The 57671-nt window shown below is 32.3% G+C and carries 40 protein-coding genes; 33 read left to right on the forward strand and 7 right to left on the reverse strand.

Translation table 11 applies throughout. The features are described from left to right. Positions 1–641: 641 nt before the first annotated feature. Both HNP99_RS14645 and gyrA read right to left on the reverse strand, forming a co-directional pair. On the reverse strand, positions 642–1910 hold the full coding sequence (locus tag HNP99_RS14645; RefSeq protein ID WP_173854138.1) for a tetratricopeptide repeat protein: 1269 nt from the start codon (positions 1908–1910) through the stop codon (positions 642–644). A gap of 42 nt (positions 1911–1952) precedes the next feature. Further along, complete coding sequence (gyrA, locus tag HNP99_RS14650; RefSeq protein WP_173854139.1) at positions 1953–4601, reverse strand: DNA gyrase subunit A; 2649 nt, start codon at positions 4599–4601, stop codon at positions 1953–1955. A gap of 253 nt (positions 4602–4854) precedes the next feature. Here gyrA and HNP99_RS14655 point away from each other — a divergent pair, with 253 nt between their 5' ends. The 3 genes from HNP99_RS14655 (at position 4855) to HNP99_RS14665 (ending at position 9440) form a co-directional block, all read left to right on the forward strand. Then, positions 4855–7404, forward strand: coding sequence for an ATP-dependent Clp protease ATP-binding subunit (locus tag HNP99_RS14655; RefSeq protein WP_173854140.1), 2550 nt, complete (start codon positions 4855–4857; stop codon positions 7402–7404). A gap of 142 nt (positions 7405–7546) precedes the next feature. Next, positions 7547–8920, forward strand: coding sequence for a 30S ribosomal protein S6--L-glutamate ligase (gene rimK / locus HNP99_RS14660; RefSeq protein ID WP_173854141.1), 1374 nt, complete (start codon positions 7547–7549; stop codon positions 8918–8920). A 10-nt stretch (positions 8921–8930) separates the two neighbouring features. Then, positions 8931–9440, forward strand: a complete 510-nt coding sequence (locus HNP99_RS14665; protein WP_173854142.1) for a DUF421 domain-containing protein — start codon at positions 8931–8933, stop codon at positions 9438–9440. A gap of 63 nt (positions 9441–9503) precedes the next feature. Here HNP99_RS14665 and HNP99_RS14670 read toward each other — a convergent pair whose 3' ends face one another. From HNP99_RS14670 to hutH, 3 genes are read right to left on the reverse strand one after another with little or no spacing between them, the layout of a single operon-like run. After that, the gene (locus tag HNP99_RS14670) at positions 9504–10844 is read right to left on the reverse strand and encodes an inorganic phosphate transporter (RefSeq protein WP_173854143.1); all 1341 of its coding nucleotides are present in this window, start codon (positions 10842–10844) and stop codon (positions 9504–9506) included. A gap of 35 nt (positions 10845–10879) precedes the next feature. Next, positions 10880–11524, reverse strand: a complete 645-nt coding sequence (locus HNP99_RS14675) for a DUF47 domain-containing protein (RefSeq protein WP_173854144.1) — start codon at positions 11522–11524, stop codon at positions 10880–10882. Positions 11525–11578: 54 nt separating this feature from the next. Continuing rightward, complete coding sequence (gene hutH, locus HNP99_RS14680) at positions 11579–13087, reverse strand: histidine ammonia-lyase (protein ID WP_173854145.1); 1509 nt, start codon at positions 13085–13087, stop codon at positions 11579–11581. 652 nt (positions 13088–13739) lie between these two features. Between hutH and thrA the strand changes: the two genes are divergently transcribed. The 15 genes from thrA to HNP99_RS14755 all read left to right on the forward strand — a co-directional run bounded on the left by thrA (position 13740) and on the right by HNP99_RS14755 (position 31879). Next, positions 13740–16187 carry a bifunctional aspartate kinase/homoserine dehydrogenase I gene (thrA, locus tag HNP99_RS14685; RefSeq protein WP_173854146.1) on the forward strand — a complete coding sequence of 816 codons (2448 nt, stop codon included), beginning with the start codon at positions 13740–13742 and terminating at the stop codon, positions 16185–16187. 102 nt (positions 16188–16289) lie between these two features. Further along, positions 16290–17252, forward strand: coding sequence for a homoserine kinase (locus HNP99_RS14690; RefSeq protein WP_173854147.1), 963 nt, complete (start codon positions 16290–16292; stop codon positions 17250–17252). An 88-nt stretch (positions 17253–17340) separates the two neighbouring features. Then, positions 17341–18630: a threonine synthase gene (thrC, locus tag HNP99_RS14695; protein WP_173854148.1), complete on the forward strand. Its 1290-nt coding sequence runs from the start codon at positions 17341–17343 to the stop codon at positions 18628–18630. A gap of 841 nt (positions 18631–19471) precedes the next feature. After that, positions 19472–21139: an ATP-binding protein gene (locus HNP99_RS14700; protein ID WP_217424432.1), complete on the forward strand. Its 1668-nt coding sequence runs from the start codon at positions 19472–19474 to the stop codon at positions 21137–21139. A 178-nt stretch (positions 21140–21317) separates the two neighbouring features. Next, complete coding sequence (locus HNP99_RS14705) at positions 21318–21629, forward strand: superinfection immunity protein (protein WP_173854150.1); 312 nt, start codon at positions 21318–21320, stop codon at positions 21627–21629. A 265-nt stretch (positions 21630–21894) separates the two neighbouring features. Next, on the forward strand, positions 21895–22488 hold the full coding sequence (locus tag HNP99_RS14710; RefSeq protein ID WP_173854151.1) for a hypothetical protein: 594 nt from the start codon (positions 21895–21897) through the stop codon (positions 22486–22488). A gap of 904 nt (positions 22489–23392) precedes the next feature. After that, the gene (locus HNP99_RS14715; RefSeq protein ID WP_173854152.1) at positions 23393–23593 is read left to right on the forward strand and encodes a hypothetical protein; all 201 of its coding nucleotides are present in this window, start codon (positions 23393–23395) and stop codon (positions 23591–23593) included. 148 nt (positions 23594–23741) lie between these two features. Then, positions 23742–24617, forward strand: coding sequence for an Abi family protein (locus tag HNP99_RS14720; RefSeq protein WP_173854153.1), 876 nt, complete (start codon positions 23742–23744; stop codon positions 24615–24617). A 682-nt stretch (positions 24618–25299) separates the two neighbouring features. Beyond that, entirely contained in the window at positions 25300–25557 is a 258-nt protein-coding gene (locus HNP99_RS17855) for a toxin-antitoxin system YwqK family antitoxin (RefSeq protein WP_173854154.1), read from the forward strand. A gap of 1090 nt (positions 25558–26647) precedes the next feature. Beyond that, positions 26648–27175 carry a DUF4833 domain-containing protein gene (locus HNP99_RS14730; protein WP_173854155.1) on the forward strand — a complete coding sequence of 176 codons (528 nt, stop codon included), beginning with the start codon at positions 26648–26650 and terminating at the stop codon, positions 27173–27175. A 116-nt stretch (positions 27176–27291) separates the two neighbouring features. Continuing rightward, complete coding sequence (locus HNP99_RS14735; RefSeq protein WP_173854156.1) at positions 27292–27960, forward strand: hypothetical protein; 669 nt, start codon at positions 27292–27294, stop codon at positions 27958–27960. A gap of 304 nt (positions 27961–28264) precedes the next feature. After that, positions 28265–29305, forward strand: a complete 1041-nt coding sequence (locus HNP99_RS14740; RefSeq protein ID WP_173854157.1) for an AI-2E family transporter — start codon at positions 28265–28267, stop codon at positions 29303–29305. Positions 29306–29596: 291 nt separating this feature from the next. Then, entirely contained in the window at positions 29597–30058 is a 462-nt protein-coding gene (locus tag HNP99_RS14745) for a hypothetical protein (protein ID WP_173854158.1), read from the forward strand. Positions 30059–30685: 627 nt separating this feature from the next. Then, positions 30686–31156 (forward strand): hypothetical protein, encoded by a 471-nt coding sequence (locus HNP99_RS14750; RefSeq protein ID WP_173854159.1) that lies wholly within the window; start codon positions 30686–30688, stop codon positions 31154–31156. A 333-nt stretch (positions 31157–31489) separates the two neighbouring features. Further along, entirely contained in the window at positions 31490–31879 is a 390-nt protein-coding gene (locus HNP99_RS14755) for a DUF1398 domain-containing protein (RefSeq protein ID WP_173854160.1), read from the forward strand. Between the two features lie 72 nt (positions 31880–31951). Here HNP99_RS14755 and HNP99_RS14760 read toward each other — a convergent pair whose 3' ends face one another. Then, complete coding sequence (locus tag HNP99_RS14760) at positions 31952–34570, reverse strand: TonB-dependent receptor (RefSeq protein ID WP_173854161.1); 2619 nt, start codon at positions 34568–34570, stop codon at positions 31952–31954. A gap of 491 nt (positions 34571–35061) precedes the next feature. On the opposite strand from HNP99_RS14760, the gene HNP99_RS14765 reads away from it, so the two are divergent. The 8 genes from HNP99_RS14765 (at position 35062) to ypfJ (ending at position 45909) form a co-directional block, all read left to right on the forward strand. After that, complete coding sequence (locus HNP99_RS14765; RefSeq protein ID WP_173854162.1) at positions 35062–36117, forward strand: glycosyltransferase family 9 protein; 1056 nt, start codon at positions 35062–35064, stop codon at positions 36115–36117. Positions 36118–36222: 105 nt separating this feature from the next. After that, positions 36223–37041, forward strand: coding sequence for a 3-methyl-2-oxobutanoate hydroxymethyltransferase (gene panB / locus HNP99_RS14770; RefSeq protein WP_173854163.1), 819 nt, complete (start codon positions 36223–36225; stop codon positions 37039–37041). Between the two features lie 100 nt (positions 37042–37141). Next, the gene (locus tag HNP99_RS14775) at positions 37142–37834 is read left to right on the forward strand and encodes an RluA family pseudouridine synthase (protein ID WP_173854164.1); all 693 of its coding nucleotides are present in this window, start codon (positions 37142–37144) and stop codon (positions 37832–37834) included. A gap of 78 nt (positions 37835–37912) precedes the next feature. Next, positions 37913–39241, forward strand: a complete 1329-nt coding sequence (locus tag HNP99_RS14780) for an aldehyde dehydrogenase (RefSeq protein ID WP_173854165.1) — start codon at positions 37913–37915, stop codon at positions 39239–39241. Further along, entirely contained in the window at positions 39232–39969 is a 738-nt protein-coding gene (locus HNP99_RS14785; RefSeq protein WP_173854166.1) for a nitroreductase family protein, read from the forward strand. Before HNP99_RS14780 ends, HNP99_RS14785 begins: the two co-directional genes overlap by 10 nt. Positions 39970–40003: 34 nt before the next feature. Beyond that, positions 40004–40774: a DUF2189 domain-containing protein gene (locus HNP99_RS14790; protein WP_173854167.1), complete on the forward strand. Its 771-nt coding sequence runs from the start codon at positions 40004–40006 to the stop codon at positions 40772–40774. 426 nt (positions 40775–41200) lie between these two features. After that, positions 41201–44968, forward strand: a complete 3768-nt coding sequence (locus HNP99_RS14795; RefSeq protein WP_256434560.1) for a PAS domain S-box protein — start codon at positions 41201–41203, stop codon at positions 44966–44968. Between the two features lie 80 nt (positions 44969–45048). After that, positions 45049–45909 carry a KPN_02809 family neutral zinc metallopeptidase gene (gene ypfJ, locus HNP99_RS14800; RefSeq protein WP_173854168.1) on the forward strand — a complete coding sequence of 287 codons (861 nt, stop codon included), beginning with the start codon at positions 45049–45051 and terminating at the stop codon, positions 45907–45909. Positions 45910–45967: 58 nt separating this feature from the next. Here the strand turns inward: ypfJ and HNP99_RS14805 are convergent, their stop codons facing one another. After that, positions 45968–47503: a YifB family Mg chelatase-like AAA ATPase gene (locus HNP99_RS14805; RefSeq protein ID WP_173854169.1), complete on the reverse strand. Its 1536-nt coding sequence runs from the start codon at positions 47501–47503 to the stop codon at positions 45968–45970. 194 nt (positions 47504–47697) lie between these two features. Between HNP99_RS14805 and HNP99_RS14810 the strand changes: the two genes are divergently transcribed. From HNP99_RS14810 to HNP99_RS14840, 7 genes are all read left to right on the forward strand, one after another. Then, positions 47698–48900 (forward strand): NAD(P)/FAD-dependent oxidoreductase, encoded by a 1203-nt coding sequence (locus HNP99_RS14810; protein ID WP_173854170.1) that lies wholly within the window; start codon positions 47698–47700, stop codon positions 48898–48900. Positions 48901–49219: 319 nt separating this feature from the next. Next, positions 49220–50692 carry a sodium:solute symporter family protein gene (locus HNP99_RS14815; protein ID WP_173854171.1) on the forward strand — a complete coding sequence of 491 codons (1473 nt, stop codon included), beginning with the start codon at positions 49220–49222 and terminating at the stop codon, positions 50690–50692. Next, a complete protein-coding gene (locus tag HNP99_RS14820; protein WP_173854172.1) occupies positions 50673–51107 on the forward strand; it encodes a GNAT family N-acetyltransferase in 435 nt (144 codons plus the stop codon). The genes HNP99_RS14815 and HNP99_RS14820 overlap by 20 nt, the downstream gene beginning before the upstream one ends. Positions 51108–51114: 7 nt before the next feature. Next, a complete protein-coding gene (locus HNP99_RS14825) occupies positions 51115–52266 on the forward strand; it encodes an amidohydrolase (RefSeq protein WP_173854173.1) in 1152 nt (383 codons plus the stop codon). Continuing rightward, positions 52256–53407: an alanine racemase gene (alr, locus tag HNP99_RS14830; RefSeq protein ID WP_173854174.1), complete on the forward strand. Its 1152-nt coding sequence runs from the start codon at positions 52256–52258 to the stop codon at positions 53405–53407. Before HNP99_RS14825 ends, alr begins: the two co-directional genes overlap by 11 nt. After that, a complete protein-coding gene (locus HNP99_RS14835; RefSeq protein WP_173854175.1) occupies positions 53407–54480 on the forward strand; it encodes an alanine racemase in 1074 nt (357 codons plus the stop codon). The genes alr and HNP99_RS14835 overlap by 1 nt, the downstream gene beginning before the upstream one ends. A gap of 166 nt (positions 54481–54646) precedes the next feature. Then, positions 54647–57643, forward strand: coding sequence for an amidohydrolase family protein (locus HNP99_RS14840; RefSeq protein WP_173854176.1), 2997 nt, complete (start codon positions 54647–54649; stop codon positions 57641–57643). Positions 57644–57671 lie beyond the last annotated feature (28 nt).

Genomic DNA, 57671 nt, shown 5'->3' on the forward strand with positions numbered 1-57671 from the left:
CAAAATGTAAAGAACTTATTCGCTGTTGCGGGTGCAAAAGTACTGACTCTTTTCCGTTAAACAATACTTTTGATTGCCTTTTTTTAATGTTTTTACAACTTTAATTTTAAATTGCTGGAAATCTTATCTTTGAAAAAGAGCTGCTGGTGCAGTTTTGAGTAAAAGTAGGAATTATCAGTTTTTAATATGAGCGCTTTGTTATATACTGGACGCCTTTTGTAATTTCTTAAGATGTACTACGCTTAAAATTGCTTTTATTAAAACTTCCTTATAGGAAGGAGTGACTCAGGAGAGGTCGTCTTCCCCTTTTTCAAGTTGCGACGCGAATAAACTACGTACTCATTATATATAGGTGTCAAAAATCTTAAGTTCATCACCCCCTCTCCTGCCCTAGCCCTGATAGCAGTGAAAATCCTAGTGAGCCGGTGTTCGGCGAACTAGATTGTAGCGGATAGCAGGAAATAGCTCCTATAAATTAATAATTCATTTTTCAATATAAAAACTTAACCCCGTCTCCATAAAAAAAATCCATAATCAAATATAGATCTAAATAAAAAAAAAAAAAATGGAACCCAAGGGTTCCATTTTTATAATAGTAACAATATAATTTAAATTCTTAATTTTATTTTAAAAATTAAATTTTACATTTTAGCTTCTAATGCTTTTTTCTCAGCAGTCATTTCTAACGCACTATACACCCCTAAAAGTGTTTTTGCAACATCCCCATTTTTAGGCTCGAGCTCTAAAGCATTAGCCAAATAAGGTATTGCAGCTCTAAATAAATCTTGTCTCTCTTTTTTCAATACGTCATAACGCTTCATGTCCTTATCAGAAGTCCCTAATTTATTCATTTCTGCAATAATCACACCTTCTTTATCTAATTTTAATGCTGCCATATTAATGTATGCATTTAAATATTTAGGATTAATTTCTATAGCTCTTTTATAATACTTTTCAGCATCAACTACATTTTTAGCAGTACCACTAATAACCCCTAAGTTAAAAACTAAATCAGCATCATTTGGATTTTTTTCTAAAATCTCAACAATTAACTTTTTATAAGTATCAAAATCCTTAGTCTCCAAATATAAATTAGCCTCTGTCAAAATTAACGATGTATCATCTGGATTAGTTTTTCTAGCAGCTGCAATTGCTTCTTTTGCTTCTGCAGTTTTACCATTTTGAACCAAAATTAAAGCGATATTTTTGTAAATCTCACCTCTTTTTGACGGAATTTGTTCAGTTGTAGGTTGTTCATGAGTTCCTAACTTAACCATCCTGTCTCTTTCTAAAGAAGATTTAAAAAGATCATTCTCTTTAGTCAACTTATTTACTGCTAAATAATTTGTCTCTTTACCAGAATAATTCATATCCTTAAGATCTCCGTACAACTTTAACGCTTTATCATATTCTTCAGCATTAACATATGTTGAAGCTGCATAATACAAATTCAAAGTATCCTTCTTATCTAATAGATAAGCATCATACAATTTTTTAGCACTTAACGCATGCTTATTAATTTTTGAATCAGCAATAGCACTGTTTATTAATTTATACTTAATAGTAGCAATTGAAGTCGAAGCTTCACCAGAATACTTCTCTTTTCCTGAAGCTTTTTCGGCAGCAATTAAACTTACATAAGCATCTGCTGCTAAAGATAAATTTTTATCCTCTTCTACATTTTTATTTGCTAAATCTAATAAAGCATTTCCTTTTATAAAAAAATATTGTGCTTTTTCAGAATCAGACGCATTAGCTATTAAACTTTCTGCTTCATTTAAAATTCCAACAGCTTCTTGAGCTTGCCCTTTTCTAAATGCTTTTTCAGCCGCTTTAATTTGATCTTTTTGAGCAAAAGTAGCTACTGATACCATTAAAGCTGATGCAAGTATTACATATTTACCTTTCATAACATTCCTTTTATTTAATTTTAATTTATTTATTCCTGTTTATTAATCTTCATCTGAATCATCAGCATCATCCTCACTATCATCCTCTTCTACTTCGTCATCAGAATCATCGTCGTCATCGTCATCAGAACCTTCATCTTCTAAAACCTCTAATACAGGTTTCACTCTTTCGATTGTTTCAACCTCAATAACATTACCGTCTTCATCAACAATAACCTCTTCAGCGTCATCTTTCATTACTTTAGTAACCGCAGCGATAGAGTCTTTTCCTTTCAGGTTGATTAATTTCACCCCTTGAGTCGCACGACCCATAACACGCAAATCTTCAATAGCCATCCTGATCGTTAATCCTGACTTATTAATAATCATTAAGTCATCAGCATCAGTAACCGCATTGATGGAAATTAATTGACCTGTTTTCTCTGTAATATTCAAAGTTTTCACTCCTTTACCACCACGATTTGTAATACGGTAAACATCTTCTCCATCTTCATCAACTAATTTAGTACGTTTTCCGTAACCTTTTTCAGTTACAACTAAAACTTGGGTATCATTTACAGCGTCTTTATCAACAGTAATCATACCAATTACTTCGTCATTATCATCTTTAAGTGAAATTCCACGTACTCCAGAAGCCGTTCTTCCCATTGGTCGTGTTTTAGTTTCTTCAAAACGAACTAATTTTCCAGACTTTAAAGCAAGTATGATTTGGCTTTCACCATTTGTTAATTTAGCTTCTAATAACTCATCACCTTCCTTAATAGTAATTGCAGCAACACCATTAACTCTAGGTTTTGAATATTTCTCTAAAGAAGTCTTTTTAACCTGCCCTTTTTTAGTAACCATTACTAAATTATGAGAAGTAATATAATCTTTATCTTTAAGATCTTGAGTACAAATAAAAGCTTTCACTTTATCATCACTCTCAATATTTATAAGATTTTGAATAGCCCTACCTTTAGCTGTTTTATTTCCTTCAGGGATTTCATAAACACGCATCCAGAAACATTTCCCTTTTTGAGTAAAGAACATCATATATTGATGATTTGTAGCTACAAACATGTGCTCTAAGAAATCTTGATCTCTTGTACCAGCACTTTTTTGCCCTACTCCACCTCTATTTTGAGTTTTATATTCCGATAAATTAGTACGCTTGATATATCCAGCATGCGAAATTGTAATTACAACATTCTCATCAGCAATTAAATCTTCGATACTAACATCACCACCAGCATATTCAATTACAGAACGACGTTCGTCTCCGTATTTTTCACGAATTTCTTCTAATTCTTCTTTAATCAAAGCGATTCTTAAATTCACATCTGCAAGCAAAGCTCTTAAATGCTCAATTAATTTCATGATTTCATCATATTCTGCTCTTAACTTGTCTTGTTCTAAACCTGTTAATTGACGCAAACGCATTTCTACAATTGCTCTTGCTTGAATATCTGATAATTTGAATCTTTCGATTAATTTTCCCCTAGCCTCTTCTGTATTACTAGATGCTTTAATTAAAGCAATAACTTCATCAATATTATCCGAAGCAATAATCAATCCTTCTAATATGTGCGCTCTTTCCTCTGCTTTACGCAATTCAAACTGCGTTCTACGAGTTACCACGTCGTGACGGTGTTCTACAAAATAGTGAATCATGTCTTTTAGATTCAACATTTGTGGACGACCTTTTACTAATGCAATATTATTTACACTAAAAGAAGATTGTAATTGTGTATACTTATATAAGGTATTTAAAACTACATTAGGAGTAGCATCACGTTTTAAAATATAAACGATACGCATACCGTTTCTATCAGACTCATCACGTATATTAGCGATTCCTTCAATTTTTTTATCATTCACCAAGTCTGCCGTACGCTTAATCATGTCGGCTTTATTCACTTGATAAGGAATTTCAGTAACAATGATACATTCTCTACCATCTACTTCTTCAAAACCAACTTTAGCACGCATCACAACTCTACCTCTACCTGTTTTAAAGGCTTCGCGAACACCTTCATAACCATAGATTACTCCACCTGTAGGAAAATCAGGTGCTTTAATATAAGTCATTAACTCATCGATCTCAATATCATTGTTATCCATATAAGCTAACGTACCATTAATCACCTCTGTAAGATTGTGTGGCGGCATATTTGTAGCCATACCTACAGCAATTCCTGTTGCACCATTAATTAATAAAGTAGGAACTCTTGTTGGCATTACTTTTGGCTCATATAGAGTATCATCAAAGTTCAATTGAAAATCAACTGTTTCTTTTTCGATATCTGCCATAATTTCTTCCGAAATCTTACGCATTCTAGCCTCAGTATAACGCATTGCTGCTGGACTATCTCCATCAACAGAACCAAAGTTACCTTGACCGTCAACTAATAAATAACGTAAACTCCATTCTTGAGCCATACGAACCATGGCGTCATAAACAGATGTATCTCCGTGTGGGTGATACTTTCCTAAAACTTCTCCAACAATTCTTGCGGATTTTTTATGGGCTTTATTTGAAAAAACTCCTAAATCATACATTCCATAAAGAACTCTTCGATGAACTGGTTTTAAACCGTCTCTAACATCTGGAAGCGCTCTAGATACAATTACTGACATCGAATAATCAATGTAAGCTGATTTCATTTCATCTTCTATGTTAATAGGAATTAACTTTTCTCCTTCAGACATAAGTTGTTATATTAAATAATTATATTAGTTTCAAAACGTGCCAATATACAGCTTTTTGAAATTTTTTAAAGCTTTTTACAACACTAATTTCAAAGATTTATTAACAATGTTTTTATTGAATTTATTTACTATTTTTAAACTTAGATTAGCATATTTCCACTTTTTTTTGTCAATTAGCTGACAGACGAACTTAGGAACGGTTTTTGTTTTTACAATAGTAATTCACTAAATTTACATTTACTAAATATATATTATGGATGATAATTTTTCACCAAGAGTAAAAGATGTTATTACCTACAGTAAAGAAGAAGCTTTACGACTGGGACATGACTTCATTGGAACCGAACACTTAATGCTAGGCATCCTTAGAGATGGTAATGGCAAAGCAATACAAATACTTAATAACCTATCTGTTGATTTAGAACATTTGCGTCGAAAGGTAGAAATACTAAGCCCTGCAACACCTGGAACAGATACAAATTCAGATAAAAAAAACCTACACCTTACACGCCAAGCAGAACGCGCACTGAAAACAACCTTCTTAGAAGCAAAAGTTTTTCAAAGCACCTCTGTAAGTACCGCACACCTATTATTGTGCATTTTAAGAAACGAAAACGACCCTACAACCAAGCTATTGAATAAACTTAAAATTGATTACGATCTAGCTAAAGAACAGTATATAAATATGACACCAAGCGAAGAAGAATTCTTGGAGAATTTACCAAGAGCGTCCGACTCATATAATGATGAATCAGGACAAGATGACAGTCTTAAAGAGAGTAATTTCAATAATCCCGCTAATAAATCCAATAAAAAGTCAAAAACGCCGGTTTTAGATAATTTTGGGAGAGATTTAACAGAAATGGCTGAGGAAGGCAAACTAGATCCAGTAGTAGGACGTGAGAAAGAAATTGAACGTGTTTGCCAAATTTTAAGCCGACGCAAAAAGAACAACCCATTACTTATTGGAGAACCTGGTGTTGGTAAATCTGCTATTGCTGAAGGATTAGCTTTACGTATTATTCAAAAGAAAGTTTCTCGTATTTTATTCAATAAACGAGTAGTTACTCTTGATTTAGCTAGTATTGTTGCTGGAACTAAATACAGAGGTCAATTTGAAGAGCGCATGAAAGCGGTGATGAATGAACTAGAAAAAAATGACGATATCATTCTTTTCATCGATGAGATTCACACTATTGTAGGTGCAGGTGGAGCTACTGGCTCTTTGGATGCATCCAATATGTTCAAACCTGCATTAGCAAGAGGAGAAATCCAATGTATTGGAGCAACAACTCTTGATGAGTACAGACAGTATATTGAGAAAGACGGTGCGCTAGAAAGACGTTTCCAAAAAATTATTGTAGAACCAACATCTGTTGATGAAACAATAACCATTTTGAACAATATCAAAAATAAATACGAAGATCACCACAATGTAACCTATTCGCAAGAAGCCATTGAAGCTTGTGTGAAGTTGACGGATCGCTATATGTCAGAACGTTTTCTACCAGACAAAGCTATTGATGCTCTTGACGAAGCAGGATCTCGTGTTCACATTACAAATATCGAAGTCCCTAAAAAGATTTTAGATCTAGAGCGCCAACTTGAAGAAATAAGAGAACTTAAGAATGCTGTTGTTAAAAAACAAAAGTATGAGGAAGCTGCTAAACTTAGAGATGATGAAAAACGTATTGAAAAAGAATTAGCAATCGCTCAAGAACAATGGGAAGAAGATGCTAAAAATAACCGAATCGAAGTTACTGAAGACAATGTTGCCGATGTAGTTTCTATGATGACTGGAATTCCTGTGAACCGTATTGCACAAACGGAAAGCAACAAATTAGCTAAACTACCTGAACTTATTGAAAGTAAGGTTGTAGGCCAAAAAGAAGCGGTATTAAAAATCGCTCGTTCGATTCAAAGAAATCGTGCTGGATTGAAAGATCCAAATCGTCCTATTGGTTCGTTTATTTTCTTAGGACAAACAGGTGTTGGTAAAACACAATTAGCAAAAGTATTGGCCAAAGAATTATTTGATTCTGAAGATGCTTTAGTACGTATCGACATGAGTGAATACATGGAGAAATTTGCTATCTCTCGTTTAGTAGGAGCGCCTCCGGGATATGTAGGATATGAAGAAGGTGGTCAATTAACTGAAAAAGTTCGTAGAAAACCGTATGCTGTAGTTCTTTTGGATGAAATTGAAAAAGCGCATCCAGATGTTTTCAATATGTTGTTACAAGTTCTTGATGATGGCTATTTAACCGATAGTTTAGGTCGAAAAATCGACTTCAAGAATACGATTATTATCATGACATCAAATGTTGGAGCTCGTCAATTGAAAGATTTCGGACAAGGGGTTGGTTTTGGAACTGCAGCAAAAGTTGCTCAAGCCGATGATAACTCGAAAAGCATTATCGAAAACGCTTTAAAGAAAACGTTTGCACCTGAATTCTTAAATAGAATTGACGATGTAATTGTATTTAATGCTTTAGAGAAACATGATATTGATTTAATTATCGAAATTGAATTGAAAAAGTTATATGCAAGAGTTGCAGAATTAGGATACAATTTAAAACTATCTGATAAAGCAAAATCATTTATTGCAGATAAAGGTTTTGATAGACAATTTGGCGCAAGACCATTAAAAAGAGCCATTCAAAAATACGTTGAAGATGCCTTAGCCGAAGAGATTATTACTTCTAAAATTGTATCTGGAGATGAAATTTTTATGGATATCGAAGAAGGTGCTCAAGAGCTAACAGTAAAAGTTCAGAAAGCAGAAGAGCCTACTAATTTATAAAATAAATTTGCATAACTAAATAATAACAAACCCGTTACGTTTTTATAAACTAACGGGTTTATTCTTTATATAAATACTCCTTAATTTAAAAACAAATATTTACATTTGGTTTTTTATAAACAGTCTTAACAAAAATCGCTATATGTCTGAAAATAAAGTTATCCTTGGTAGTGAAGAATGGTGTTCATTTCCTGAATTAGGTATCCCTACCATAAAAGCACGAGTAGATTCGGGTGCAAAAACATCTGCGCTACATGCTATTAATATTGCTCCATTTATAAAAAATGAATCTAACTGGGTACGATTTGACATCAACCCTATTCAGAATAATCTTAAGACTGTTATCCATTGTGAAGCTCCTCTAATCGATAAAAGAATCGTAAAAAGCTCCAGTGGATTTAGAGAACAACGCTATGTAATTCAAACTAATTTAAAAATTGGTGAAGGATCTTGGCCTATTGAAATGACATTAACAAACCGTGACTCGATGGGTTTCCGTATGCTTTTAGGAAGAGAAGCAATGAGCGGAAGAGTGCTCGTTGACCCAGAAGAAAAATACCTATTAGGACAACCTACACCGGAATCATTAAAAGAATTATACGTAAACTCCGAAAAAGCACCTACGGGATTAAGAATAGGAGTTTTAGCCAGTAATCCTGAATTATATAGTAATAAACGTATTATGGAAGCCGGTGAAATGCGTGGTCATGAAATGCATTTTTTAAATATCAAAGAATGTTATATGAAACTGGATGCACAAACTCCAGAAATTCATTATCGAGGTGGAATTATTTTGAATCAATTTGATGCTATTATTCCAAGAATTCGTCCTAGTATTACTTTTTACGGTTGTGCATTAACCCGCCAATTTGAAGCTTTAAAAGTATATAGTTTAAACTCGGCAAATGCCATCACGCAATCAAGAGATAAATTATTCTCCTTACAGTTGTTATTAAATAGCGGAATTGGCATTCCTACAACAGGATTTGCTAATTCTCCTTTAGACACTAATGATTTGATTAAAATGGTTGGTGGATCTCCATTAATTGTAAAATTATTAGAAGGAACTCAAGGAAAAGGTGTTGTACTTGCTGAAACTAAAAAAGCAGCCGAAAGTGTTATTAATGCTTTCAAAAGTGTAAATGCCAATATACTAGTTCAAGAATTCATCAAAGAGGCTGATGGTAAAGATTTACGTTTATTTGTAATTGATGGAAAAGTAGTGGCAACAATTCAGCGTGAAGCGATGCCAGGCGAATTTAGAGCTAACATCCACCTTGGTGGAACAGCTTCTATAATCAAACCAACTCCCGAAGAGAAAAAAATTGCTATTAAAGCAGCCAAAGCTATGGATTTAAAAGTAGCTGGAGTAGATATTATTCGTTCTTCTAAAGGGCCTTTATTGCTAGAAGTAAACTCTTCTCCAGGGTTAGAAGGAATTGAAGGTGCTACAAACAAAGATATAGCTGGTGAAATGATTAAAGCGATTGAGAAAAATTTTAAACACAGAATGTAAATAATCGCCAATGAACGTCTATTTAGATATCATTTTTAGAAGTACAGCGATCTACTTTTTTATGATTATCGCCTTGCGTATTTTTGGAAAAAAAGAATTATCTCAACTCAACACTGCTGACATCATATTAATCTTATTGATTAGTAATTCGGTTCAAAATGCAATGGTTGGAAACAACACTAGTCTTGCAAGTGGCTTAGTTGCTGCCTTAGTTTTATTTATATTAAATTTTATCTTAAAGAAAACACTATTTAAGTACACCAAACTAAGCGCTTTAATTCAGCAAAAACCTGAGGTTTTAATTCATAATGGCACCTTGGACTTTAAACTCTTAAGCAAGTTAAACATAAGCTCTGAGGAATTAAGAGAAGCAATGAGAGAACATGGCGTTGAACATTTTTCTGATGTAAAATTATCAATGCTAGAAATTGACGGAAACATTAGCATTATAACAGGAACTAATAATTTAAAGCAAACGCATTACAAAAGGCTAAAGAAATTAAAAAAGACAATCTATTAATTTTTTGAAACAAAAAAACCATCTTAGTTTAAGATGGTTTTTTTGTGCTTTTAAATTTATTTTTTAGATAAACAAACTAAGTATATAATAAACGATTGCTGCTAGCAAAGCCGAGATAGGAATAGTCAACACCCAAGCCCATAAAAGACTTACAGTAACTCCCCAACGCACTGCTGAGACGCGTTTAGTTAATCCTACTCCAATAATAGATCCTGTAATAGTGTGTGTTGTACTTACTGGAATCTTTAAATGTTCAGTGAAATACAAGGTCAAAGCTCCTGCAGTTTCTGCGGCAACACCTTCAAATGAAGTTACTTTGGTAATTTTTGAACCCATTGTTTTTACAATTTTCCAACCTCCGCTTAATGTTCCTGCGGCAATAGCAGAATAACATGCTAACGGAATCCAAGCTGGCATTTTGAACGCACCACTCTCTGATGGTAAAACAACATCCAACCAAGAATCCATATGTATTCCAGGATTAGCATTAATATAAACCGCAACGGCTGCTGCTATGATACCCATTACTTTTTGAGAATCGTTACCACCGTGTCCTAAACTAAATGCTGCAGAAGAAACTAACTGCATTTTTTTTAAGGCTGCATCTGCTTGATGTAAATTTAAACTACTAAATATTAAACAAAAACAGCTCACTGTTAAAATAATAAAAGCGACTAAAAACCACTTGATATTGTGAGGTTCAAAGGCGACACTCCAAAAAACTGAAGTAGCAAATCGAGGTGCTTTACCGTCTTTAATAATTTCTTCGTAAGGAATCATTTGAACGTATACGAACCAAATTGTAGCAATCATTAATGCAACAGTAAAAATCTTTGGATAGATACTTTTGCGTGAAGCATTAAGTAACCAAATAGAGATTAAATAAGAAGCCATAGCACCTAATAAAGGCGCCAAAACGATGAAGGCTATAATAATCAACACTCCTGATGGCATTCCACCATCTTTACTTGCTTTGTACCAGCTAACAATTTCATACCAATAATGTGTTGCCCCATCAGCACCTATATAGGCTGAAAAGCCATGCATTGCAATAGAGTGCGCAATTGCAGCTCCTGCAAAACCACCAATTAAAGTATGTGATGAACTGGATGGAATACCCAACCACCAGGTTAGTAAATTCCAACAAATGGCTGCAATTACTCCTGCTAGAATTACCACAAGAGTAATTTCCATGGTATTAGCGGTTTTAGCTACAGTATCTGCAACTCCAAAACCAAAAACCCAATAGGCTAGAAAATTAAAAAAAGCTGCCCATAGAACAGCTTGAAAAGGCGTTAATACTTTTGTAGCAACAACGGTAGCAATGGCATTTGCAGCATCATGAAAACCGTTGATGTAATCAAAAATTAAGGCTAGTACTATAATAACTAAAAGTAACGTCATAAACTTAGAACTTCAGAATGAAATAAAAATGAACTTTAAGAGTGTTTTACCGAAATAGATTCTAGAATACTTGCAACACTTTTACATTTGTCAGTAGCTGATTCTAAAACCGATAAAACTTCTTTGTATTTAATAATGTTCTTAGCATCAGTTTCGTTTTCGAAAATTTCAAAAACGGCCTTGTTATATACATTGTCTGATTTATTCTCTAATTTCGAAATTCTTGCACAAGCCGCTGTAATATTAGGAATGTTCTTGAAATTTTTCAACTCTTTTACAGCAGCATCAATATTCTGGCAAGCTTCAAGATTAATTTCTGTCAATTTTCTAATTGATTTTGTAATCTTATCTACTTGATACAAACGCATAATACTCGAAGCACCGTGCAAACGGTCAGCCACGTTATCAATTGCAGTTACTAAAGAGTGAATGTCTTCTCTATCAAATGGAGTAATAAAGTTTCTACTCAATTCTAAATTTGTTTGACGAGTGATATCTTCTCCTCTTTGTTCTAATTCATCAATTTTATGAAAAATCACTTCTCTTTCTTTTAAAGGAAGGTTTACCGCTTCGTGTAAATTTGAAGCCAATTCAATTAAATTACTTGATGCTTGTTCAAAAAGTGGAAAGAATTTTTTATCCTTCGGTACTAAAAACTGGAAAAGACTATTTAATGACATTTTGTTTATTTTTAAGGGTGCAAATTTAATTGATTTTTATCTTCGAAAACTAATCTAGTGCAATAAATCTTCTTCAATCTGGAAACTGTTCAAAAATGTAACTGTTTTCTCTATATCATAATGCAATATTCGGTCTTCTTTTACAAAAGAAACTTCTTCGCGATAAGCATTCAAAAACATTTCAATAAATTCACTTGACTTCAACGGACTTCTAAACGCAATTGCTTGTGAAGCATTCATCAACTCAATTGCTAAAATACGTTCTAAATTGTCCATTACACGCAACGCTTTTGTAGCACCATTAGCTCCCATACTGACGTGATCTTCCTGACCATTGCTAGAAACAATACTATCTACGCTTGAAGGTGTTGCTAATTGTTTGTTTTGACTAGCAATACTAGCTGCTGTGTATTGCGGAATCATGAATCCTGAATTCAATCCTGGATTGTCTACTAAAAATGAAGGCAAATTACGTAAGCCTGATATTAACTGGTACGTTCTTCTTTCGGAAATACTTCCTAATTCAGCTAAAGCGATTGCCATAAAATCTAAGGCTAAAGCCAATGGTTGGCCATGAAAGTTCCCTCCAGAGATGATTTCATCACTTTCGATAAAAATATTAGGATTATCAGTAACCGAATTAATTTCGGTCTTAAACACTTTTTTCACATAGTCAAAAGCGTCTTTTGAGGCACCATGAACCTGTGGAATACATCTAAATGAATATGGATCTTGAACATGTATTTTCTCCTGCGCAATAATTTCGCTACCTTCAAGAAACTCTTTCACTCTTCCAGCAGTTACAATTTGTCCTTTGTGAGGCCTAATAAAATGAATCAATTCATGAAAAGGTTCTATTCTACCGTCAAAACCTTCTAAAGATATGCTGGCAATTAAATCCGCTAAATAAGAAAACTTATTTGCTTTTATCAAAATGTGAGCTCCATAAGCACTCATAAATTGTGTTCCGTTTAATAATGCTAAACCTTCTTTAGACTTTAAAATTATTGGTTCCCAACCAAAACGTTCCATTATCACTTTTGAATGCACTTTCTTTCCTTCAAAATAAACTTCTCCTTCACCTAATAAAGGCAATGATAAGTGTGCCAAAGGAGCTAAATCACCCGAAGCTCCTAACGAACCTTGTGTATATATGACTGGTAAAATATCATTATTATAAAATTCAATTAAACGATCAACCGTTTGCATCTGGATACCTGAATGACCGTAGCTTAATGATTGTATCTTTAATAACAACATCAATTTCACTATTGTAAAGGGTACTTCTTCCCCTGTGCCACAAGCGTGTGATTTTACCAGATTTTCTTGTAGTTTGGATAGGTTTTCGTTCGAAATTTTCACATTACAAAGTGATCCAAAACCAGTGTTGATCCCGTATATAGGAGCTGAATGTGAAGCCATTTTTTTATCCAAATAATCACGACACTTTTGAATATTCACTTTCGCTTCTTCTGATAGTGCCAATAATTTATTGTGAGCTATAATTTCTTGCACTATTTCGAGCGAAAGAATTTCAGTACTTATATAATGTGTATTATCCATGTGGTTTTGAATTTTGAGTGCCAAAATTGATTAAATCAATATTAATAAACAACATATAATGGTTATAATTTAAAATATAGTTAAAAATATAGTCTGTATTTAAATTTCTGGCAATAAAAGGCTGAAAAATAGCACTTAAAATAGCTGTCTCTTTTTTAGTTATCCAAATAAAAAACTAAAAATGACCGCTAATAATTACAATAAACCAATTATTAGACAGAAAACGGTGTAATTAAATACCAATAATTTTGAAATAGTGAATTCGTACGAACATTTCTTTAGTATTATTTCTGCTTTAAATAACAATAGTCTTGATTATCACCCTTAAAAATAGGAAATCTTAAACCTGAACCAATAAACTTAAGTTTTTTTAAAATATTCGTAAAACGAACTAAAAGGGTTTTTGAATTTTATAAAAAGCTGTATTTTTGAAAAACAACAATGATAAACAATAACGCAGCATATCACTCTTCGATAACAACTCTAATTTGGGTTGGCACTGCTATGACGTTTACATTTTCTACTACAACTACAACCCCTTAGGGGTATACACTTTTACATATAACCGTATTATATTGTTATTTCTTTCGAGAGATAAAATTCTTGGGTGAATAATAAATATTCGCTTTTTTTCAAAATCAAAATGCACAACATGAAAGTATTAAAATTTGGCGGTACATCAGTAGCCAATGCCACAAATATAAAATTAGTCTTAGACATCGTTCAAAATCAAGCCAAACAAGAGCCATTAATCGTAGTGGTTTCTGCATTGAGCAAAGTGACCGATTTATTACAAACCGCTGCAGCAAAAGCGGCTTCTTGTGATGAGACTTACAAAACGTTAGTGATCGAAATTGAAAAAAAGCATTTAGACACCATCAAAGAATTTATTCCCGTTAGTGAGCAAAGCGGTTTATTGAGTCACATAAAAAGAATCGTAAACCACCTTGAAACGTTATTAGACGGTTGCTTCCTTCTGGGCGAACTATCCCCAAGAACGGCAGATACAATTTTGAGTTTTGGAGAATTATTGTCATCATATATTATAGCCGAAGCTTTAAAACAAAAAGTAACTAATTCAGGATACAAAGACAGTAGAGAATTAATTAAAACCAACAGCAACTTTGGGAAAGCGGCAGTAAACTTTGATGTAACAAACGATTTAATCGCTACTTATTTCAAATCAGTTACTCATCAAGTAACGATCATGCCTGGTTTTATTGCGTCATCACAAGACGGAATCACAACAACTCTAGGTCGTGGTGGATCTGATTATACGGCAGCAATTCTAGCTGGTGCGTTGCATGTTTCTGAATTAGAAATATGGACAGATGTAAACGGAATGTACACTGCCAATCCTCGTATTGTAAAGCAAGCCCAACCTATTGCTACGATTTCGTATCAAGAAGCGATGGAGTTGTCTCACTTTGGCGCCAAGGTTTTGTATCCACCAACAATTCAGCCCGTATTACGGAAAAATATTCCTATTCTAATCAAGAATACTTTTGAACCAGCAGCCGAAGGAACTTTTATTTCGAATAAGGCTGTCGCCAATGGGAATCCAGTAAAAGGAATCAGCCATATTGACAACATCTCTTTGATTACGCTCGAAGGGCCAGGAATGATTGGGGTTTTAGGATCTTCAAAAAGGTTATTCGAAACACTATCTCAGGCCAATGTGAATGTTATTTTTATTACACAAGCCTCTTCTGAACACTCTATTTGTATCGGAATTTTGAATGCTGATGCTAATAACGCTGAGGAAGCTATCAACAAAGCGTTCGAAATCGAAATTGTACAAAACAAAGTGGAGCCTTGCATCGTCGAAAAAGACCTTTGCATAATTGCTCTTGTAGGTGAAAACATGAAAAACCACCAAGGGCTGAGTGGTAAAATGTTTAGCACTCTTGGTAAAAACAACGTAAACATTCGCGCCATTGCTCAAGGGGCTTCTGAGAGAAATATCTCGGCAGTGATTAATGAGCGAGATGTTAAGAAAGCCTTGAACACACTTCACGAACGCTTTTTTGAAGAAAACACCAAACAACTGAATTTGTTTGTTATGGGTGTTGGTAACGTAGGTGAGAAGTTTATTGATCAAATTAAACAGCAAAAGAAATTCCTAAAAGAGAATCTAAAAATAAATTTGAGAGTAATTTCTTTAGCCAATTCAAGAAAAATGCTTTTTGATGAGGAAGGTATTGATTTAAAATCTTGGCAAGGACTTCTTGATAATGGAGAAAAAGCAGACCAACAGCTATTTATCGAGCAAGTAAAAAACCTAAATTTGCGCAACAGTATTTTTGTTGATATTACTGCTAACGAAAGTGTTTCACAAACTTACGCTCATTATTTAAGAGAAAGTGTGGCGGTAGTTACTTGTAACAAAATTGCTTGTTCTTCTGCTTTTGATAATTATAAAAATTTAAAGAGTTTGTCACGCAGGTACAATGCCTCTTTCCTTTTCGAAACAAACGTTGGAGCAGGATTACCGATTATTGACACTGTAAAAAACCTAGTGGCATCTGGTGATAAAGTGAATAAAATTCAAGCCGTTTTATCAGGTAGTTTGAACTTTATCTTCAATAATTTTGATGCAAACAATTCTTTCCACGATGTGGTAAAAGAAGCCGGTGTTCAAGGTTTCACAGAACCAGATCCAAAAATCGATTTGAGCGGAATTGACGTAGCTAGAAAAATCTTGATTCTAATTCGCGAAAGCGGTTACCAAATGGAAATAGAAGATATTGAAAACGAATCGTTCTTGCCTGCTGAATGTATGGCAACGACAAACAACGACGACTTTTTTAAATCGCTTACACAATACGCAAGCCATTTTGAAGCTATTTTGGCGGAAGCCAATGCTAAAGAAAGCCGCTTGAAATTTGTAGCACAATTTGAAGATGGAAAAGCGAGCGTAGGTTTGCAATTCATACCAAAAGACCATCCTTTTTACAACTTAGAAGGAAAAGACAATATTGTATTGTTCTACACCGATCGCTACGTTGACCAACCTTTATTAATCAAAGGAGCTGGTGCCGGAGCTGCAGTTACTGCTTCTGGAATTTTTGCCGATGTGATTAGAATAGGGAATGTTTAAAAAAAAGTTACTAAGTTACAGAGTGCCTAAGTTTCTAAGTTTTTGAAGAGACTTAAATACTTAGAAACTTAGTAGCTAAGCAACTTAGAAACTAAAAAAAAAATGAACGAAATAAAAATATTCTGCCCCGCAACCATTGCCAACTTATCTTGTGGATTTGATGTCCTTGGATTGTGTTTGGACAATGTGGGTGACGAAATGATTATTAGAAAATCAGATCAAAAAGGGATTCGCATCACTAAATTAGTGGGTGCCGATTTACCGCTAGAAACAGAAAAAAACGTGGCTGGAGTAGCAGGTTTGGCAATGCTTGAAGCTTTGAAATCAGACGCGGGATTCGAAATCGAAATTTACAAAAACATCAAAGCCGGTAGCGGCATTGGTAGTAGCGCTGCTAGCTCTGCAGGTGCGGTTTTTGGAATCAATGAATTGCTAGGACGACCATTTGAAATTAAAGACTTGGTGCAATTTGCCATGCAAGGCGAAAAACTAGCCTGCGGAAATGCCCATGCCGATAATGTGGCTCCTGCCCTTTTGGGTGGTTTTACTTTGGTTCGCAGTTATGCACCGCTGGATATTATCAAAATCGAAAGTCCGTCAGAATTGTATGCTACCGTGGTTCATCCTCAAATTGAGTTAAAAACATCGGATGCGCGTTCGGTATTGAAACAAACAGTATCCCTAAAAAGCGCCATCATGCAATGGGGAAATGTAGGCGGATTAATCGCAGGATTATATACTAAAGATTACGACTTAATTGGTCGCTCTTTGCATGACGAAATCGTAGAGCCTTTGCGTTCGGTACTAATCCCGGGATTTGATTTTATCAAACAAACCGCTTTAGAAAACGGTGCTTTAGGATCTGGAATATCCGGTTCTGGTCCTTCTATTTTTGCATTGAGTAAAGGAGAAGCAACCGCAAACAAAATCGCCAAAGCCATGAGTGCTGTGTATGACGAAATGCAATTGCCTTATGAAATCCATGTTTCAAAAGTGAATCCGGATGGTGTAAGAGTAGCCCCCTACCCCCCCGAAGGGGGAATAAAAAATACGATTAAATCTTAAAAAAAGTTACGCAAAACACAAGTCAAATCCGCAAAGCCTCCCTCCCCTTCGGGGAGGGCCGGGGTGGGGATCTCAATACAACACAAAAATGAAATACTACAGTTTAAACCATAACGCAGCAAACGTTTCTTTTCAAGAAGCCGTAATTCAAGGATTGGCCAGTGACAAAGGATTGTATTTTCCGGAATCGATCACCCCTTTACCACAGTCTTTTTTTGATGGAATAGAAAATTTATCAAACGAGGAGATTGCTTTTACGGCGATTCGCCAATTTGTGGGAGACGAAATTCCAGAAAACGTATTAAAAGAGATCATCGCCGAAACCCTTTGTTTTGATTTTCCGGTGGTGGAAGTTGAAAACGGAATCTATTCTTTGGAGTTATTCCACGGGCCAACCATGGCATTTAAGGATGTGGGAGCGCGCTTTATGTCGCGTTGTTTGGGGTATTTTAACAAAGACAAAAAAGACAGTAAAAATACCGTGCTTGTAGCGACTTCTGGAGATACAGGTGGCGCGGTGGCTAGCGGTTTCCTTGGTGTGAAAGGCGTTGACGTTATTATATTGTATCCTTCAGGGAAAGTGAGCGATATTCAAGAGCGCCAATTGACAACCCTAGGACAAAATATTAGAGCTCTAGAAGTTGACGGTTTTTTTGACGACTGCCAAGACATGGTCAAAAAAGCATTTCTAGACGACAGCTTGAAGCAGCACAATTTAACATCGGCAAACTCCATTAATATTGCGCGCTGGTTGCCACAAATGTTTTACTTTTTCTTTGCTTACAAAGCCTTGAAAAAACAAAATAAACCATTGGTTTTCTCTTGTCCTTCTGGGAATTTCGGGAATATTTGCGCGGGAATCATCGCTAAAAAAATGGGCTTGCCTATTGCACATTTCGTTGCATCAACCAATGTAAATGACACGGTGCCCCGCTTTTTGGAAAACGGAATCTACGATCCAAAACCATCTAAAGCGACCATTTCGAACGCGATGGATGTAGGGAATCCTAGTAATTTTGTGCGCATCCAAGAAATGTACAACAACGATTTGGAGCAATTCAAAAAAGACTTTTCTTCTTTTACATACAACGACGCCGAAACTCTAGAAGCCATGAAAACCATTTACAACGGCAACGGATACATCGCCGAGCCACATGGCGCTGTTGGATACTTGGGTTTGAAAAAAGAACTGGTTAATCACCCTGATGCTATTGGAATCTTCTTAGAAACTGCCCACCCTATCAAATTTTTAGACACCGTCGAACCGGCTTTAGGTATTAGCTTACCGATTCCGACGCAAATAGAAAGTGTGCTGAATAAAGATAAAGTAAGTACTAAAATCAAAACCTACGAGGAATTCAAAGCATTCTTAGGATAAACAATACCAATTTCAAAAACGACTAAGGTGATCTTACTTTAGTCGTTTTTTTTGTGCTTCATTTGGGCATGCCCCTACTTCCACTCCGTTACAGTAGCGTCGGGCTGTACGCTGCAATCTCCCGCAAAAAAAGCGGGAGGATTTCCGCTCCCATCCCTCATGCGAACGCGTTGCCGTATCACAATAACTGCTGTAGGAAAATTTACTAATAAAATTCAATACAAGACTTTAACATTTGGTTTTAAATATTATATTTGTTTGAGAAACGACTGTACTCTATTACATAGCAGTTAACTTAAAAAGTTACACTTTGTGATGATATAGTTTAGTTAGCTGATATTATAAAAAAATTACGATGAATAAAAGAACGAGATTGATTTTTTTGGGTCTATCATTAATAGTTTTAATTAGTGTTGGGTATTATGTAACAAACGATTTTAATTTTCTATTAAATGATTTTTGGTTTACTTCTGGTTTTTTGCTTTTAATTCTTTTATCTCTAATTGACCAACCACATTTTTCCAAAGATTCGAATGTTTTTATTAATGCGGTTACAGCAGGTATTTCACTATTATTAGTTCCAGAAGAATTTAGAAATTGGATTTTTTATATATTTTTAGGATTAACTTTTTATTTATCTATAAGTAGTTATTCTTTAATGTGGGTTAGGAATAAAGAACTATCCTATGAAAATAAATTTGTTCAATTCCTTTCGAAAATAAATAGAGAAATTGGAAAACCACAAACAATGTTTTCTGCTTTTTTTCTTTGGGGTGCATTGAATAAATTTGGCGTAAACAGTAATGGATTTAATACATTACTCCTCTATTGGGTAGTATTTATGATTTTAAATTTACCATCATTGGCAAAAATAATAAATAGTTTATTCGAGAAATCTGAAATAAAAAAACAAGATTCTGCAATAGGTACAATTTTCGGCGTTCAATCAAAAAACACATTTCTTGTAAAACTATTTAGTGATAGAAAAGAAACAATAAAACTGTTTGATTTTGTTGAGTTTAAATATTCAATCGACGAAAAAAAACAAATCAGAAAGGGAATGATTTTAGATACTTATCTATTAAATGAGCAACAATGGGTTAAAGTATTAACTACATCAGAAATAAATAATATTTTTGAGAACAAACAAATATTTGACAATCATACGGAAGATACTATTTACAAAATACAAAATGTTCCTGACAATAAATATTTGGATACTTTTGCTGGAATTGTCACTGAAAATTCTACTATAGGTAAAGTAAGGTTTATTTACAATTCAAAAGCCACAATACAAGAAGGTCAACTATTAGAAATTAAAGTAGGAATTGAAAAGAAATCTGCATTTTATCAAATCGTTGAAGGAATAACTAAAATTCAACAGCTTGAAAATAAAAATGAAAGTGCCTTAATAATTGGCGAAGCAATTCAACTTGGAACTTGGAATCAAGAAAAAGTTAGGTTTGAACAATTCGGTTGGGTTCCAGAAATAAACTCACCTGTTTACATAACTTCCAACATACCAGAAGTAAAAATTTTAGATGGAGAATTAAAAATTGGACAGATTCCAAATACAAATTTCCCCGTAATAATAAATAAAGAACTTGCATTAACACACCACACTGCTGTTTTAGGTGTAACAGGAACAGGTAAGTCCGTTTTTTCAAGAAATCTAATAAGAGAACATTTAAAGGAAGAAAAAGTAAAAGTTATTTGTATAGATTTTACAGGAGAATACAAGAATAAATTTAATGACTTAAATCCAATAGATGTAATAAGTTCAGAAATTGCTAACAAAATATTCAAGGATATTGACGAAATAGAAATGGCGGTTTCGAAAAATTATGGTAAAGACTCTGATGCAACAATTTTGAAAAGAAAAGAAATTGCTTCAATTATGCACGTGGAAATTTCAAATTTTATGAAAAATCCTGATGCCAAAATATCTTTATTTGAATTACCTGATGTGAATAACACTTCGGGAATTTTGGAATATACAAGACTATTTTTTAAAATACTTTTTCATATTGCCAAAACAAAAAAATCGTTTGGCAATAAAGTTTGTTTAGTTCTTGAAGAAGCGCATACAATAATTCCTGAATGGAATTTTGTTGGAATTGCTGATAAATCATCACAATCTTTATTAAATAGTATTGCTCAAATTGCTCTACAAGGTAGAAAATATGATGTTGGTTTGTTAGTTATTGCTCAAAGAACAGCAAATGTTTCTAAAACAGTATTAACTCAATGTAATACAATTATATCATTTCAAGAATTTGATAAAACAAGTAGTGAGTTTTTAGCAAACTATTTTGGACAAGGAATTGCAAATATCTTACCTAACTTAAAATTTAGACAAGCAATTGTAGCAGGTAAAGCTTTAAAATCAAATGTACCAATGATTTTTGAAGTGCCAATAATTGAAGAGCCTGAAGTTGATGGGATTTTAGAAGCAGAAGAACAAATTAAAGAAAAAATGGAAGAGAAAAAAGATACTTTCGAAGAATAACAGCGGTTTGTAAAAATGGCGAAATATGTGGTAAATTCAAGTTTATCTTTCGCAAGAAGTTTTATTTTAAAGCAAAATATGCGGTTATGAAGTTCGACACTTCTTGAAGCCGCGACACATTATAGGCAAGTTTCGAGCGACGACAGAAACATAAATATATAAATAACAAAAACCTTCAATGAAAAGAATTTTACGATGGACTTTGATATTTTTGCTGACAGCAAATTATAGTTACGCACAACAAAGCAGTCTTCCTTTTGAAAATAATGAAATTACAATTGAAAAAATAATGGCTGGCTTTTTTGCTGTATGTGTTTATTTTATACCTACGATAATCGCAAGAGACAAAATACATTTCAAACGTATTTTTATTTTTAATTTTTTGATAGCTTGGACAGTGATTGGTTGGTTTATTAGTTTTTTATGGGCAATAAATGCAAAAAGCAATAATACTGATACGCTTGTATTAGAAGAAGATATTGAAAATTGAACAGAAAAACCTGCCTATAACAGCGATTTGCATAAATGGCGAAATATGTGCAATATTCACGTTTTTCTTTCGCAAGAAATATTATCTTAGTGGAAAATATGCGGTTACGAAGTTCGCCACTTCTTGAAGCCGCGAAACGTTAAGTAACAGTTAAAGAAAACCAGTATATAAAATAACGGGGGAATTACTTAATCGAAGTTTGGGTCTTTCAATATGCCATTTTTCATTTACCCTACGGTTAGTAGAAATTTAAAAAAAAAATATTATGTCAAACTGGTTTGAAACAAATCCAACAAAAAGTATAATAAGTTACACTATATTAATAATTGGTGTAGTTTGGGTATTTTATAAATTTACATTTGAGGAAAGTAAAATAGATAATTACAAAAGTCAAATTGAAACAAAGCAGGCTACAATAAGTCAGTTTCAAGCGAGAATTGAATATCTTGAGGAAGAAAATTTAAAGTTTAAATCTGAATTAAAAGATTATGAAGATTGGAATTCTAAATCTGAAAATCCAACTTTATTTTATAAATCGCAATATGAAAAAACAATTCTGACAAGAGATAATTCTGTAAAAACTAATATTTCAAAAAATACTGATTTAAAAAATATAAAAATAAGTAAATCAGAAAGTTACATCAACAAAGATTTAGATATAATAATTGGTTTAACCGATGTTTCCGTTAATTATGGTTGTTTTCTGAACATTAGTTATGGAAACAGTTTAAATATAAATTTTGAAAATAAAAATATTGGAGACACTATACTTTTGGAGTCAAATAAAGGAAAAATTAAAGTTACCATTAATAAAGTTAATTATGTTTACTCAAATATTGAAATATCAATTCACATATGAAAACTTCTGCTAAAAGCTGTTTACAAAAATAGAGAAAATGTGGTAAATTCACGTTTATCTTTCAAAAGAAGTTTTATTTTACTGGAAAATATGCGGTTAATACGTTCTCCACTCCCTGAAGCCTCGAAACGTTAGCATTTATTGTAAAAAAGACTCTGAAAACAAAAACGCAAGTAACACCTTACCATTATTAAAACAAATAAAACATGAAAATTTAAAAAAACGAATTTTTTATTGACACTTACATTGACAAATATCAAAATTTATCTCGAAAGAGAAATCATCAACTAATTTATTAATTGGAATCTTATTAGTTCTTTTCTCACTTGGTGCGATTTACAATATAGGAAAGGTATTCGGAGAATTTATTTACTACTTTAATAATTAAATTACACGTTTTCAAAATTAAGTAGTTTGACTTTTAGTATGGTCTTGCAAAGAAATTTTGTACCTGAATTTAAAAAGATAATAGAAAAATTTACCGTGGAAAAATAACTTCCACCAACATCGGATAAAAGAGCTGTGTCTTTTATCCTTAATTTAACGATAGTTTTGTACTTGGAAAAATCTCGCACCTCAAATAATAAATATTAGCGAGGAGAAACCAATCGTTGAAATGAATATCAAAATAAGACTAAAAATTTAATTTCATAACTTACAAATGAATAAAATTAATGAATTTTTAGAATCCTTGTCCAACAGGGAACTCGCCTATTTCATAAAATTTAAAAGAAACAAATATTCTAAAGAGACCTTAATATTAATAGACGAGTTCATCGTAAATAGAAACTTGACACAAACAAAAATAGATAAATTAATAAGCCCTAATTTTTGTGCTAGCAAAAATCAAACGCAGCTGTGCCCAAGATGTGGTAGTGATAATTTTTTGATTAATAGCGTTCAATTGACAAATAATATAAGAAATAGTGGGGGTCAAAACAACATGAAATCTGCAGACAATTTCTTTGAGATAAAAGTAGAAAAAAGAGATGAAGTCACTTGCAATGTCTGTGATTATCTGGTAAAAGATCCTAATAACAGACGTCCAAGAACGAAATTGTCTAAATATTCGATATGGAATATTTTTGATTGGTTGCTAAACTAAAAATGTCTAACGTTAATGACAATTTTATTTTAGGTGGAATTAAATGCTATTAAAGTTTCGAAGCAAGTTTCCGTTATCCAAACCTTTGTAATTTAATTGTTATCTTTAAGACTTTTGTTAAAAATAACGATTACATCCTTTATAGAAAATGGCAGGTATAGTAACTAGTGTAGAAAACCAAATGGTAAAACTTCGTGAAAGAGGTATGACTTTGGACTTAGATGAAGATAAGACCAAAGAAATATTATTAGATATTGGTTACTACCGTCTAGGGTTTTATTGGCATCCTTTCGAAATTGATGCAGACCATAATTTTGTAGAAGGAACTAAATTTTCAACAGTAATTGACCTGTATTATTTAGATGTAGATTTAAGATATTTATTGATTAAATATATTAATAGATTGGAATTAAATTTTAGAACTAATCTTATTTATTGGGTTTCCATGCATTATGAAGATAATGCAATTTGGTATACAGATGCTTCAATAATGGATGCGGAATACTTGAAAGACATAAAATCGCATTACAATACTAATTTTAAAAAAAAGAATATTCAAATTAGTAAACATCATGTTAAATACCCTGACGATAAGTATGCGCCTTGCTGGAAAACTTTTGAATATTACACATTTGGCTCAATTGTAAAAGTATTTGAGCATATTATCGACCAAAATGTTAGGAAACAGATTTGTAAACAATATGCAATTAAGAAACCTGAAAAGCTTCAGAACTTTTTGAACACCCTAGTTTTTGTTCGTAATAGTTGCGCTCATAGTGGTGTTATATTTGATTTACACATAGATGAAGGAGTGAGTGGCGTTCCTGAAATACCTTTCAATAATAATTACAGTCATAGTTTAGATTCCGCTGTTAAAGCACTACTTTACTTAATGAACAATATTTCCAATAATCGAAAGAACGAACTAGAGAAAAAATTGGTTGAATTATTCAATAAGTTTGTAAAGAATGAAATAATAAAAGAAATTATCGAAAATAAATTAGGTTATAGTTACAGTAATTAAATTATAAAATAGTTGTATATTTGCAACTCAATAGTGTCCCATTAGTCAATTGCACTCGTGGTGCACTCTAAAAAAATAAACAACCTCAGATACTGTCTGAGGTTTTTTTTTACCATATAGTGGCTTTAATCAAATATAGATTTGGTTAATTGCCAATCAAAATGAAGCTGTTGCTTAACTATTTTAGACTTCTTGTAAGTATAGTTGTATGCAAACCCATAAACTGTATTTTAAAAAGTGTATTATTGAGATTTTCACGATACTTGGTAAAATATTTTATGTCAATATCTCTATTTATTTTTCTGAAGTGAAAACTTATAAATTACTCACCTAAAAAACGTATTTTTATGAAGTATTTATTTAGTAATACGCTGCTGTAATCTTATTTTATATTTTTAAATTGGAGAAATAGTTCCCTTAATACGTAATAAAAGACGTACGAAATAAAATCATACAAATAAAAATCAAATCAGCTATAATTCTCTCATTATTACTATTCACCTCTTGCAACGTCGAGAAAAACTATACTGAAAACGGCGTATTAGAATCTAAAGGGAAAATGTCGAACCATTTAAAAAACGGTCAATGGAAATATTATCACGAGAATGGACAAGTACATCAATACGGTGCATTTGAAAACGGAAAATAAGACGGCGAATGGCATTTTATATATCCTAACGGTGTGCAACAAGGAATTGGGACCTTAGATGAAGGTAAAAGAATTGGAGTATGGACCTGGTACTTTGAAAATGGGCAGCTACAAACCGAAAGAAGATGGAATAATGGTAAACTGATTGAAATAATGAGTTGTTATGACGGCAAGGGAACTGTTTTAGATAAAGGCACACTTGTCAACGGTACCGGCACTATGCTTCTTTACGATAGTAATGGAAAGCTACTAGAAACCATAGTCTACAAAAATGGAGAAATTGTTAAATAATAGCCTCTAACATGAAACCATTAGATTTACAATTTATTACTGATATACTGTGGATCGTCATTGGAATCTTTTCGGGAATGCTTTTATTAGAATAATAAAAGAGGCAAATTATCGATATATTTGAATAAATTAAAGTAGTTATTTAAAAAAAATGAGACTTAAAATAATATTTACAACTCTATTTATCTTTAGTTTACTAGGTATTCAAATCGCTAGTCTAAATGATTGGTTAGTTCTTTCATTAACAATTCATGTGCTCTGGTTATCGATAACTTCGAATGAAATAATGAATTTACTTGTCCTAAAAAATAAAAAAATACTCCAAGTTTTTAATAAAATTGTATTTTACTTATTAATTGTTGACATTGCAGTTATTTTTTTGTCCATATCTTTTATTTTTAGATTATTATTTGCCATTCTTTATTTACCCCTTTTTTATGTTAGTGCTGTTTGTATAATGATCTCATTAATCGTAAATTATTTTATACTTATTAAATACTTCATTAAAACAACTAAATCTCTAACTAAAACTGCTCTTTTAATATTGTCCTCATTCTTTTATCTGATTGGTGTATATGTAATACAAGTAAAAAATCATAAAGTCCTGAAACCTTAATTTTGTAAAGGATAACACTAAAACACTAATAACTTCTAAATCAATACAAATGGTCAATTGCTGACAAAAATTGACCCTAGTTTTCTATTCGGTTTTTATTTATTGTGTAACCAGTAATAATAGATTAAAATTCAAATCCTTTTAAAATATCCTCTGTACAATGAAAATATTCAAATATATACTGATCAGAATTTTAGTTTTAATAGGCTTCTTGACACTATTATGGAATAATTCTTATTACCTTTTGCCAGAAAGTTTGCAAGAAGGTAAATTTAGTTTTTTTTCAGAAGCAGTTGTTTTTTTAAGAATAAGTTTGTTATTTGTATTTTTATTTTTGTGCTATACACTTTATGAACTCAATAATTATCATAAAAACAGTCAGTATCAATTACGAAATATTGCAATTGTTTTTAACCTTACTTTAATCTTAATAGCAACACCCTTAATTATATACAACATAAAATATTAGCTCAAATGAAATTTATATTACCCTTTCTTTTTCTGTTATTTTACTCCCATTCTTGTTTTGCACAGGAAGGATATCCAGAACCTGAAAAAACTACAAGCCGCCTTTTTTATATACAACACAGCAACAACCACAATACTTATGTTTATGATGCCAATATAAAAGATGGTGTTATTAATTCAACTGTCCCTATTGACGAATACCAAATTGTTTACACTGAAAACGGAATAAAAAAACCACTGTCTATCATTCAAAGAAAATTAGCTTATGGAATGATTTTAGAAGAATCGAAAACAAACTCATATAAACTACGTCTCGCTGCCTCAGACAAACTATACTTCTATCTTAACTATAATCATAACAAAGGCGCCAGAATTCATGTTATTGTCAATAATCACAAAATGTATTTAGACAAGATGTTCGTACAGCTCAAGGATGGTTTTCTTGGACTTCAAGCAAAAGCTGATTTTGTATTGTTTTATGGAAAAGACTTTAGCTCTGGAAAAACAATTATCGAAAAAGTTATAATTGATTAAATTATTTTGTTTGTCCATTTATAACTTCAATAATAAAATTAAAAGCTGAATAATAACTAACGATTCATTTGTAAAAAAAATACTAATCCCATAAATTATTAAAACCAAAAAATTAAATGCAAGAAAACTTTAAATACATCGCAAAACTATCTGGATCTGCTTTATTTAGTTTTATAAAAATCAATCTTTTAGGTACTATCTCTACTATTATTGTAGTCGTTATTGGTTTTTTCCTGTTGACACAAGACGTTAATGTGGGCAGCTCTGGTCATGCTACTCCTATTCCGTTTATAATAGCAACTTTTATTTTAAGACCTGTTAGCACAATTTTATTTTCTATCGTTTTCTTTTCGAGTTCTGCTTTATTTTTAACATTCGGAAATAAATACATTATATCAAAACTTGTTAACCGAATTACGATTAATAAAGGAGAAGGTTATCTTGTTGCATTATTAGATAAACTAATGTTAAAATACAAAAAACAACAACCAGCCGTTTTAAGAAACGCTGGAGACTTTACTATCCAAAAATTAAAAGTAATACAAGACATTAAAAATGACAAAACAGTAAACAAATGGCTTAGAAAAGTTATTGTTTTAGGTATGGAAAAAATAAGACTGGATGGTATCGAATTTAATGATGAGAATCAAAATCCTTATGAGATTATAAGAAATAGAACTATTGAAAGTTTGAAAAATATAATGGAACCTAGCCGAAAAATGATTTGGATGATATTTGCTTTACAATGGGCAATTTTACTATTTATTTGGTCTTCTAAATTTTAATAAAAAAGATGTTTCATGTAAAACTAAAGTCTAAAAATGTTCCAAAACAGGTATTCTAGTAGTATTACGATATTAATTTAAAGCTTAATTACACCGCCTTTTCTTTCTTTTTGCTTAAAAACTTTTCTTATATTTGAGATTATATAGCTTCACTTCTAAAACAATTAAGTGATTTTAGAACTGTAAACGCTATGTTTTCATGATGTTAAATGCATTTTAAACTATCTTTTTTATCTGCAGTTTTAATCTTTATAACTGTAGTAAAAGTATAAGATGCAAAATACAAATCTGTAATTAATTTTTTATGCCGCAAAAAGACACTCCACAATTAGATCAAGATAAAAATTTTTCTTTTCAAAAAAAAGTATGGATAACTACGGCTATAATTACTTTTACAATCAGTGCATTATTACTTTTTAAAGCTACTTTTAATGTGTTTTTATTAATATTAGCAGGAACTTTAATTGCTTTTTTTTTTAGAGGTTTAAGTGATTTTATACAACGTAAAACAAAATGGAAAGAAAATGTATGTGTTGCAATTTCTATTCTAGGAACGTTGTTTATTGTTGCAGGATTGTTTTGGTTAATTGGCGCCAAGGTGCAAACCCAAATGACAGATTTGATGGAAACCTTACCCAAAACAATTGAGAATGTAAAAACACAAATGAATAACAGCATAGTTGGTGAAAAAATTATAGACAAACTATCTTCTAAAAATTCTACCGATAAAGTACAAGTTTTTGCAGGACAGTTTTTCCAATCAACATTTGGTGTTTTTGGAGATATTTATGTTATTTTATTCATTGCTATTTTCTTTACCGTAGCACCTCAAACTTACATCAAAGGAATTGTACAATTAATCCCTGTAAAAGGTCAAGATAAAGCAAATGATGTTCTCGATAAATTAAACAAACAATTACGGAACTGGCTTAAAGGAAAGTTGTTTTCTATGTTTGTAGTTTTTATTTTAACAGCAATTGGATTAGCGATAATTGGCATGCCGCTTTGGTTGGTTTTAGCACTACTAGCGGGCTTAATTAGTTTCATTCCTAACTTTGGGCCTTTACTTGCTTTAGTTCCAGCGGTATTAGTTGGTTTGATGCAAAGTCCTGAAACAGCGGCATTAGTTGTAGGACTTTATGTTTTAATACAGTTTGTTGAAAGTAATTTTATTACTACGCTCGTACAGCAAAAATTAATTGATATGCCTCCTGCCCTCATTATAATTGCACAACTTTTAATGGGTGCGCTAACTGGAGGATGGGGTTTAATTTTGGCTACGCCAATAATTGTCATTCTAATTGTTTTAATTCAAGAATTATATATCAAAGAGCGAGACAATTAAACTTTTATTTCAAAAAGAATTAATGCCATAAGCCTTTTTAGCTTAATAGAAACTAAAACAGGTTTAACCTACACATTATCATACTAAATATTCATAATCAAATAAACGACCATAAATAGCTAAAAAATGCTATTGAATAATTGTACAACACTATAGATTTTAGTTTTTATGGTAAAAGGAAATGTAAATTACTTAACTTCGTTAGTAACTACATAAATATATTTTAATGCGTCCCAAACAAATTGGAATAAAACGTTGAATAATTATATAACCACACTAATACTATTTAAGATGATGAATAAAAAAATATTAGCCATTATTGTAGTCGCAATTGTAATTTTTTCTTGTGAAAAAAGTAAAAAACAAACTCCCGAAACAAATGAGAATAGTCAGTCTCAAGAATTAGTTTCTAAAAAAATTGACATAAAAGAGCTTAAAGGTTCTGGATTTGAACCTGGTTGGAGTATTTTAATATCTCAAAAAAATAAAAGAAATTTTAGCTTTGAACTACTAACATTACTAGGTCAACAGAAAACAACGGGAACCCTCTACTTAGAAAGTGACTTTATAGAAGAACAAAACGCAATCGTTTCCTTTAAAGGTACCGATACCGATGGAAAAGAAATTACAGTCACTTACTTACTAAAAAGCTGTCTTGACATGGCTGGCAATGAAACAGGCGGCATCATTGATGTAAAATGGAATGAAGAACAGTTTAATGGTTGCGGTAATTATTTAATTAACTATAAATAAATAGTCTCGTATCGTTTTATTAAAATATAAACTTCAGAAACTGATAAGGATATTTTAAACTATAAAATAAATCACGAAAATTATGATTGAGCTTTTGAACAAATATTTTGTTTCACAAATAGTTGTTCTATTGTAAATTAATAAAAAACGGTTATGGAAACTTAATCGTTTTTTTTATGTCTTTTATTTATGAGATTGGTTTTTATACCATTAGTACTTATTAAAACGCTAATTTTTATCTAGAACAACTGAGAACCATTAATTCATATTGACTAAAATCGATGTGACAAAAAATTAAATTGGATTGTAGTGTATTGATTCTGATATTAAAAACAAGCACAAAACTATTTAAAGCCTAATAATGATCTAGCTGTTTTATCAATAAACAAAAAAAAACAGCTGTAAATAAATAGTAAAAATTTCTATTTACTAAATTTTACAACTATTTCAATAAAATTATGCATTTATTTAAAACACTAAATATCAATCACTAAACTAATAAATAACAGACTCTAGTAGCCCAATTAAAAGTTAAATAAATACTGTGGCACAGTTGTTGGATTTACAGTAAATGTATATACGAAATGAATAAAAAAATTAAAAATATAATTGTAAAATATAGAAAATATGAAAACTTTAAAACTAATAGCCGCTGGAATAATTCTACTTGTAACAAGCACATCAAATGCGCAACTTTCGATTAACCTCAACATAGGAAACGCTCCTGTATATCATAACAATACTAATGTAGCTGTAGGATATTATTACCTACCAGATATACAATCATATTATGATGTACGTGCCAATCAATATATTTATTTAAATAGAGGAAACTGGGTACGCTCAAGAAACCTACCTACTCAATACCGAAACTATAATTATAAAACTGGATATAAAGTAGTGCTTAATGATTATCACGGTAACGAACCTTATAGAAACTATAAAAATGATCACACAAAATATTATGTTGGATATAGGGGTTCAGCTCAAAAAGTAGTTTTAAACCGTAATAACAATACTGTTGTTTACAACAATAATAAAAACTATAAATACAATGGTTACAACCATTATGATAAAAAAAATAATCACAGACGTTAATTAATACTATAAAGAGCTTCAATAAGAGGCTCTTTTTTTTGGTTGTAACCAAAGTAAAAAAATCAAGAGAATATTTTTCTTAGCAAATCATTATTACACAACTTTATAAATATCGAAACATATATGAACTTAACTTAGTTTTTGTGAAGAAATAAAAAACATCTTAATTACTTGTTTTTAAATGCAGTAAATGCCTTCTGAGTCCCTATTAAAAAACCAACAGTTTCTATAAAAGTATGTAAAATGAAAAATAAATAGTATTTTAGTACCAAATCTAAACTTTCAGTAAAGTTAGATTAGCATTTTTTGTTAAATCAATAATTTACAACTACTATGTTTACGTTAGAACAAATAAAACAAGCTTACGATAAAGTAAAAACAGGAGCTGATTTTACTAATTACATTCAAGAATTAATTGACCTAGGTGTAAAAGGATATGATACCATTACTGCAGATAGTCGCGTGGTATATTACGGTGCTGATAACTATGAAGTAAGTACTGATAAAAAACACGATGATTTCGTTATTGCAGCTACTCCTAACAAAGAACGTTTTATTGAGTACATCGTAATGCATCAAAGTGGTCAAACTGATTATATTACTTTTTGTGAGCAAGCCGGACAATGCGGAATTGCAAAATGGAGCATCGATATTATCGACATGACTTGTACCTATTATTCTACACAAGGAGAAGCTATTATCATAGAAAAAATACCAACTTAAACGTTATTTTTTTTAATTTAAAACAAAAAAAACGGGAAATATCCCGTTTTTTTTTATGCTTATATGTAGATTTTAGAATTTAAAATTCAATCCTGCTGTAAATGTAGTTCCGTTAAATCCAAACTGGTTTACTTCCCATGGATATTTAAAACGACCTCCTAAATCAGTTACCACATCACCTTTAGTATCGATTACATCAGGATAAACATTGAATAAATTGTTTACCATAACGTTTGCTGATATCGTGTTTGTAATTTTGTAAGCTACACCAAAATCAGTAAGAATCTTACCAGAGAATGTTTGATCTTTCCCTGGATCTGTAGCATGTTGCCAAGTCACTTCACCAAAATAAGTATTGTTTAAGATAAATGTAGCTTTCTTGAAATCATAATTAGCTCCTAACAATACTTTTGTATTAGGTCTTGCACTTAAAATTCTAGATTGCTCCTTACGGTCAAATATAACATAGCCATTTTCTTTTAAGATTGCAGGCGTAGCAATATCACCGTTTATTTTAATATCAGCAATATTTGAAGCTAAACTTAATCCAAGTTTACCATCGCCAATTTGTAAGTTTTTATAGTTCAATACGATGTCAACTCCTTTTGTTGTAGTGCTCACTGCATTTATAAAAAATTTCATGCTGCTAACATTATTAGCATTAAGAATTTCTTCAATAGGATTCGTCGTAGTGTCATCACCATCTTTTTCAATTTTCCCTGTAAAAAGAACACGATCATTTACTCTAATATGATAAAAATCTAAAGAAGCTGTAAAATTTGAACCTGCTCTAAAAGTAATTCCTGTTGAAATATTTTGAGATTTCTCGGCATGCAATTTTGGAACTCCCAAAGCAACAATTGCTGGATCTTGGTTATTGAAGGTCACTTCGTTTGCAACACCATCTGTTGTAACAATCGTTTGAATGTTACTCAAATAAATTTGGTGCAAGGACGGAGCTCTAAATCCTGTACTGAATGATGCTCTAACCGTAATATCGTTATTTAACTTATAACGCGAATTCACTTTCCATGAGAAGTTATTTCCAAAATCAGAATAATTCTCATAACGTAGTGAGCCTCCAATTAAAAAAGCATCAGTAACATCATAATCTAAAGTTGTATACACACCTACATTGTTACGACTTTTTTTGAACGCATTAGAAGGTCTTAAACCGGGAAAAGAAATAGATCCTTCTCCTAAATATGATTCTTCTTGACCAGCCCTTCCTTCGTACGTTTCTTTTCTAAGCTCTGTACCAAAACCAAAAGTAACTTTGTCAAAACTTCTAGAAAAATCAGCATTACCCACTAATTGACTGAAGGTATAACCGCCTACATTGAACTCTGTAGGACTGTCTGCACCTAATATAGGATTCCAAGTGCTTCCAACAGTATAATCCACTTTATTTGATCCTGTTGTCAAACTGAAATCAGAACTAAATCCTAAAATTGAAGTCCTTAAACCAATAGATCCCAAGTTATCAAAAATATCTGTATTAAATGTAGGTTGGTAACCAGTATAAGTTGTTCCTGCATCATGTAGTAAATTAAAAGGATCTGATGCCCAGTAAGGCGTTCTGTTTAATGCAAAACTTGTTCCTTTACGGATGTTGATATCTCCAAATGCATATAAAGTAGTTTTATCCGAAATTGGGTACTCTGCATTAACAACTAAAGCTCCCATTTTAGTATCTGGCTGACCAATGTTCATTCCTAAATCAGGATTGTTTTTTAAATAATCGCCCCACATTGGATCATTTGCTTCAACTCCAAATAAACCATCTCTTCCTGGTTTTCCTGCTCTATTTGTTTTGTTTTGATCTAAGTACGAAAGATTAAAATTCACAAAACCTTTCTCAGCAATTTTAAATCCTGAATTTAAATCAGCACCAAAATTAAAACCATCTCCTTTTGAAGTAATTCCCGAAGTTAAACTAACCTCTGTAAAATTAGTTTGCTTTTTAAGGATGATATTTACTACACCCGCAATAGCATCTGAACCATATTGTGAAGATGCACCATCACGCAAAACCTCTACTCTTTCGATAGCAGAAAACGGAATACTTTTCATATCGGTACCTACTTCTCCTTTTCCAGGAGTATCATTAATATACACTAAGGCACTTTGGTTTTTTCTTTTTCCATTTACCAATACTAACGTACGGCTAGGTCCTAATCCACGTAAATCTGCTGGATCAAAATGCGCTGTAGCATCAGAAACTGCTTGAGTACTTGAATTGAAAGAAGGAATTTTGTAAGCTAACATTTTATCGAATGTAACTTGCCCGCTTGATTTTAAATCTTCGGCATACAACTTGTCGATAGGCACAGCAGAACTTAACACGGTACGCGTTTTTGCTCTGTTTCCTGTCACTACAACTTCATCAAGACTATTGTTTGGGGCCAAAGCAAAAGTTACCACTGTTGATTCATTGGCTACCTCAATAGATTTATTTTGGTAACCCACATATTTGGCAATCAAAGTTGCAGGTAACGCTTTTACCTTAATTTCAAATTTTCCGTTTGCATCAGTAGTTACTCCACTTGATGTACTCTTATCAATAACGTTAGAAAATGGCAAAGCTTGTCCATTATCATCTGTCACTACCCCCTTAATTGTTTGGGAATTCATCACTGCAGGCATTATTAACATAAATAATAGACCTAAAACAAAATGGTTAAATTTCATAAATCTTAATTGTATTTATTTTTCTTAAATATCTTAACAAAACTATAATTAATAGTTAATAAAACAATAAAAACATTAATTTTTACACAAAACACCACATAATACTAATTTTAACAATCATTTTTAGTGTATGTTCAGTTAATGATTATATCTGCTAATGATTATCAATTAAAGATGACCTAATAAAACAATAGAAACACTACAATAAAATACGCTTTAGGCTTTTATTATACCTAACTAGCACCTTGTTAGCAGTAATATCTTTATATTTATTATTAAAAAACCACTAATTCCCCAAAAAATACTCTTGCTTAAACGAAACATTACCATAAGATAAAGTTAAGGAAATAGGAATTTTAAATAAAAAGTGTTTATTTGGTAAACCACATTCCAAAACAAGTTATAGATACCTCTTATTAAAAAAATACCACTATTGACTGGAGTTATTTATTCAACTTTATATTTCTAATCTTTAAAATCAAAAATAAAAGATGAGTATTAAAAGTAATATCAACAATGTACGAAGGAAGTTGATGCACAGGTTAACTAAAAATATTGGTCGATCGAATTTTGATAAAACGGCTAACATTACAAAAGTAGATGTGAAGCGGATTCTAATATGCCGACCCAATCCTAGATTAGGAAACCAGTTACTCATAACCCCCTTACTACAAGAAGTTATTGCAACATATCCTGATTGTAAAATTGATTTATTTGTAAATGGAAATGCCGCCCCAAGCATTTTTAAGAATTACCACAATGTTAACCAAATCATTCGCTTACCCCGAAAACCATTCAAAGAACTTCATAACTATATGAAAGGCTGGATGGCAATCAAAAAACACAAATACGATATTGTAATAAATGTTGTAAAGAACTCTTCATCAGGCCGACTTTCAACCCAATTTGCTAGCGGTAAATTCAAATTCTCTGGTGATAATATTGATGATCTAACTAATACGTTTACTGATTACAAACATATTGCTAAGGGTCCCGTTTATAACTTTAGACATTATCTTAACCTATTAGGAATGCCAAAAAACAATAATCCCGTTCCACCATTAAACTTAAAATTAGCTCCTTCAGAAATTGCTGAGGCAAGTAAATTAGTTCAGGATATTGTAAAAAATAACAAAAAAACTATTTGCATATTTACCTACGCCACTAGAGCAAAATGTTACAACCTCAACTGGTGGGAAAATTTCTACCAATCTTTACGTGATGCTTTTCCTGAGTACAATATTATTGAAGTTTTACCCGTAGAAAATTTATCTCAAATTGGCTTTAAAGCCCCTACGTTTTACAGTAAAGACATTAGAGAAATCGCTGCTTTCATAGCTAACACAGCAATATTTATAGGGGCTGATAGCGGCATGATGCATCTGGCTAGCGCCTCCCTAACACCTACCGTAGGTTTATTTTGTGTAACTGATGAAAGAATGTATGCTCCTTATGAAAACAATAGCTTCGCCATCAATACTACAAACACAAGCACAGCCCAAAGTATCGAGATTATTGCGGCTCTTTTAAATAAAAAATTCGCTTAAAGCAAAAGTGACTAAGATACTTATAATGATTCGGTAAAGTCGGAGGTGATTTTGTGTTTCAAAAGAATTTGTTTTACTACTTTTACAATTCCAAAAAATACAACTATGTCTGTAGCAAAAAAAGATTATAAAAGAATTACCACGAAGTCATTAATAGAAATGAAAGCCAATGGAGAAAAAATCTCTATGTTAACGGCTTACGATTATACAATGGCAAAAATTGTAGATACCGCAGGAATTGATGTAATTCTGGTGGGAGATTCGGCTTCAAATGTAATGGCAGGTCATGAAACTACCTTACCTATTACTTTAGACCAAATGATTTATCATGCTTCCTCTGTAGTTAGAGCCATTGAGAGAGCATTAGTAGTGGTTGATTTACCGTTTGGTAGCTATCAATCTGACCCTAAAGAAGCTTTACGTTCTTCTATTCGAATAATGAAAGAAAGCGGTGGCCATGCCGTAAAATTAGAAGGTGGTAAAGAAGTAAAAGAATCAATAAAAAAAATATTAAACGCCGGTATTCCAGTAATGGGACATTTGGGTTTAACGCCACAGTCAATTTATAAATTTGGTACGTACACTGTTCGCGCTAAAGAAGAGGAAGAAGCTGACAAACTTGTTGCGGATGCTCAGTTACTTGAACGTTTAGGTTGCTTTGCTCTTGTTCTTGAAAAAATACCTGCTCATCTAGCCGAAAAAGTAGCCAAAAGTATTTCTATTCCCGTAATTGGAATAGGTGCTGGTGGCGGAGTTGACGGTCAAGTACTAGTGATTCACGATATGTTAGGAATGAACAATGAATTTAGTCCACGTTTTTTACGTCGTTACATGGACCTTTATGATGGAATGACTACGGCAATCAGTCAATACGTTGCTGATGTGAAATCTAGTGACTTCCCTAACGAAAAGGAGCAGTACTAAACAAACCTATAAACCCTTAAATTAGTACCTTAGTTAAAACCATTACTAAGACTAAATTAAGGGTTCTTTTTTTATAATAATCCAAAATACACCTTCTATTTTGAAAATAATTTCAACAAAAAACAACCTCCAAGTCTTACACGAAGACAACCATATTATTGTGGTTAATAAACGTGTAGGCGATATTGTACAAGGGGATAAAACCGGAGATAAGCCCTTATCAGAAGTTGTAAAAGAATTCATCAAAGACAAATACAATAAACCTGGCGAAGTTTTTCTTGGCGTAGTACACCGTTTAGACAGACCTACAACAGGAATTGTAATGTTTGCAAAAACCAGTAAAGCACTCACGCGCTTAAATGAATTGTTTAAAAATAGAGAAACACAAAAAACGTACTGGGCAATTGTAAAAAACAAACCACCAAAACTAGCAGATAGTTTGATTCATTTTTTAAAAAGAAACGAAAAGAATAACTCTTCTAAAGCACATATAAAAGAAGTTCCAGACAGCAAAATGGCACACTTAGATTACCGTATTTTTAAAGAATTAAATAATTACTTTGCTTTAGAAATTGACTTACATACTGGAAGACATCATCAAATTAGAGCACAGCTAGCTGCAATAGGATCTCCTATAAAAGGAGATTTAAAATATGGTTTTGACCGTAGTAACCCTGATGGCGGAATCCATTTACATGCACGCCAATTGGTTTTTATACATCCAGTAACAAAGGACTCTTTAAAAATTGTTGCGCCAGTTCCTAACGAAGTTATTTGGAACGCAGTTCAGTAATAACAAAAATAGATTTACAAAGTCAGTTCCTGAATTAATTTACAGTTTGACAATCAATCTTCAGAAAAAACATACCTAATGGATTATAAAACAAATGTAGATTACCGCAAAAAAACCTTAATAAAATTACTAGACAAAGTTTTACTTTATGAAAGCGAAATTATTAATGCTTTATATGAAGATTTTAAAAAACCCGCTTTTGAAGCCGTACTTACTGAGACCAGTTATGTAGTAGCGGAATTAAAAGACACAATAAACAATATTAAGAAATGGGCAAAACCAAAAAAGGTATTGCCTTCCCTACTTAATTTCCCTTCCACTGACTATTTATACAAAGAACCTTATGGTAAGGTATTAATCATTGCTCCTTGGAATTACCCGTATCAATTAGCACTATGCCCTTTAATATCTGCTGTAGCAGCTGGAAACCAAGTAGTACTTAAACCATCTGAACTAACACCTAATACCGCTGCTATATTAGCTAAAATTATTGCTGAAACATTTAATCCAGAACATGTTTCTGTTGTTCAAGGAGGAGTAGAAGTTTCTAAAGATTTACTAGCAAAACGTTGGGATTATATTTTCTTTACGGGCAGTGTTCCTGTAGGTAAAATTGTTGCTCAAGCAGCAGCCGTTCATTTAACACCTGTCACACTTGAATTAGGTGGTAAAAACCCTTGTATTGTAGATGAAACTGCAAATTTAAAACTTGCAGCTAAAAGAATCGTTTGGGGAAAATACATTAACGCTGGACAAACCTGTATTGCTCCTGACTATATCTTAATTCAAAAAGATATGAAGGACAAATTTATAACACATCTAAAAAATGAAATCACTTTGGCTTATGGAAAAACGCCAAAAACTTCTCCGGATTATGCCCGAATAATCAATGTAAAAAACTGGAGTAGGTTGAGTGAGATGATTGATCCTGATAAAGTAATATTTGGTGGAGAAACTGACAAAGATGACTGCTACATTGCTCCTACCCTTATTGCAGAAACAAACCTAGATAGCTTGGTCATGAAAGACGAAATTTTTGGGCCTTTATTACCAATATTAACATACGCTAGTGATGCTGATTTACATACTATTATATCTAGATATGAAAAACCATTGTCTCTTTATGTTTTCACAGAAAATAAATCGTTTGCTCATAAAATAATTGCTAACTACTCTTTTGGAGGTGGTTGTATCAATGATACCGTTGTTCATTTTTCTAATAAAAGACTTCCTTTTGGAGGAGTTGGTCATAGCGGAATAGGTGCCTACCACGGAAGTTTAAGTTTTGATGTTTTTTCACATAAAAAAGGAATTGTAAAAAAATCAAATTGGTTGGATTTACCAATGCGTTATGCTCCTTATGAAGGTAAACTAAAAACAATACGAAAATTACTAAAATGGATTTAACAAACCAAAAAACCGTTAGTGAAGCAATTGAATACCGTAGGTCTGTAAGAGTCTTTAAAAAAAACACTTTAGATGATGCTAAAGTAAAAGAATGCATCCGTTTAGCAACATTAGCGCCTACAAGTAGTAACATGCAGCTATGGGAATTTTATCATGTAACATCAACTACTATTTTAGAACAACTTACTGAGGCGTGTTTGGGACAAAATGCAGCCAAAACTGCACAGCAAATGGTTGTGGTAGTTGCTCGTAAAGATTTATGGAAAAAAAGAGCCGCCGCAAATATTGCTTTTCTTAGCTCCCAATTTGGCGATAAGCCAAAAGAGAACTATTCAAAAAGAGAAAAATTTGCACTCAATTATTATCAAAAATTGATTCCAACATTATACTTTGATTTCTTAGGTATTTTTGGGTTTATAAAATTTTTAGTTTTCCAAATTATTGGATTATTCAAACCCATATATAGACAAGCAAGAAGTAGTGATATGCGTATTGTAGCTCAAAAAAGTGCCGCACTTGCAGCTCAAAATTTCATGATCAGTATGGCATCCATAAATTATGATACTTGCCCAATGGAAGGTTTTGACTCAGTAAGAGTAAAAAGAATACTAGGCATACCATCATCAGCCGAAATTAATATGATTATTGCCTGTGGAATAAAAGACGAAACTGGAATCTATAGTGCACAGTTTAGAGTACCACTTGAAGACGTTTATTTTAAAAAATAAGTAACCAAACCATTTATAAACATACCAAATTATTATGACAACAGTTGAAAAAAGAGTTGAAGAAATAAAATCGAAAGGATACGAATTAGATTTTGGAACCGTATTCAATCACGCATTTGAAAATTATAAAAAAATCGCATTATATGCTGGTTCCATGATTCTAGTTTTTCTGGTTGTTATGGGAATCTTAATCACAGGAGGTTTTATTTTAGCGATAGGAATGCCTGCTTTTATAAAAATGGCAAATCCTGAAAATTTAAAAACCATAGAAAGTTTAGTTGGCATTAACTTAATTTTATATTTAGGATCTATGCTTGCTTTAGGACTATTAATTGGTCCCTTTTTTGCAGGTTTTTTAAAAATGGCGCATTCAGCTGATAAAGATGAAGCTTTTACCAGCGCTGCTATATTTGAATATTATAAAGCACCTTATTTTTTACAAATAATTATTTCTTCATTAATAATAAGTGTCTTCAATATGACTATCTCTCTTTTATTAAATAGAACGGGAATATTATATTTAGGAACGCTAAGTAGTTTAATTATTAACTTTATTACTTTACTTACTGTCGCTTTTATTGTTTTTGGTAAGTTAAATGCATTAGACGCAATTAAAGCTAGTATTACTGTTGTACTAAAAAATCCTATTACTATTTTAGCATTAACTATTACAGCCTTTATTGGTTCATTAGTAGGTTTTATTGGGTGTTGTATAGGTGTATTTTTTACGTTACCTATCATGTACTCTATGACATATGCACTTTATAATGCAATAATAGGTTTTGAAACTAAAAAGATAGATTAATCTTATTTGATTTAAATAATTATACTCTAACTGCAATTGGATTTTAATATCTGGTTGCAGTTTTATTGTAAAATAATTATTAACTTGTTGCATATTGCTCATAAAAACAGTTAAAAAGAATTAATGATAGTATTTTACACAAATTTTTTATCAATAATTGAACGCTTTACCACATTTATATTGGTAGATATGTGTACTTCAGCTATTACTAAATATTCTTTTTTTATAAACGAAAATATCATTAAATACAATTTGTATTGGATTATAATACCAATGCTCCTTTTCTTTACATTTATTTTCTTTTTCCATTTTTATAAAGTTAAAGGCAAGCTTAAAAATCCCTTCATAGATAGTAGTGACAGTAATTATTATCAAAATAAAGAGTATCAAACTTATCTTTTATTTTTAGGAATTCTACTTCCTTTAATGGAAATTAATAATGAACTTTTCTCAATAAGGCCCCAAAGTTTAATAGCGAGTAACTTATTAATAGGTTGTTTTTTATTGATATTATATATCATCAGTACTAAATCAGCAATTGTATTTCATCATATCAGGTCAATATATATTTTTATATATCTTGCCTTTTTTATAATTACAGCTGAAAATTTAATCAGCTTACCAAATGATATAATTCCTACAATTACATTTTTATTAGCGTTATTTTTTTCCTACACAGTTCTAAAACCTATAAGGATATATTGGGCCGTAATTACAGCTGCGTTTGCATTTATTATAATTTGCTATACTTTTGAGCTATTACCCTTAAAAAGAACGGTAACACTCTTTAATTTTACTTTACTTATTTTTATTCTTAACTATATTAGACAAATTAGTTACTTGAATATTCAGGATAAATTTCGTTTTTCAAATGAAATTGTCAATAATGGAAATTCGTTAGTAATGGCAACTACAAAAAAAGGAGAAGTAAAATTTTGTAGTGAAAACATCACCTCAATATTAGGTTGGTCTATAGATGATGTAATGGGTATGGGTTTTTGGAAGGTAACAGAAGATCCTGATTTTATAGGAGAAGATTTCCACAATAATAATATTGAAGAGAGGTCTTTTACGCGTAAATTAAAATGTAAAAACGGTGACTATAAATACATTAAATGGAATGACAAACGGTTCTCAGAAGATTTAATTATTGGTATAGGACAAGATGTTACGAATGAAATAGAAAACCAAAAATCTTATGAAAATTTAATTGAGTCTGCTAATGACATTATATATCAATTAGATACCGAAGGCAATTACCTTTTTATAAATAAAAACACTGAGATTATAACTGGGTATACATTAGAGGAACTATATGAGTCTAAATTTTATAGATTAATTACCGAGGATTACCGTCACAAAGTATTAGAATTTTATTTAGATTCAGATAAACAATCTGCAAATTATCAAATCTTAGAGTTCCCTATTATAAAGAAAAATGGCGATAAAATATGGCTGTCTCAAAAGGTAGCTATTAATAGGGATCAAAAAAATAATATTATTGGTTATTTTGCTATAGCAAGAGATATTACCTCTATTAAAGCAAATGAAATTGAGCGAATTAAACGCATCCAAAAAAATCAAAAATATAGCGAAGCTTTAAAGAATTTTACAACCGAAAGTTATTCAAGTAATGAAACATTAGAAGGAATTCTTAAAAACATATTACAAATTACGACTAAAATTATTGGTGTAAATAGAGCAAGCTATTGGCATTATTACAATGATGAGATCGTTTGCGAAAATTTATATATTTTAAAACAAAATAAATTTATTAAGGAAGAGACATTATCCTTAGATAAGTACCCTTCTTATTTTTCACATATAACTAATAAGACACAACTTGTTGTATCTAACGTTTATAAAAGTCCTTTTTTTACTGAATTAATCAAAGATTATTTCCCACAAAATAATATATTTTCTCTTATTGATACTCCCATATTTATAGATGGCGAATTAAAAGGAATCATTTGTTTTGAAGCTAGTGATGAAATAAAAAATTGGGATAATGAAGACATCAATTTTGCACGTTCAGTATCCGATATTATAACAATTGCTTTTGAGTCTCAAAATAGATTGAATGCCGAAATCAAGCTTAGCTATAAAAGTGAACTGCTCGCCGCAATGACTTTATGTACAGAGAAGTTTTTAAATAACAAGGACTTAGACGCAATTTTTTCGGATGTTTTGATCATTATGGGAAAAGCGACTAAATCACACCGCGCCTATTATTATGTAAATAATAAAAAAGAGGAAACTATAAGTCAAAGGTACCGTTGGAAATCTGACGACGATACCCTTTTTGAGAATAATATCAACTTACAAAATTTACCTTATCCCTATTTTGAAGACCTTTTAATTCCTATTTTAAATAATAAAATTTACAATAAAAGGATTTCAACTATTGAAAATGAATCACTCAAAAACAAATTAATTAACGTAGGTGTCATATCATTAATTCTATTTCCAATTTTTGTAAAAAATGAGTTTCATGGCTTTTTAGGATTTGATGATACAGATCAAGAGAGAGTATGGTCTGAGGATGAAGTCAATATTTTACAAACTCTAGGTAGGAATATCGCGGCCGCTATAGATCGCATCAATACTGAGACTGCTATTTATGAAAGTGAAGAAAAGTTTAGGCTTTTAGCCAATAACATACCGGGTACTGTTTATTTATCTGAAAACAATCAGCGATTTACTAAAATTTATTTGAATGATGAAATAGAAAAACTTACTGGATATCGCAAAAATGAATTTTTAGAACATAAATTAAATTATATAGAAATCATTCACCCTGACGATCTTTTAAGGGTTATAGCTGAGTCTACAAAACAATTATCTAAGTTAGAGTCTTTCCATTTTACTTATCGAATTATTAAGAAAACTGGTGAGATTGTTTGGGTAGAAGAATTTGGTGATGCTGTAATTAAAGATGGAGAAATTGTTTATATCGAAGGTATTATGCTTGATATAACCAAAAGAAAAGAAGCTGATGATGCCATTCAAGCAAGAGAATATGCCGAAGCAGCAAATAAAGCCAAGTCGGAGTTTTTAGCAAATATGAGTCACGAAATCCGAACTCCTTTAAATGGAATCATTGGTTTTACTGATTTATTAATGAAAACTGAGCTAGCCGATATTCAGCAAAAACACATGATTACAGTAAACCAGTCGGCACATTCTTTACTCGGAATTGTAAATGACATTCTTGATTTCTCTAAAATCGAAGCTGGAAAATTAGAATTACACGTCGAGAAATTTGAAGTTAAAGAGCTCTTAGAACAAATAATTGACCTCATTTTATATGAATCAAACCAAAAAAATCTAAAATTAGAACTGAATATTGCTGTTGATATTCCAAAATATTTTTGGACAGACACCATTAGATTGAAACAAATTTTAATTAATTTATTAGCTAATGCAGTCAAATTCACTAATAAAGGAGTTATTAAACTAGATTTAACTCTTTTAGAAAAAACAGACAAGAAACATGCTCAAATACGTTTTGCCGTAATCGACTCAGGAATAGGAATTCTTGAAGAAAATAAAAGTAAAATATTTAAAGCTTTTTCACAGGAAGACAGTTCTACAACTAAAAAGTTTGGTGGTACAGGACTAGGACTTACTATTTCAAATAAACTATTGGGTTTGATGAATAGTCAATTAAATTTAGAAAGCAAAATAGGTATTGGAAGTACCTTCTACTTTGATCTAAATTTAAAAACATCAAATAAAGTACCTAATACTAAAAAACTAATTGCAACACAAAACCCCGCTGATATTGATGCTCTTTTTGAAAATTTAGAAACTTCAAATAAACTAAAAATAATGTTGGTTGAAGATAATAAAATCAACATGTTGCTACTAAAAACAATTATAAAAAACGTAATGCCTGAAGCTGCTATTTTTGAAGTATTTAACGGTAGCGAAGCTGTTATTCAATTTGAAAGTATTTTACCTGACATCATTTTTATGGACATACAAATGCCTATTATGAATGGTTTTGAAGCCACTAAAGCAATTAGAAAATTAAATAATGGAGCTGAAATTCCTATTATTGCAATCACAGCTAGTGCTGAATTAGAAATTAAAGAAAAATGCGTAGAAGCTGGTATGAATGATTACATATCAAAACCTATAATAAAGAAGATAATTGAAGAAACTATTGCTAAGTGGATTAATTTATCCTAAAAAAAGGTGATTTATTAACCTAATTGTAAAAAAAAATATAAATTCGTTTATTATAAAAAAAAGCATAAAAAAACAATACTATGAAATGGAAAGGCACACGTAAAAGTGGAAATCTAGACGACCGAAGAGGCATGTCATCAGGAGGAAAAACTGTTATTGGAGGAGGATTAATAGGTATCGTAATTTTGCTACTTAATGCTTTTGGTGGCGAAAATGGCCAAATGATTACGCCTATATTAGAGCAAATGAATCAAGGACAAAGTACTCCTACTGAACAACGGGATTTAACTGCAAAGGAAATAGAAGAAGGACAAAAAATTGATGCACTTATATCAAATAATGAAGATGTTTGGACAAAAATATTTCAAGAAAACGGCATGACTTATAAAGAGCCTACCGTAGTTTTATTTACTGATGCTGTCAATACTAAATGTGGAAGTGCGACTGCAGCTTCAGGACCATTTTACTGCCCTGCAGACCAACAAGTTTATATGGATTTAAGTTTTTTTACAGAACTTAAAACTCGTTTTGGTGCAGAAGGAGGAGATTTTGCTACTGCTTATGTACTCGCACATGAAATAGGACACCATGTTCAAACGTTACTAGGAACTTCTGCTAAAATGCGCCAAATGCAACAAGGTAAATCAAAGGCCGAAGCTAATAAACTGTCTGTTGCTTTAGAGTTACAAGCTGATTTTTATGCAGGTCTATGGACGCATTACAATCAAAAAATGACTAATTTTCTTGAAGATGGAGATATAGATCAAGCGCTAAGTGCAGCACATGCTGTAGGAGATGACGCCATACAAAGTAAAATGCAAGGCCATATCGTTCCAGAATCATTTACTCACGGAACATCTGAACAACGTAAATACTGGTTTATGAAAGGATATAAAACGGGTGATATCAAGCAAGGAAATACTTTTGACGAGATTAGATAAATTAAATTTATAAGCAATAAAAAATTGGGATTAATTCCCGATTTTTTTTGTTTAAAGCCTATCCTAACCAGCCGTCTCTATCCAAACTTCGGTACTGGATCGCTTCGGCAATGTGGGCAGAAACAACTGTAGGAGAAGCTTCTAAATCAGCTATAGTACGCGCTACTTTCAAAATTCTATCATACGCTCTAGCTGATAAATTAAGACGCTCCATTGCGGTTTTTAATAATTGTTTGGACACATCGTCTAAGGCGCAAAATTCCCTGATTTGTTTCGTATTCATTTGCGCATTGTAATGAATATGCTCTATAGCTTCAAAACGCAACGTTTGCAATTCTCTTGCTTGAGTGACTCTTTTTCTAATATCTACACTACTTTCTGCTTTTCTATCATCTGATAATTTTTCAAAAGGAACTGGCGTTACTTCAATATGAATATCAATACGGTCCAATAAAGGACCTGAAATTTTACTCAAATACCGCTGCATTTCATGTGGTGATGATGTTTGCGGTGCATCAGGATCGTTAAAAAAACCACTCGGACTTGGATTCATACTCGCTACCAACATAAATGACGATGGATAAGTAACCGTAAACTTAGCCCTTGAAATTGTTACTTCACGATCTTCTAATGGCTGTCGCATCACCTCAAGCACATCACGTTTAAATTCAGGTAATTCATCAAGAAATAAAACACCATTATGCGCCATAGAAATTTCTCCAGGTTGCGGATAACTCCCTCCTCCTACTAATGCAACATTAGAAATGGTGTGATGCGGACTCCTAAACGGACGCTGATTCATCAATCCTACTTCTTTTAACTTACCGGCTACACTATGAATTTTGGTTGTTTCAAGCGCTTCTCGCAAAGTCATAGGCGGTAAAATACTCGGTAATCGTTTGGCTAACATAGTTTTACCCGCTCCAGGAGGCCCTATTAAAATAATATTATGACCTCCTGCTGCAGCAATCTCCATCGACCTCTTAATTGATTCTTGTCCTTTGACATCGCTAAAATCAAATTCTGGAAAATCTAAATCCTTATAAAACTCTGTTCGTGTATCGATTACTGTGGGTTCTAAATTTCCTTTTCCTTCTAGAAAATCAATAACCTCTTGAAGTGTTTCTACACCATAAACATTGAGTCCAGTAACAATTGCAGCTTCTTTTACATTTTGCTTAGGTAGAAAAAAACCTTTAAAACCTTCCTCCTTAGCTTTTATAGCAATAGGTAATGCGCCACGAATTGGTTGCAAACTTCCGTCAAGCGAAAGTTCTCCCATAATAATATATTCGTTGTATTCAACTGCTTTTATTTGTTCAGAAGCGACTAAAATCCCTATCGTTAAAGTTAAATCATAAGCGGATCCTTCTTTTCGTAAGTCAGCAGGTGCCATATTGATGGTAATCTTTTTGCCCGGCATTTTGTAGCCATTATTTTTAAGAGCAGCTGCAATTCTATAACTACTTTCTTTGATTGCATTATCTGGTAAACCCACTAAATGATATCCTATACCATTGTCAATATTTACTTCAACGGTAATCGTTGTTGCTTCTACTCCAAACACTGCACTTCCAAAAGTCTTAACTAACATATTGCCGATTTTTCTCTAAAAATAAACATTTATTATATATAAAACATCCTTATCAGTAAGTAATACCTTAAAAAATAAGTGTTTAAAAATGAACCCTCCTTAAAATCTTATAAAATAAAAGGAATATTGTGAAAAAAGAATATCCACCATAAGTGTAATTTTAATCAAAAAATCAATTCTAATAAATCGACATCATGGACTTAAAATCTGGACTCCCTTTTTGGTTAATAAAAAATGGCCTATCAAATGACTATGCCACATTAGACACAAACATTACAACTGAAGTTCTCATTATAGGTTCTGGAATTACCGGAGCTTTAGTGGCACATTTTTTATGTGAAGCAGGTGTAAAATGTGTTATTGCTGATAAAAGAATGTCCTCCACAGGAAGCACCACAGCGAGTACCGCGCAATTGCAATACGAAATAGACACTTTTCTTTTTGATTTAATCGAAAAAGTTGGCGAAGAAAATGCTGTTAAAGCCTATAAAAAATGTTTAGAGTCTATTTACACCCTCGAAAAAATCATTAAAAAATTAAAAATAGACGGAGAATTCAATTGGAGATCGAGTCTTTATATTGCCTCAAATGCTGCTGGATTGAAAGATTTAGAAAAGGAATATACTATTCGAAAAAAACACGGCTTACCCGTTACTTTTTTAAATCAAAAACAATTGAAGACCAAATTCAATATTGATAAAAAAGGAGCTTTATATAATGACTGCTCTGCACAGATCGATACTTTTAAACTTTGCAATGCTATTTTAGATTATCATAAAAAGAACTCTGGACTAGTTATTTATAGTCACACTGATATTGTGAAAATCGAAAATAAAAATGACCACATTCTAGCACACACCCAAAAGAAAAATACTATTAAGGCTAAAAAAATAGTCGCAGCACCTGGTTTTGAGTCGGAGTCTTTATTGAATGAAAAAGTAATGCAGCTCAACTCCACCTACGTTATTGTTAGTAAGCCCATGAAAGAAGAAGATTTCTGGAATGAGAAATGCTTGATTTGGGAAACAGCAAGACCGTATATTTATATTAGGACTACAAGTGATAACCGCATTATGGTTGGTGGATTTGACGAACCTTTTCAGGATCCAAAACGAAGAGACAAATTAATGGAGCAAAAAAACGAAGCCATTTTAAAACGCTTTAAAAAGTTTTTCCCTGATAGTAAAATAGAAATTGACTTTTATTGGTGTGGAACTTTTGGAGAAACTAAAGACGGCTTACCCTTTATTGGCGAACATAAAGACCACCCTAACATGTACTTTGCGTTAGGCTATGGAGGCAACGGAATCACGTTTAGCGTTATTGCAGCTGAGATGATAAAAGATTTGTATTTAGGCAACCCAACCGACGTTGATTTGTTTGCTTTTGACAGGTAGTTTCAGCCCAATATATATAAATTATTTAGTGCTTTTTATCGAAAATTAAACCTGAAAAACAGCGCACATAACAGTACGCTAAAATTAGCTTCATGTTGTTTTAATAGCATTATGGTTATATTTTCTTATATTTGCCCAGATTTAATTGATTTTTAGGTCAAAAAAATGGTTTTTACGCCTATTTTGTAAAACCTATTTTTATCTAATTTCCTAACCTTGGAAAGCAATTTAAAATCATAAATCAACTGCAAATAATTGCATCTTTTGCCTCAGGAAAAATTCCTTTTACAGGCTGCTAAATAATCCTAAAATACGAAAAATGCATCCAATAGATTATATAATCTTTGTTGTTTACATGCTAGCTATGCTAGGTGTTGGAGTCTATTTTTATAACAAAAATAAAACAGCCGAAGACTTTTACGTAAGTGGTCGGAATATGAGTAGTTGGCACATAGGTTTATCAGTTGTTGCTACTGACGTAGGTGGCGGTTTCTCGATTGGATTAGGTGGACTTGGTTTTACAATGGGAATTTCAGGTTCTTGGATGCTTTTTACAGGATTGTTAGGCGCATGGTTAAGCGCTGTTTACCTGATTCCGAAAGTAAGTCATTTAGGTCACAAACATAAATTTTTTACTTTCCCACAAATATTCAATCATTTTTATACGCCTAGAGTAGCGCTATTAGCAGGAATTATATCGGCTATAGGTTATATTGGTTTTACTAGTTCTCAGGTTTTAGCTGGAGCCAAATTAGCATCAGCAACCATAGATGGATTGAATTTACAAACCGCTTTAATCGTGATGGGATTAATTGCAGTAATTTACACTGCAATTGGAGGGTTAAAAGCAGTAATTTATACCGATACAATACAATGGCTAATTTTAATAGGTGGTTTGGTTTTCATAGGAATTCCTATTGCTTACAATGCAGTAGGAGGATATGATGCGATAAAAGCAACTTTACCACCAGAATACCTCTCTCTTACCAATGTTTCTTGGCATCAAATCGTAAACTGGTCCATTACCATTATTCCCATATGGTTTGTGGGAATGACACTGTATCAAAGGATTTATGCAAGTAAAGGCGAGAAAGAGGCTAAAAAAGCCTGGATAATCGCAGGAGTTTTTGAGTGGCCTATCATGGCATTTATGGGAGTTATTTTAGGTATGCTTGCAAAAGTCGCGGCTACTAAAGGAATGTTTACCGGAATTACTGATGCTGCTTCAATGGATAGTGAAATGGGATTGCCTGTTTTACTAGCAACTATTTTACCTGTAGGTTTAATGGGATTGATGCTTTCTTCTTATTTTTCGGCGATACTTTCTACTGCTGATAGCTGTTTAATGGCAGCTTCAGGAAATATCGTAACGGATATTATTGCTAAGTTTTCTAAAAAAGAATTAAGTCATAAAAAAGAACTGCAGCTTTCGCAAATAGTAACCTTACTCGTAGGTTTTTTTGCTATTCTTTTAGCTTCGCAAATGCAAAACGTGCTAGAACTAATGCTTTACTCCTATGCCTTTATGGTTTCGGGATTATTTGTTCCCGTTATTGGTGCTTTATTTTGGAAAAAAAGCCATCCTACAGCAGCATTTTGGAGCATGCTCCTTGGCGGAAGCACAACAATTTTTTTAATTATCAGCGAAAATGAATTACCTTTAGGAATAAAATTACCCGAACACCTGGATGCTAACGCCTATGGTATTTCGGTGTCATTGATTTTATTTGTAACAATATCACTTTATCATTATAACAAAAACAATAAACAAAATGGAATTCAAAATAATTAACGCAGCTACAGGAGCTGATCAAACTTATACAAATCAAGTAATTGCTGAGTTTCTTTTTACTCATTTAGAAGAGTACGGAGACAAAGTAGCTGACATTCTTAAATGTATAGACTACGTTATGAACCCTGATAAAGGCGGAAATATTGTGGTAGGATTAGACAATAGTAAAATTGTAGGTGTTGTGATTTTAAACAATACAGGAATGAAAGATTTTATCCCTGAAAACATCTTGGTTTATATTGCCGTTGACAATAGCCAACGTGGTAAAGGTTACGGAAAACAATTAATGGAAAAAGCCATCGCTACTGCTGAAGGAAACATTGCATTACACGTAGAACCAAATAATCCTGCTAAAAAATTATACGAAAAACTAGGTTTTACAAACAAGTACCTAGAAATGCGATTAGTAAAATAACAACAAAATGAAAAAGGAAAAGTCAAGTTTAACGCTACTTACTGAGTTGCGTAAAACCTTACATCAATATCCTGAAGTATCTGGCAAAGAAGTAAACACGGCACAACGCATTGTTTCTTTTCTTAATGAATATCCTCCTGACGAAATGATTACGGAAGTGGGGAACAACGGCATAATTGCTATTTATAACGGAAAGAAACCAGGTAAAAAAGTGCTTTTTAGATGTGAACTTGATGCTTTACCTATTGAGGAGATTAATACTTTTTCTTATCATTCTGTTTTTGATGGCGTTTCTCATAAATGTGGCCACGATGGACATATGGCAATTCTTTGTGGATTAGCTGTGGAACTCCATCATCAAAGGCCTGAATCAGGAACTGTAATTTTACTTTTTCAACCTGCCGAAGAAGATGGAAGTGGTGCCGAAAAAGTTTTTAACGATCCAAAATTTGGCGTAAAACCTGATTTTGCTTTTGCATTACACAATTTACCAGGATATCCTAAACATCAAATTATTATTAAAAACGGCACTTTTACCTGTGCCGTTAATAGTATGATTATTCAATTAAAAGGAAAAACGGCTCACGCTGGAGAACCTGAAAAAGGAATCAATCCTACCTTAGCTATTGCAGCAATAATAACCGAATTTAACAACCAGATTCAAACGGATCTTTCTAAAGAAAATTACTGCCTCGTTACTCCTATTTATACTCGAATAGGAACAAAAGCCTATGGCGTATCAGCGGGTGATGGTGAAATTCATTTTACAGTAAGAAGCAACAGCAACTTACAAATGAGAAAAGTAGAACGTACTTTAGAAAATATAGTGAATGAAATTGCTAATCAACACCAATTATTACCTTCAATAAATTGGGTAGAAAGCTTTCAAGCAAATGAAAATAATGAGACTGTTGCCAACCATATTAGAGCTGCAGCAAATTCAAATGATTTTGACCTGCTCGAAAAACAGTTTCCATTTACATGGGGAGAAGATTTTGGTCTTTTTACACAGCAATTTCCGGGTGCGATGTTCGGTTTAGGTTCAGGTACTGATACTCCCGCTCTACACAATCCAGATTATGATTTTCCTGATGAAATAATTACAACAGGAGTTACTGTTTTTCATACAATTAGTAAACAAATATTAAATGCACACTAACTCGATTATCGAACTCAACCGTTCGGCATATCAAAACAATATCAATTTCTTAAAAAAAACATTTGGAAAAAAAGTAGTCCTTTCCTCTGTGGTAAAAGGTAATGCTTACGGTCACGGTGTTAGAGAGTTTGTCTCTATGGCTTATGATTGTGGGGTAACTCATTTCTCTGTTTTTGATGTTGAAGAGGCAAAAGTCGTTAAAGAAACCCTATTTGATCAAGTTACTATTATGGTAATGGGACTCGTTCAAGAACAAGATATGGAATGGGTAGTTGCTAATAACGTAGAATTTTTTGTATTTGATAAAATAAGATTAAATCAAGCGATTCGTGCAGCCAAAAAGTTAAAAAAACAAGCAATCATTCATATTGAAGCTGAAACGGGAATGAACCGAACTGGTTTTGAAAAAAAAGAACTTACAAGTATTATTCCTTACCTTAAGAAAGAAAAGGAACACCTTTACTTCAAAGGACTCTGTACACATTATGCTGGTGCAGAAAGCATTGCAAATTATTACCGCGTAGACAAACAAATCAAAAAATTCGAAGAAATTTATCAATATCTTTGTAATAATGATTTACGTCCTGAAATAAAACATTCTGCTTGTTCAGCTGCATCGATTATGTTTCCTGAAACCCGTATGGATATGGTGCGTATAGGAATTATGCAATATGGTTTATGGTCTAGTCCAGAGGTATTTGTCAATTTTTTAAATACTAAAAAAAATAAAACAGACCCTTTAAAGCGAGTTATTACTTGGAAAAGTAGTGTGATGAGCGTTAAAAAAGTAAGTATTGGTGATTTTATAGGATATGGAACGAGTTTTCTTGCCGAAAGGAATATGAAAATAGCAGTTATTCCTATAGGATATTCCCATGGTTATAGTCGTTCTTTGAGTAATCAAGGGCGAGTGCTAATTAATGGGCAGCGTTGCATTGTAGTAGGATCAGTAAATATGAATATGATGACTGTTGATGTTACTGACATCGAAACAGTAAAAAAAGATGACGAAGTTGTTTTAATAGGGACACAAGAAGAACTTACGGTTTCTGTATCTTCTTTTAGTGATTTTAGTAATCAATTAAATTATGAATTATTAACCCGAATAGCAAAAACGATTCCGCGTAAAATTATAATATAATGGCGTTTATAAAATTATATAGAAAAAAATTAGAAGAGAATTATCAATTTCTAGATACAATCTTTAAAGCTAGAAACATACAGTGGGGCGTGGTGTCAAAACTACTTTGTGGAAACAAAATATACCTAAAAGAAATAATTGCCCTGGGTGTGCGAGAAATTCACGATTCAAGAGTAAGTAATCTAAGAAAAATTAAAGCCTTAGACCCTACGATACAAACGGTTTATATCAAGCCACCTGCAAAAAGAAGTATTGAAAACATTGTACGTTATGCTGATGTAAGTTTTAATACTGAAATTTATACCATCGAAATGCTTTCTAAAGAAGCACAAAAACAAAATAAAATTCATAAAATCATTATTATGATTGAAATGGGTGATTTGCGTGAAGGTGTTATGGGTGAAGAGCTAATAGAGTTTTATGGTAATATTTTAAAATTACCTAATATTGAGATTCTAGGAATTGGTACTAACTTGAACTGTTTGAGCGGTATCATGCCTACGCAAGATAAATTGATTCAATTAAGTTTATACAAACAATTAATTGAAGCTAAATTCAACATTAGTATTCCATGGGTTTCTGGAGGAACATCCGTTGCGATTCCGTTATTACTAAAAAATGCACGTCCTATGGCAGTGAATCATTTTAGGATAGGAGAAGCATTGTTCTTTGGTAAAGACCTTTTTACTGGTGACACAATTGAAGGAATGCACAACGATGTTTTTAAATTATACTCAGAAATAATCGAAATTACCGAAAAACCTGACGCTCCTATTGGAGAATTGGGAGAAAGCGGTGTAGGAACTTCATACATAATGAATGCTGATGATGATCTAGGTGAAACATCTCTAAGAGCAATATTAGACATTGGTTTACTAGACATGCAACCACAATATATAGAACCTGAAGACGAATCAATTACTATTATTGACGCTAGTTCAGACATGCTTGTTATTGATATTTCTAACTCGAAGCAAAAATACAAAATTGGAGATTTAGTCTCTTTCAAAATAAAATACATGGGGGCACTTTACCTCTTAAATTCTGATTATATCCAGAAAACGATTGGATAACAGTAATACACTTTTAAAAAGGGAAATGAAAATTAAATTCGTTTCCCTTTTTTTTTTCGAAAAACACAAAGATTCGTTTTATGTGACGAACAAGTGTTAATTGTTTAAATTCTTTGCTCTTTTCTCAGTTGAATGTTTATTTTTATTACAAATTAACTAAAACCACATGAAAAGAATCGTTTCCCTACTATTTCTATTGATTTTTATTCCAAAAATTAATGCACAGGAATATTTTCCAAACAATGAAAGTATTCAACACAAAAACAATAATTATACGGCTTTTACCAATGCTAAAATTATCGTTTCCCCTTCACTAATAATTGAAAAAGGAACTTTATTGATCCAAAGCGGAAAAGTCGTTGCCGTAGGAACTGCTATTACTATTCCTAAAAATTCGGTTTCAATTAATCTCGAAGGACAATCCATTTACCCTAATTTTATAGATATGTATTCTAGCTTTGGAATCGAAAAACCAAAACGAACAGAGCGCAGTCAAGATCCTCTTTATGACACTAAAAAAGAAGGGTATTACTGGAATGAGCACATAAAACCGGAAGCAGATGCCTATCAAAATTTTAAATATGATACTACAAAAGCCGAAGAGTTATTAAAAGCGGGTTTTGGTGTTGTAGCCACGCACATCAATGATGGTGTAGCGCAAGGAACCGGAACGCTAATTGCTTTAAATAACGAAGAACAAAGCAACCGCTTACTTGCTGATAAAATAAGTAACAATTTTAGTTTTACTAGAAGCGTCACTTCAAATCAAGCGTATCCAAGTTCTTTGATGGGAATGATGGCTTTGCTTCGCCAAATGTATTATGACTTAGATTGGTACAAAAAAGGTAACGCTACTACAAAAGATTTATCACTTGATGCTTTAATCAAAAATGAAAAACTAATTCAAGTATTCGCTACCGAAGATAAATTAAATAGTTTAAGAGCAGCCAAACTTGCGTCTGAATTTGGTTTAAACTACATCATGAAAGGTGGTGGAAATGAATATGAACGAATTGAAGAAATTAAGAAGACAAATGCTAAATTTATTATTCCAATAAATTTTCCAGAAGCTTTTGATGTTTCTAATCCTTATCAAGCAAGTCAATTAGATTTTGCTGATTTATTAGCATGGAATCAAGCACCAACAAATTTAAAAGTTCTTTCGGATAACGGAATAACCTTTGCTCTAACAACTGATAATTTAAAAAAACTGGAAGATTTTAGAACCAATCTTTTAAAAGCAATTCAGTATGGTTTTGATAAAAAGAAAGCGCTTGAATCACTAACTACTATTCCTGCTGCATTATTAGGTAGAAGTGATGAAATTGGGAGTTTGAAAGTAGGGAGCTTAGCTAATTTTTTAATTACCTCTGGTGAATTATTTGATAAGGAAACCGTAATTTATGAAAATTGGGTTCAAGGTGCTAAATATGTGATTACTGATCGAACGGTAAAAGATATTCGTGGTGAGTATACATTGAGTTTAGATAATAAATCCTATAAGTGGAAGATTAACGGCGAAATCGCTGCTCCAAATTCAGAACTTTCAGTTACAGAAACCGAAAAATTAAACACAAAACTAAGCGTTACTAACAATTGGGTTTCACTAATCATAAGTGCCAAAGATACTACAGCGGTAAAATTTGATCGCTTAACAGCTTATTTAGATAACAGTCAAAACATTTCGGGTAAAGCCATTTCATTTGATGGTAAAGAATCTATTTGGACTGCTACTAAAACAGCTCCTTTTGTAAAGAAAATTGATTCTACAGCTGTCAATAAAAATATTGAACTTATTCCACTTACCTATCCCAACTTAGCTTTTGGAAATGTAGAAAAACCCAAACAAGAAATTTTATTATTCAAGAATGCTACGGTATGGACAAATGAAAAAGAAGGAATTCTTGAAGAAACCGATGTGTTAGTTAAAAATGGAAAAATTACTGCAATAGGTAAAAATTTATCTGATGCGGGTGCAACAGTTATTGATGCTAAAGGAAAGCATTTAACAAGCGGGATTATCGATGAACATTCTCATATAGCGATTTCTAGAGGGGTAAATGAAGGCGGTCATAACTCCAGTGCCGAAGTTACAATTGAAGATGTTGTTAACTCAGATGATGTCAATATCTACAGAGAACTGGCAGGTGGAGTAACTACCTCGCAATTACTCCATGGATCTGCAAATCCTATTGGTGGTCGATCTGCAATTGTAAAATGGAAATGGGGAAGCGCTCCAGAGGAAATGATCTATAAAGACTCTCCTAAATTTATAAAATTTGCTTTAGGTGAAAATGTAAAACAAGCTAATTGGGGAATAGACAACCCTACCCGATTCCCACAAACTAGAATGGGTGTTGAGCAAGTATATATGGATTATTTTCAACGTGCAAAAGAATATGATGCTGCATGGAAGGCCTATAATTCTAGCGGAAAAAAGAATAAACAAAAAGCACCTCGAAAAGATATAGAATTACAAACATTAGCTGAAATCATTAATAAAGAACGCTTTATTAGCTGCCACTCTTACATTCAGTCAGAGATATTGATGTTGATGAGCGTAGCAGAAAAATTTGATTTTAAAATAAACACATTTACGCACATTCTTGAAGGATATAAAGTAGCTGACAAGATGAAAGAACACGGTGCAGGAGCTTCTACATTTGCTGACTGGTGGGCTTATAAATTTGAAGTAAATGATGCTATTCCGTACAACGGACCTATCATGCACAATGCAGGATTAATAGTCGCTTATAATTCAGATGATGCCGAAATGTCTCGAAGATTAAATCAAGAAGCTGCAAAAGCGGTGAAATATGGCGCTATCTCTGAAGAAGAGGCTTGGAAGTTTGTCACTTTAAACCCAGCAAAATTATTACATATTGACGATAAAGTGGGAAGTATTAAAATAGGTAAAGATGCTGATATCGTTCTTTGGAACGAGAACCCTTTGTCTATTTACGCCAAAGCAGAAAAAACAATCATTGAAGGTGTTGTTTATTATGACACTACAAAAGATGCTGAAAAAAGAGTTTTAATTGCTAAAGAAAGAAACCAACTTATAGGGCAAATGCTAGAGGAAAAAAATAAAGGAATGAAAACTCAAGAGCCTAAGAAAAAAGATAAAAAAGAATACCATTGTGATACTTTAGAACAATACTAAAAACTTAAACTGATGAATCACAATTTTA

It is taken from the genome of Flavobacterium gelidicaeli (genome assembly GCF_013294005.1).
Classification (GTDB): domain Bacteria; phylum Bacteroidota; class Bacteroidia; order Flavobacteriales; family Flavobacteriaceae; genus Flavobacterium.

What these genes read in the sequence shown, in the direction of transcription:
- HNP99_RS14815 (WP_173854171.1), top strand. Translation starts at nt 49,220, where the DNA reads ATGCATCCAATAGATTATATAATCTTTGTTGTTTACATGCTAGCTATG.
- HNP99_RS14655 (WP_173854140.1), top strand. Translation starts at nt 4,855, where the DNA reads ATGGATGATAATTTTTCACCAAGAGTAAAAGATGTTATTACCTACAGT.
- alr (WP_173854174.1), top strand. Translation starts at nt 52,256, where the DNA reads ATGCACACTAACTCGATTATCGAACTCAACCGTTCGGCATATCAAAAC.
- HNP99_RS14840 (WP_173854176.1), top strand. Translation starts at nt 54,647, where the DNA reads ATGAAAAGAATCGTTTCCCTACTATTTCTATTGATTTTTATTCCAAAA.
- HNP99_RS14825 (WP_173854173.1), top strand. Translation starts at nt 51,115, where the DNA reads ATGAAAAAGGAAAAGTCAAGTTTAACGCTACTTACTGAGTTGCGTAAA.
- HNP99_RS14720 (WP_173854153.1), top strand. Translation starts at nt 23,742, where the DNA reads ATGGCAGGTATAGTAACTAGTGTAGAAAACCAAATGGTAAAACTTCGT.
- HNP99_RS14670 (WP_173854143.1), bottom strand. Translation starts at nt 10,844, where the DNA reads ATGACGTTACTTTTAGTTATTATAGTACTAGCCTTAATTTTTGATTAC.
- HNP99_RS14835 (WP_173854175.1), top strand. Translation starts at nt 53,407, where the DNA reads ATGGCGTTTATAAAATTATATAGAAAAAAATTAGAAGAGAATTATCAA.
- HNP99_RS14755 (WP_173854160.1), top strand. Translation starts at nt 31,490, where the DNA reads ATGTTTACGTTAGAACAAATAAAACAAGCTTACGATAAAGTAAAAACA.
- HNP99_RS14675 (WP_173854144.1), bottom strand. Translation starts at nt 11,524, where the DNA reads ATGTCATTAAATAGTCTTTTCCAGTTTTTAGTACCGAAGGATAAAAAA.
- panB (WP_173854163.1), top strand. Translation starts at nt 36,223, where the DNA reads ATGTCTGTAGCAAAAAAAGATTATAAAAGAATTACCACGAAGTCATTA.
- HNP99_RS14645 (WP_173854138.1), bottom strand. Translation starts at nt 1,910, where the DNA reads ATGAAAGGTAAATATGTAATACTTGCATCAGCTTTAATGGTATCAGTA.
- HNP99_RS14730 (WP_173854155.1), top strand. Translation starts at nt 26,648, where the DNA reads ATGAAATTTATATTACCCTTTCTTTTTCTGTTATTTTACTCCCATTCT.
- HNP99_RS14705 (WP_173854150.1), top strand. Translation starts at nt 21,318, where the DNA reads ATGAAAAGAATTTTACGATGGACTTTGATATTTTTGCTGACAGCAAAT.
- HNP99_RS14745 (WP_173854158.1), top strand. Translation starts at nt 29,597, where the DNA reads ATGATGAATAAAAAAATATTAGCCATTATTGTAGTCGCAATTGTAATT.
- HNP99_RS14700 (WP_217424432.1), top strand. Translation starts at nt 19,472, where the DNA reads ATGATTTTAAATTTACCATCATTGGCAAAAATAATAAATAGTTTATTC.
- HNP99_RS14765 (WP_173854162.1), top strand. Translation starts at nt 35,062, where the DNA reads ATGAGTATTAAAAGTAATATCAACAATGTACGAAGGAAGTTGATGCAC.
- HNP99_RS14665 (WP_173854142.1), top strand. Translation starts at nt 8,931, where the DNA reads ATGAACGTCTATTTAGATATCATTTTTAGAAGTACAGCGATCTACTTT.
- HNP99_RS14795 (WP_256434560.1), top strand. Translation starts at nt 41,201, where the DNA reads ATGGAAATTAATAATGAACTTTTCTCAATAAGGCCCCAAAGTTTAATA.
- HNP99_RS14785 (WP_173854166.1), top strand. Translation starts at nt 39,232, where the DNA reads ATGGATTTAACAAACCAAAAAACCGTTAGTGAAGCAATTGAATACCGT.
- HNP99_RS14710 (WP_173854151.1), top strand. Translation starts at nt 21,895, where the DNA reads ATGTCAAACTGGTTTGAAACAAATCCAACAAAAAGTATAATAAGTTAC.
- thrC (WP_173854148.1), top strand. Translation starts at nt 17,341, where the DNA reads ATGAAATACTACAGTTTAAACCATAACGCAGCAAACGTTTCTTTTCAA.
- gyrA (WP_173854139.1), bottom strand. Translation starts at nt 4,601, where the DNA reads ATGTCTGAAGGAGAAAAGTTAATTCCTATTAACATAGAAGATGAAATG.
- ypfJ (WP_173854168.1), top strand. Translation starts at nt 45,049, where the DNA reads ATGAAATGGAAAGGCACACGTAAAAGTGGAAATCTAGACGACCGAAGA.
- HNP99_RS14740 (WP_173854157.1), top strand. Translation starts at nt 28,265, where the DNA reads ATGCCGCAAAAAGACACTCCACAATTAGATCAAGATAAAAATTTTTCT.
- HNP99_RS14735 (WP_173854156.1), top strand. Translation starts at nt 27,292, where the DNA reads ATGCAAGAAAACTTTAAATACATCGCAAAACTATCTGGATCTGCTTTA.
- HNP99_RS14805 (WP_173854169.1), bottom strand. Translation starts at nt 47,503, where the DNA reads ATGTTAGTTAAGACTTTTGGAAGTGCAGTGTTTGGAGTAGAAGCAACA.
- HNP99_RS14790 (WP_173854167.1), top strand. Translation starts at nt 40,004, where the DNA reads ATGACAACAGTTGAAAAAAGAGTTGAAGAAATAAAATCGAAAGGATAC.
- HNP99_RS14820 (WP_173854172.1), top strand. Translation starts at nt 50,673, where the DNA reads ATGGAATTCAAAATAATTAACGCAGCTACAGGAGCTGATCAAACTTAT.
- HNP99_RS14690 (WP_173854147.1), top strand. Translation starts at nt 16,290, where the DNA reads ATGAACGAAATAAAAATATTCTGCCCCGCAACCATTGCCAACTTATCT.
- HNP99_RS14750 (WP_173854159.1), top strand. Translation starts at nt 30,686, where the DNA reads ATGAAAACTTTAAAACTAATAGCCGCTGGAATAATTCTACTTGTAACA.
- hutH (WP_173854145.1), bottom strand. Translation starts at nt 13,087, where the DNA reads ATGGATAATACACATTATATAAGTACTGAAATTCTTTCGCTCGAAATA.
- HNP99_RS14760 (WP_173854161.1), bottom strand. Translation starts at nt 34,570, where the DNA reads ATGAAATTTAACCATTTTGTTTTAGGTCTATTATTTATGTTAATAATG.
- rimK (WP_173854141.1), top strand. Translation starts at nt 7,547, where the DNA reads ATGTCTGAAAATAAAGTTATCCTTGGTAGTGAAGAATGGTGTTCATTT.
- HNP99_RS14780 (WP_173854165.1), top strand. Translation starts at nt 37,913, where the DNA reads ATGGATTATAAAACAAATGTAGATTACCGCAAAAAAACCTTAATAAAA.
- HNP99_RS14810 (WP_173854170.1), top strand. Translation starts at nt 47,698, where the DNA reads ATGGACTTAAAATCTGGACTCCCTTTTTGGTTAATAAAAAATGGCCTA.
- thrA (WP_173854146.1), top strand. Translation starts at nt 13,740, where the DNA reads ATGAAAGTATTAAAATTTGGCGGTACATCAGTAGCCAATGCCACAAAT.